The following is a 56217-nucleotide window of genomic DNA, read 5'->3' on the forward strand; positions in this document are numbered from 1 at the left end:
ACATCCTCGGACGATGGATGGTGTTCCTGAGCCCGCCCGACCACACGCGGCTGCGCGGGCTGGTGCACAATCATCCAGATTCGGCATCTCGCGTGCGGCGTACTCCGACGCCGAGTACACCGATGCGCCCGCCTCGCTCACCATGGCCTTCACCGGGGCCTTGGCACCGGCGGACCGGATCTCGGCGATCAGCTCGGCGGCCAGGGCGTCGGTCTCGCGGGATGCGGTGCCGTTGCCGACGGCGATCAGGTCGACGCCGTGGCGGGCGACCAGGGCGGCCAGCGTCGCCTTGGCCTGATCCCACTGCTTCTGCGGCTGGTGCGGGAAGATCGCGCAGGTGTCGACGACCTTGCCGGTAGCGTCGACGACCGCGACCTTGACGCCGGTGCGGAACCCCGGGTCCAGCCCCAGTGTGGCGCGGGTACCGGCGGGCGCCGCGAGCAGCAGGTCCTTGAGGTTGCGGGCGAACACCGCCACCGCCTCGTCCTCGGCGCGCTGACGCAACCGGATGCGGGCGTCGACCGAGGCCGAGATCATCAGCTTGGCCCGCCAGGCCAGCCGGACCGTGGTCGCCAACCACGGTGTGGCCGGCGCGTCCGCCGTCATGTCGATGCCCAGCGACTGGGCCACCATGGCCTGGTAGGTCTCGTCGTCGCCGCCGTCGAAGTTCAACGAAAGGGCCTGCTCCTTCTCGCCGCGCAGCACCGCGAGCACCCGGTGCGATGGCATGTTCTCCAGCGGCTCGGAGAACTCGAAGTAGTCGCGGAACTTCTGGGCGGCAGGGCTTTTGGCCGCCTCCTCGGACCACGGCGCGGTGCGGAGCGCGCCGTCGGCCCAGAACTTCTCCCTGGCGGCACCCACCAGCTCGGCATCCTCAGAGGCCCGCTCGATGAGAATGTGGCGGGCGCCCTCCAGCGCCGCGGCGGCGTCGGCGACGTTCTCTCCCAGAAACTCGCCCGCCGCCTCGTCGGGCACCAACGTCGGGTCGGCCAGCAGCCGGTCGGCGAGCGGCTCCAGGCCGTTCTCCTTGGCGATCTGCGCCTTGGTCCGCCGCTTCGGCTTATAGGGCAGGTAGATGTCTTCGACCCGGGCCTTGGTCTCGGCCGCCAGCAGCGCCGACCTCAGCTCGTCGGTGAGCTTGCCCTGCTCCTCGATCGAGGCCAGCACGGCGTCGCGGCGCGCGTCCAGTTCCCGCAGATAGGTCAGGCGCTCCTCCAGGGTGCGCAGCTGCCCGTCGTCGAGGCTGCCGGTGACCTCCTTGCGGTAGCGCGCGATGAACGGCACGGTCGAGCCCTCGTCGAGCAGCCCGACGGCGGCGGCCACCTGGCGCTCCCCCACGGCCAGTTCCTCGGCCAGGCGGGCGGTAACGGACTTCAACACAGGAAGGCTCTGGGTCACGTCGCAGGACCCTACCGAATCCGGCCGACAGCGCCGGGGCACGACGCTGTGTGTCTGCCCACCCGGACGTGCCTGTACCCGGAGGTCGTGGAATAGCGCCGGGACGCTTGCACGCCGTTCACCCGACGTTGATGCGGTGCGGCTAGCTTCTTCAGGACGCTTTCGAGAAGGAGATGGTGGTGGTCTGGAATATCGTGTGGATGATCGTCCTCGGTCTCATCGTGGGATGGATCGCGCGGCTGATCGTGCCGGGCAAGGAGAATTTCGGCTGGATCGCCACCGCGGTCCTCGGGATCGTCGGCGGCTATGTCGGCGGCACCCTGGGCAGCATCGTTTTCTCCCCGCACCAGTTCACCATCACCCCACCGGTCAGACACTCGTTCCTGGGTGCGTTGATCGGCGCGGTCATCCTGCTCGCGCTCTACAAGTTCGTCGCGGCGCGCTTCGCCAACAAGCTCTAGTATTCGGGACCAGCCAAGCAACGAAGCATTCAGCTGACAGACACGGCCACGCTGGACGGTGTCGAGGGGCACCGATGCGTGCGGCTCGATGACGATGCTTTCTACAGCAATGCTGCGGTAATCTCCCGGTGGGCGAACCTGGCTTGTTGGGGGCTTGGCGTGGCAAACAAGTTAAATGTAACGACGAGTGGTTTACGGGCCGGTGCGGGCGAGAGCGAGAGCCTCGCCGCCAGGCTGACGGCGGGCCCGATCGCCGGTGGTGCCGGTAGCCACGCCAGCCTCGCCGGGTTGAACGCGCTCGACTCAGCGATCAGATCGGTGCGGGACCGCCAGTCGCGACGGATGTCGGGGCAGGCTGCTGATATGTCAGCGGGCGGTACGCACTACGACGACACCGACGATGGCGCAGCCGGTGCTATCGCGGTGACGGTGTGAGCCCTGCCGCTGTCGCCACAGGCAGCGGAGTACCAACCCGTTCGGAGATCGAGGAGTGGCCGACCGGGCTTCTGGAGGAAGCCGCCCTGCGCTGGCGGGAGTTGGCAACACAGTCTGAGGAGGCGTTCGAGCAACACCGCTACAACATCATGACTCCCGGCGGCACGGACTGGGAGGGCGATGCCAAAGATGCCGCCCTAAACCGAGCGACTGCCGATATCTCAATAGTCCTCCGACAGGGTGAGGTGCAGGGAGAAGCCGCCGATATCGCTGAGAACGGCGGCAGAGATCTTCAGGCCGCCAAACGCGAGGCGCTGGAAGCCATCACCGAGGCCGAACAGGACGGTTTTCGAGTCGGAGAGGACCTCTCGGTTACCGACGGTCGCCGCGCGAACCCACTGACGATGGCCGACCGCCAACGCGCCGCCGCTGAACACGCTGAAGACATCCGTTGGTACGCCGAGCGCCTAGCTCAGGCCGATGCCTTCACCGGCGAGCGCTTGCACGCGAAAGCCGCTGAACTGGAAGGCATCCGGTTTGACGATGAGGACGAGGGACGCAATCAACCTCCGGGCTCGGTCCAACTGGTGGACAACAAAATCGAAGTCAACGCCGAGGACACGCCCGCCGAAAACGACAACAACGCGCCGGCGGACAGACCGGCACAGGCACCGGGTCGGATCGGCCCGTTCTCCGTCCCCAAGTCCGTAGCAGACCGCGCAGAGCATCCCAGCGAGACCGGTGATGTCGGAGGCACTCTCGAAGATCTGCTACAGCCGAAGGACGCCCCGCCTGATAAACCTGGCGATGAAAAGCCCGGCGGACTGCCCGCAGCATTAAGTCAGATGCCACCCAAACCTCTGGACCCGAACAGCCCGGAGGGCAAGCAGGTTCTCGCCACCGCCCGCCAATCGCTGCACACCGCGGGTGCGCCTCCGGAGGATGTGGAACGGACAATTCAGGCAATTCAAGCCTCAGGCAGGTCTGCTGACGAGGTGCAACGAATGCTCGACAATGTCCTCGATGACGCCAAGGACAACTACAACCCTCCAGACGGAGCGCGAGCGCCCGAACCTGGTATCGCAGAGGGGTTCGGCGACCGCTGGCGTGACATGGAGCAGGGCGTCAAGAACCTCTTCGGTGTGGGGGGACCCGGCGCACCCGGTGTGCTCGAATCCTGGAAAGACCTCAACGACGACATCACACGAACTCTGACGAACCCGATCGGGGTGGCTAAGGACGAGGCCGAGCATGCATTGAACTCGCCTAATCCCGCCTACTATTTCGGCGAGAAGCTCGCTGATGGCGCCGCGGCGACCCCTGGGCTCGTCCTCGGTCCTGAGGCGGCCCTCGCGGGACGAGGCGCGATCATCGACAGCCCCGGAATCCCACACGAAGTCGTCGACACACCGGGCCCGAATCACCACTCACCCACAGTCGCTGATCATCCCGCACCGACGACCATGGACCATTCCGCACCCGTTGGAGGAGGTAACTCGTCGGGGGGCATCACTCACGCACCGGAAGCAGGTGCGCCGCCTCCTCCACTACCGCCGGACTCACCGCTGTTCGACGGCTACCACGCCGTCGATCCTGGACCAGCGTTCGCCAATCCTGACGGCGGCCTCATCTACCCCGACGACAACCTGCCGAATAAGCCTTACGCCGTGCCCGGCACCGTCGTTGACAACGCCCAAATCCCGCAAGGCACCGTTATCGACCGCTTCGGATACCCCGGTGGTGCATACCTGTCGCCCGAGGGCGTTCCCTTCGCCGAACGCGCGCTGCCCCCTGACAGTGCCAGCAAGCCCTACTACCAATATGTGGTTGACGACCCGTCGAAACTCCCACCAGAGTGGCACATCGAACAATCACAAGCAGCGCCATGGTTTCACCAACCGGGCGGCGGCACACAGTACCGGATTATCGCACCCGATGGAGACGAGGCTTCGGTTGAAGCACTGGTTGATTGGGGATATCTGAAGGAGGTCAAGTAGCTGATGACGGATTTCTCTCGGCTATCAGAGAACTGGGTTGAATGGACCAGCCTCGCCCGCATGACCCATATCTCAATCGACACTGAGCCCGACGATTCTCAGATCCACTTCAAATCCGACGATCAATCCTTCGACCTACGACACGAGGGTGGCTGGTGGGTGGTAGACAAAGTCGATGATCGTGGGCAGCGACATAACGGACTGGCCAAATTTTCGACGTTCACCCTCGCGGAGAAGTACCTGATCTGGCGGTGGTCATCTGTGACACGGAGCGCCATCGGCGCGAACCAACTCGGGGCTCGTCTTCACGCTCTCGGGATGAATCCAAACGTTGTAATCACCCCAACCGAGCTGCAAGGCGCTGTCGAGTTACAAACGGCCGACGAGTCCGCCAGAGTACCTCGGTCAATCGCAACAATTTTTAGTCATCTGATGTCGAAGTCCGTTGATGACATTGAGCGGATGGTGAGGGAAGGAATCCAATAGTCCGGCATGGCAAGCAGTCACCCCGAGCGGTCGGGTGGTGAGCCGGCCGCAAATAGCGTCAGCGATCGCGGCCTTGTCACTGGACCGCGCCGGTGATCTGCTCGGAGTACCGGTTGTCGAGGTACTGCGTGATGTCGATCGGGTGGGGCAGGAAGCCCGAGTCGAGCAGACCCTTCATCAGGGCGACCTCGTCCTTGGTGCCCGGATCGTCGGGGCCCACCGGGACGAGGGTGGCCGCGCTGCTCCGGGCCGCCAACAGCGCCTGGTCGTCAGTCAGCTGCTGGGTCTTGACGTACGCCTTGGCGATCTCCTCGGGATTCTCGGCACCCCATTTCTGGAAGCGGGCGACCCGTTCGGAGAAGTCGCCGATCGCCGCCGAGAGTTTGGGATCCTTGAGCGCCCCGGAGCGTGCGGTGATCGATACGTAACCCGGGAAACCCACTTCGGTGCCGCTGGCGATCTGCTTCACCTGACCGGCGTCGATAGCCGCACCGACGCGGGTTATCGACGTCGAACCGGCGTCTACGGAGCCATTGATGATCGCCGACGAGATCGAATCACTCTGCAGTAATTGCACTTTCACGTCACGGGTGGTGAGCCCCGCCTTGTGCAGGGCCAGCAGGGCGACGGCGTTGGCATTACCGCCCTCGTTGTAGGTGTAGGACTTGCCCCGCAGGTCGGCGAGGGTGTTGATACCCGTCTTCGTGTTGGCCGCGATGATCGAGCCCGGGTACTTCTCCGGCTCGTACGGCTTGAGCAGTCCGACGATCTTGATCGGTGCCGTGGCGGCGGTCCACGGCTCCTTGGCCTCGGCGGCGCCCTTGGGGGTGGCGGTATCGCTGAGCCCCCAACTGATGTCGATGGCATTCCCGTACAGCGCCTGCACGGTCGGGCCGGCACCGTTCAGACGGGCCCATTCCACTTTGTACGGCGTGTTCTTGAAGAAGTCGGTGGCATCGGTCTGAGCCCGGGTCACGTCATAGAAGATGCCGACCCTCAGGGTCACATCGCCCACATCGACGCCGTCGAGTGTGCGTTGGCCTTCGGGTGCCTGTTGGGACTCGTCCTGGCTGGCGGTCGTGCAGCCGGCCACGGCCAGCATCAGAACCGCAAGGACGGAAGCGATTTTCATGGTTGCGCCGTGGCGGGTCAACGGGTCTCCTCGGACTGGTCGAGTTGGTCGGCGGCCGCGGTGACCCCGAGCTCGCGGTAGAGGCGGGTCTTGAGGGCCGCGGCCCGTTCGGGACTGCGGTGGTGGTCGAGGTCGATATCGACCGAGATCCGGGCTTGTTTGAGGACGAGTACCCGGTCCGCCAACCGAACCGCCTCATCGACATCATGGGTCACCAACATCACCGCAGGCCGGTGGTTGCGGCACAGCTCTTTGACCAGTGCCTGCATCTTGAGTCGGGTCAGGGCGTCCAGTGCGGCGAACGGCTCGTCGAGCAGCAGCACCCGGGGTTCTCTGATCAGAGCCCGTGCCAACGCGACTCGTTGAGCCTCACCCCCGGAAAGCGTTGCGGGCCACGCGGTCGCATGCCCGGCCAACCCCACTTCGTCGAGCGCCGCGAGCGCCCTTGCCTTGGTATGGGCGGGGCTGTCGACCCCGAGCAGGACATTGCGCCAGACCTTCTGCGATGGCACCAGACGCGGCTCCTGGAAGACCGCCGAACGTGGTGTCGACACCCCGCCGATCCCGCTGTCCAACGTGTCCAGGCCCAGCAGGATGCGCAGCAGCGTCGTCTTGCCCGACCCGGAGGCGCCGAGCAGCGCGACGAACTCTCCCGGCGCAACGGTGAGATCGAGGCCGGCGAAGATCTCCCGCTCCCCGAATGCCTTGGTGGCTCCGTCCAGTTGGATGGCGAATTCAGATGTCTCGGCAACGCTGCCCGCCGGGGCGGAATCCGGTTGGGTGCGGGTCACCATCGGGTCACGTCTCTTTCAGAAAGGTTTGATGCCAGGGCACGGTGATCCGGGTGACGATCCGGATGACGAGATCGACGGCCAGCCCCAGCACCGCGTACACCAGGACAATGGACAGCACGATGTCGGTGCGCATCGCCGCGCGCGGCGACAGCGCCAGGTAGCCGATGCCCGACGTCGCGTTGATCTGCTCCGCGGCGACCAGCGCGAGCAGCGAAACGCCCAGCGAATAGCGCAGGCCCACCAGAATCGTCGGCATGGCGAGCGGAAGAACGATCTTCATCGCTGTCGCGAACCGGCTGAGCCCGAACACCTCTGCTGCCTCGACCACCTTGCGGTCGACGTTGCGGACACCGGCGAAGGTGTTGAGGTAGATCGGAAACACGCACGCGGTGGCGATGAGCGCGACCTTGGACAGCTCACCGACGCCGAACCAGATCACGAACAGCGGCACGACCGCGAGAAAGGGAATGGTCCGCAGCATCTGGAGTGAGGCGTCGAACGCCCGCTCGCCTACGTAGGACAGCCCCGATATCAGGCCGGCGGTCAAACCGATGACGGCGCCGATCGCGTAGCCCTGACCGGCTCGCTGCAACGAAACGGCCAGGCTTTCCTGCAAGGTTCCGGTCTGAATCAGGTCCCAGAGTGCGCTGATGACCGTGGCCGGTGAATCGAGCGCAGACGGCGGGATGACGCCGGCGCTGGACAACACCTGCCACAGCACGACCAGCACGATCGGCACGGCCAACCGGTAGGCGTTCTTGCCGGATTTGAGGGATCGCCACGACCCCTTCGGTTTTGCGGTGCGTAACGGCTGCCAGTGGCCCCCGCCGGAGACTTCGGCGTCCGCGGTGGCCGAAGTCGGTGCGCTGGTGCCGACGCTCATGGCAGCTGCTTCGATCTCGACAACGGGGCTCCTCGGTGCGCCAGGGACTTACGGATCGCAGTCAGGTTATGTGCGCTTGCGCTGTGCGGTAACCCTTCGCGCACAGCGAGATTTAATGTCACGGGACGGGCAAGCCGAGGTGACCGCGCAGCGTCGTCGATTCGTATTCTCTGCGGAAGATGCCGCGGCGCTGCAGCTCCGGGACCAGGTGATCCACGATGAGGTCGAGCCCGTCGGGATAGAAGTCGTGGTTCAGGTTGAAACCGTCCGCAGCGCCTGCGGTGAAGAAGGCCTCCATCTCGTCGGCGACCTGCTCGGGCGTGCCGACCACCATCCGGTGCCCGCCACCGGCGATATGTCCTTCGAGCATGCCCCGCACCGTGAGGTTGTCGGTGCGCGCGGCCTCCAGTACGGAGTTGGCGAAGCCGTAACTGTTGGGCTTCCAGTCCGGCGCGTTGATCAGGTCCCATGGCGGCGGCGCGTCCAATGCCAGACTGTCGACCGGCAGGCCGAGCTGCTTGGCCAGCGAGGCCAACGCGTCGCCGCCCGCGGTGTTCAGGTTGCCCAGCAGGTCGCGACGCTCACGCGCCTCGGCCTCGGTGCTGCCGAGAACCGGCCACAGCCCGGGCAGGATCAGGACCTCGTCGGGGTTGCGGCCGTACACACCGCGCGCCCGGGACTTCACCTTTCGCGCGAACTCCTTGCCCTGCGCCAGGTTGTGCTCGGCACAGAACACCGCATCGGCGTGCTTGGCGGCCAGATCGATCCCCTGCTCGGACGCACCCGCCTGAAGTACCACCGGATACCCCTGCGGCGAGCGCGGCACCTGATAGACCGTCTTCACCCGCAGGTGCTCGCCGAGGTAGTCGACCTCCCGAACCTTCGAGAGGTCGGTCAGCTCGCCGGTCTCCTTGTCACCCACCAGCGCATCGGGATCCCATGATCCCCAGAGTTCTCTGATCACCGAGATCGCCTCGTCCGCACGCCCGTACCGGGTGTCGTAGTCGGGATGGGCATCCAGGCCGAACTGCTCACCGGCCTTGGCCGAGCGGGTGGTGACGACGTTGACGGCGGCCCGGCCACCGGAGGCCAGATCCAGCGAAGAAGCAAGGCGCGCAATGTGGTACGGATGACGGTAGGTCGACGACACCGTGGCCACCAGCCCGACCCGGGTGGTCGCGCGGGCAATCGCGGTGAGCACCACGAACGGATCGATCGCGTTCCACGGCTTGGTGAAGTCCTGCTTGGCGAAACCGAGTGTCTCGGCGAGGAACACCGCGTCGAGCAGCCCTCGTTCCGCGGTTCGCCCGAGGTTCTCCCACTCGCCGATATCGAGGAATCCGAGCGGGTCTTCGCGCAGGCGCCAGCCACCCGGTGCCCGCCCCAACGCGTTCGCGTTGACATTCAGGTGCAATTGTCGGGTGCTCATCGGCAATCTCCGGATCAGGCCGTGACCGCGGTGCGGCTCGGGTCGGGTAACGCCATCGGCGGCAGGCCGTAATGGCCGCGCAACGTGGTGGATTCGTACTCTCGGCGAAAGATCCCGCGCCGCTGCAACTCCGGCACCAGGTGGTCGGCGATCTGTTCCAGTCCGGACGGGAAGACGTCGAAATTCACGTTGAAGCCGTCGGCGGCGCGCTGGGCGAACCACACCTCGATCTCGTCGGCGACCTGTTCGGGCGTCCCGACGATGGCGTTCTGCGCGTTGGCGCGACGCTCCAGCACCTCACGGACCGTGAGGTTGTCGTGGCGCGCCACCGACAGGACGGCATTGGCACTGCCGACACTGCGCGGACGCCACTGCGGTGAATCGAAGAAGTCCCACGGCAAGGTCTTGTCGAGGTCCAGCAAGTCGGCCGGGACGCCCAGCTGGGTGGCGAGCGTGCCCACCGCGGCGGCGTCGACAGCCAGCGGGCCGGCCAGCCCGGCGCGGCGCGCCTTCGCCTCGGCCTCGGTGCTGCCGAGGGTGATGTTGAGGCCGGGCAGGATCAACAGCTCGTCCGGGTTACGGCCGTGGGCGGCCGCGCGGGTCTTCAGGTTGCGGTAGAACGCCTGGGCGGTCGCCACGGTGTTGGCGGCGCAGAACACCGCGTCCGCGTGCTTGGCGGCCACCTCGATGCCCAGCGGCGACGCACCGGCCTGCACGATGACCGGCCGGCCCTGCACGGAACGCGGGAACTGGAACCGGGCACTGAAACCGACGTGGTCCCCGTCGAAGTGCACCGTCGGCACCCGGCCGTCATCGACCAGCTCCCCCGTTGTGGGGTCGGCGACCAGGGCGGCGGGATCCCAGGAGTCCCACAGCTCCCTGACGGCGTTCAGCACCTCGTCGGCCCGGGCGTACCGGAACTCTCGGTCCGGCAACGGTTCATGTCCGTACAGGGCCGCCGCGGAGTCCTCACCGGAGGTGACGATATTGACCCCCGCCCGACCACCGGAGGCGATGTCGAGCGTCGCGGCGCGACGCGCGACGTCCCACGGCTGGTTGAAGGTCGCCGACAGCGTGGCGATCACGCCGATGCGGCTGGTCGCGCGGGCGACCGCGGTCTGGAGCATGAACGGCTCGAAGGCGTGCCAGGGCCTGCTGAACTCGGTGGCCCCCAGGTGGTCGGCGAGGAACACCGCGTCGAGTAGGCCACGCTCGGCGATCTGGCCGAGCTTTTCCCAGGACCCGAAGTCGAGAAACCATGTCGGAGGATCGCTGCGCCGCCAGCTGTTCAACGGTTTCGCGAGCCCGTTGCCGTTGACATTCAAATGGAGAAGCCGGTGCGCCACCGTTCAATCCTTAGCTCCAACCGTCGCTGGGATGAAGAGGAATCGGCTACCGGTTCCATCAAGCGGAACTACGCATTGGCAGGATGACACTTAAGCGCAGCCGTAGCGATGCGGTAGTTGAACCCCGTTGATCCTGCACCGCGGGCGGCTGACACTACAGCGATGACCGAACTTGCCGAGGCCACCGCCGTCACCTACGGCTCACAGCGGCTACGGGAACTGATCGACCACATCGCCGACGGCGCGATCGGGCGCGACGAACGCGATGAACTGCCGTACGAGGCGATCGAGGCCATCAAGCGGGCCCGGCTCGGTGCGATCCGCCTGCCGGTCGAGCAGGGCGGCGGTGGTGCGTCATTGGTGGATGTCTACAAGTTGTTCATCGACCTCGGCGCCGCCGATTCCAATGTGGCCCATATCGTGCGCAGCCATTTCGGCGTCGTGGAGAACCTGCTGCGCAGCACCCGCCCGCAGGATGCTCAGTGGCTGGAGCGGGTCGCACAAGGTGACCTGATCGGGTCGGCATCGACCGAACTCAGCGCCAAGGCGGGCGCGACCGATTTCCCGTACAAGACCGCAATCACCCGGAGTCCGGAAGGCTTGCGGCTCAACGGGACCAAGCATTACACCACGGGCAGCATGTACATGGACTGGCTGATCGTCGGTGTGACCGACGTCGACGGCGACAAGGCCGAGCTGATCATTCCCACCGACCGCGCCGGCGTGGTCCGGCCCAACGACTGGGACGGCTTCGGACAGCGCTTCACCGGCAGCGGCACCGTGAGTTTCGACAACGTGGCGGTGGGGCCCGAGGACTATTTCGCCAAGGGGGTGTTCACCCGCGATGCCCTGCCGTACCGCGCCACGTTCTTCCACATCCAGCTGAGCGCCATGATCGCGGGCATCCTGCGACGCGTCGCCAGCGACGCGGTCGACCAGGTCCGGGCCAAGAAGCGGGCGTTCTACCACGCCCCGGCCGACGCGCCCACCGAAGACCCGATCGTGCAGTACAGCGTCGGCCTGCTGCACAGTCAGGCGTTCGCCGCGGAAGCCATGGTGCTGGCCGCCGGAACGGCACTGCAGGAGGCGTACGCCGCGCACGGCACTGCCGACGAGCCCGAACTCGCCCTGCAGGCAACGCTGCTCAACGCCAAGGCCAAGGTCGTCATCGACGAGATCGCCAACCGCGCCGCCTCGGAACTGTTCGACATCGGTGGCGGCTCGCTGGTTCACCGCAGCAAGCACCTCGACCGGCACTGGCGCAACATCCGCTCGATCGCGGCCCATAATCCCAAGACCCTCAAGGCGGTCGCGGTGGGCCGCTACGCGCTGAACGGAACACCGCCGCCCAATCAGGGCTTCTTCTAGAACTCCCGGCTCTGGTGGCCCCGGCGCGCCGAGCGCGCCATGGCGAGCCTCTCACGTCAACGTCTCGAACAAGGAGATCGCATGGTCCGCAGGACCCTTCGCCGAGCCGTCGGCGCTGTCGGATTCGTCGTCGCACTCGCCGGCGGACTGACCGCGTGCGCCGGCGACGCCGGCGGGGCAAACACCGTCAAGTGGGCGGTGATCATCCCGCCGAACTGGGACCCGGTGCAGACCAGCTCGCATTATCCGCAGTACTACACGAACCTCGTTTACGAGCCGATTCTCGCGGTCACACCGGAAGGAAAGCCGGGGCCCGGTCTCGCGGAGAGCTGGGACTTCAACCGGGACGGCACCGAACTCACGCTGCATCTTCGCCAGGGCAACACGTTCACCGACGGGACACCCGTCGACGGGCAGGCGATCAAAAGCTTCTTCGACCGTGCGCTCAACGATCCCGAATCCGCCCGCACCGTCGACTTCGATTCGGTCGAGTCGGTCACTGCCGACTCGGAATCGACTGCCACCCTTCACCTGAAGCGCCCCGACTACAGCATCCTGTTGCGGCTCGGCCCCAAAGCCGGCCAGGTGCCCAGCCCGGCGGTGAGCCCCGCGCAGCTCAAGCAGAACCCGATCGGTGCGGGCCCGTACAAGGTGACCGAGTTCGTCGAGGGCGATCACGTGTACCTGGAGAAGAACCCGGACTACTGGGATGCGGCGAACATCCACGTCGACCGCATCGAGTTCCACCCGATGCCGGGACCGGCGCAGGCGGCCGCGTCGGTGACGTCGGGCCAGTACGACCTCGTCAACGCGATCGACACGGGAACGCAGCGATCCGCCGAAGGGCTCGACGGCGTGAAGGTGTTCAGTCCGGCCGGCAACAACAACTGGTACATCAATGTCAACCTGTCTCGCGCGCCGTTCGACGATCCGCAGGTGGTCAAGGCCCTCAATCTAGCGATCAACCGCGAGGAGTTCCTTACCAAGGCGGGCAACGGGATCGGCGAAGTCGCCACTCAGCCCTACCAGTCCGGGGAAGTCGGCCACGTGCCCGAATTCGACAACCCAGAATACAACCCCGAGAAGGCCAAGGCGATACTCGCCGCGGCCGGCCACCCACCGGGCTCGATCGCCATCACGATCCCCATATCGTCGGCCAACCAGGCTCAAGCGGAGGTATTGCAGACCCAGCTGCAGACGATCGGGATCAAGTCCGATATCCGGGTTCTGCAGGACGATGCGATCTCGAAGCTGGCGTTCACCAAGTCCAAGGAGTACCCGCTGCTCATCTCGGGCACACACAACTATCTCGACCCCCTGGAGACCTTCAGCCAGCAGTTCTCGGCCAACGGCAACGTCAATGTCAGCGGTCGGCAACCCGGCGACTTCGACGACCTGCTCCATGCCGCCTCGGCAACACCGCTCGACACGCCCGAATACGAGCCGGCGGTGCAGGCATTGGCGAGGTCGTCGCTGAATTTCGGCTCGAAGATCTACTTGTACACCTACCACTACTCCTACGTTCAGTCGACGAGGATCTCCGACTTCCCGCGGACCCCGGGCAGCGTGAGTTGGAAGGGCGTCACCGTCGCGTCTGGCACCGCATGACCGCCCTCACACGCGCGCTGCGGGTGGTCCTTCGGTGGCTGGGGGTGCTGATCCCGGTCTTCTTCGTCGCGACGTTCTTCACGTTCCTGTTGGGCGTGATCTCCGGCATCGACCCGGTGTTCGTCGTACTCGGCGATAATCCATCGGCAGGCGCGGCGCAGGAGCTGACCGCCAAATGGGGTCTGGATCAACCGTTTCTGGTCCAGTACTGGAACTGGTTGTCGGGCATCTTCTCCGGTGATTTCGGGTCCAGCTGGGTGTCCCAGGGGCCGATCGGCAATGTCCTGCTGCGCCGCGCCCTGATCAGCCTGCAGATCGCCGCGGTCGCCTTGCTGATCGGTATCGTGGTCGGCACCGCCCTCGGCGTCCTCGCGGTGAAATACCACGGCAGCTGGCTGGACCGATCGGTCACCGTCTTCACCACCGTGATGTCGGTCCTGCCGGCGTTCATCATGGGCATCGCCTTCATCCTGATCTTCGCCGTGGGCCTGTCGTGGTTGCCCTCGGCCGGCTATACGCCACCCGCCGTGGGTTTCTGGCCGTGGCTGTCCCACGTTCTGCTGCCCGCCGCCGCGCTGAGCCTCGATCTGATCGCCGATATCGCACGACAGCTGCGTACCGCGATACTCGGGACCCGTGAGGAGAACTATCTGCTCGGCGCAAAGCTCAACGGGTACTCGGGAACTCGGCAGCTGTGGGCTTACTCGATTCGCAACGGTGTCGGCCCGGCGATCACCCTTGTCGGGCTCAAGCTCCCGAGCCTGATCGGTGGTGCGGTGATCACCGAGACCATCTTCGGCATCCCCGGGCTGGGTATGTACGCGGCGGAGTCGGCGCTCGCCGGCGATGTGCCCGCGGTCCAAGGCGTTCTCGTCATCTGCATCATCGCCGTTGTCGGCTTCAACTTCATCGTCAACTCCTTACTGAACGTGCTTGCCCCACAGGGGCAGAGAGGAGCTTGATCGCCGTGATGTGGCTTCACTGCGTATTGCGCAAGCGCACCGGACAGCTGGCGCTGGTCCTGGTGGTCGGCCTCATCGTCATCGGCGCCTTCGGCAGTTGGCTCGCGCCGTACAACCCGCTCGATGCCGCCGGTGAGCCGCTCGCCGCGGCGTCGGCAGCGCATTGGTTCGGTACAGACAATCTGGGACGCGATGTCCTCAGCCGCATTCTGGCGGGCGCCGGCATCAGCCTGCTTGGCGGTGTGCTCGTGAGCGTGGTCGCCTTCTTCGTCGGCACCATCCCCGGCATTCTCTCGGTCTATCTCGGGCGGGTCTTCGAGTGGGCGAGCCTGCGGCTGATGGACACCGTGATCGCGTTGCCGTTCCTCATCGTCGCGGTCGCGGTGACGGCCCTGCTGGGCAACGGTCTGATCCCCGCGCTCGTGGTCGTCGGCATCCTCGTCTCCCCCATCTTCTACCGGGTGGCGAGGTCGGTCGCGCTCAGCTCGGTCACCGCGGATTACGTTCTGGCGGCGCGCCTTTACGGCGCCTCGACCTACTGGGTCGTATCACGGCATATCCTGCCGAAGCTGATCCCGGCACTGGCCGTAACCTTTGCCAACACGGTTGCGTCCGGTTTGATCGTGATCTCCTCGCTGTCCTTCCTCGGCATCGGCGTGCAGCCGCCGGCCCCGACCTGGGGCGGGATTCTGGCCGAAACCCTCGGGCATATCAGTCGGCAGCCGCTGGGTCCGATCTACCCGTCGGTGTTCATCATCGCCGCCGTGTGGGCTTTCCACGCGCTGGCCGATCTGCTCCGCGATTCCGAGGTCGAACGTGTTCCCGCGGACACCGCCGCGGCGCCGGGCGGGGATTTCGACAGTGCGCCACTGTCCGTCGTCGGGAAGGGGAAAGTGTGACCGAGACACCAATTGTCGTCCGGAACCTGTCACTGGAGGCGGACGTACCGATACTCACCGACGTCAGCGTTAAGCTGGAGCGAGGCAAGGTTCTCGGTATCGTCGGTGAATCCGGAAGTGGAAAGACCCTTCTCGTCAAGTCGATTCTGGGGGTGCTGCCGACGACCGTGCATCAGACCTCTGGCACGATCGAGCTCTTCGGCGAGGACGCCAGCACGTTCGACACCAGGCAGTGGCGGTCACTGTGGGCGAGCCGGTTCGGCGTCGTTTTCCAGGACCCCGGCAGCTACCTCAATCCCTCCTACACCGTGCAACAGCATTTCGACGAGTTCTACCGTGTTGTGCTGCGGGTCCCCCGCGCCGAGCGCCGCCAGCGGGCGCTCGACGCGCTTGCCGCTGTCAACATCCGCGACGCCGGGCAGGTGTTGACCCGGTACCGCCACGAGCTGAGCGGTGGGACGCTGCAACGCATCCTGATAGCGCTCGCGTTGGCCCGCTCACCGGATGTGCTGGTCGCCGACGAAGCCACCACCGCGTTGGATGTCACGGTCGAGGCCGAGGTTCTCGATCTCATCTCCGACCTCAAGCATGGGAGCAATATGTCGATCATCGTGGTGTCACACGACCTCTCGGTGGTCTCTCGGCTCGCCGACGACATCGTCGTGCTGCGGGAGGGGGCCGTCGTCGAGGCCGGTCCGACCCAGCAGCTGATGAACGCGCCGCGGTCGGAATACCTGCGCCTGCTGATCGACTCGCACACCAGATATGGTCTCGATGCTGCACCTCGGGCCCACGCCGTCCCCGTCGGTTAGGTGAACCAGATGCTCGAAGTCAACAACGTATCGGTCGCCTATCGCAGCCGACGGGGCCACAACGACGTCCTCAGAAACGTGAGCGCGACGATCGGGCCTGCGGAGGCGGTGGCTGTGATCGGCGAATCAGGTTCTGGGAAAACCACACTGGCGCGTACGATCCTCGGTGTCGTCGTACCGCGGGCCGGCGAGATCCGGTTCAAAGGGCGCGACATCGGCGGGCTGCGAAGCGCCGAACGTCGAGGGTTCCGACGCTCCGGACAGATCGACTACGTATTCCAGGACACGCTGGCGAGCCTGGATCCTGCTATTCCGGTGGGTGATTCGGTGATCGAACCGGTACTGGTGCGGTCGAGCACGTCGCGAACCGCCGCCGTCGAACGTGGCCGGGTGCTGTTCGACCGATTCGGACTGAGCCAATCCTTGTTCGGCAAGCGCCCCGCAGAACTGTCCGGCGGGCAGCGCCAACGGGTCGGGCTGGCCCGTGCCATTATCCAGCAACCCAAACTGTTGATCCTCGACGAGCCGCTGAGCGCACTGGATGCGGCCAACCGGGCCACCACCATCAATATGCTGGGCGAGCTGCCCCGACAGGGCATCGCGTTGCTCCTCATCACGCATGACATCGGGTCGGCGGCGGCCCTCACCCAACGTACCTACGTCCTCTGGCAGGGCAGTGTCGTCGAAGAAGCCGCCACGTCGGATCTCGTCCGCGATCCCACGCATGACTACTCGAAGCTGCTCGTCGGTTCCGCGGGAAGCCTGTTCAGGCACGGTATCTCGCAGGAGGAACGCCGGGCCCTGCGCCGCCGGCTCGAACTCGCGTGATCCGGGCGCGTGTCGAGTTGACCCAGAAGGTCGAACACGTGTTCTAATAGAGGGCGCCGCCGGCCCGCTTAACGGCGGACGAACTTCAGAAGGAGACTACCGTGACGATGACTGTAGGTGCACCGCAAGCCGACGTGTTGCACACCGAGTTCGATACCCCCGAGACCACTCCCGCATCCTCGGCGGCGCCGGTCGAGATTCCGGACACGGAGAAGCCGCGGAAGGCCCCGGCCAAGAAGGCGGCCGGCAAGAAGACCAAGACCCTCCAGCTGACCCTCACCGTCACCGGCACCGCCGACGGTGAATGGAGCGCGGAGCTCAAGCAGGGCACCACGTTCCTGGCCCGCGATCTCGCGGTCGCGGCCGCCGCCGTCTCGCGGGCAGCCAAGGAGCTGCACGAGGATCTTTCCATCCCGATCGACGAGGTGATCGAAGAGGCGCGCTCCCAGCAAGCCGCGCGGGTTGCCGCCCTCGAATCCGAACTGGAAGCGGCCCGCAAGGCCCTCGCCGATCTGGAGTGACGTCCGCGGGAGCTACTCGGCGGAACGCACCGGCCAACCGATCTCGGTCCGCCGCGCAGGCTTGATGTCGGATAGCGTCTCCTCGCCGAACTCGGCGAGGAGCGCTTCTGTGCATGTCCTTCCGTCGTGAGCGTGAACCTCGATCCCTGATATCGGCGCGGTCCTAGACGCCCGCTCGAGCTTCCAGCAGGACGTACGGGTGATGCAGCGCAGTGGTGCCGGCCAGCGTCAGACCGGCAGCGTTCAGGAGACGTTCGTAATGCACGGGCTCACGCTCCTGCCCGGTGAGCGTCAGCATCATCACCATGTCCATCAGCGCCGCCGGCAGGTGCGCGGGCGATGGCGCGATCGTCATCTCGACGATGAACAGTCGCGCACCAGGTTTCATGGCCCGCCGGATGTTGGCCAGGATCTTCACACAGGATCTGTCGTCCCAGTCGTGCAGGATGAACTTCAGCAGGAAGATATCGGCGGTCGGCACCTCGTCGAAGAAGTCCCCCGCTTTTCCGGTGAGGCGGTCGCCCAAACCCCGGCGGCGGCACTCGATCGCAACCCCGGCCATCGCGTCGGGCACATCCAGAACCATCGCACTGAGTTGTGGGTGACGCGCAACCAGCTCGGCCGCGAACACTCCCCTGGCACCGCCGATGTCGACGACCGACTCGGCGCCGGCGACATCGATTGCAGCGACCGCGTCGAGGATGGCCGGCACGGACAGGTTCGTGATGGCACGCTGAAACGTCTGGCCCTCCTCGGGATGCGCACCGAAGTACCCCCAGAGATCCTCGCCCAACGCGTCCACGACGAAGTTGTGGCCGCTGCGCACCGTCTCGGTCATTCGACTCGAAGGGAGCCAGAACGCCGGCCCACCGCATGCCAACGCGAAGTGTCTCATGCTCAGCGGCGAGTCCTCCCGTAGCACCGCGAGCTTCGGCGTATCGGCGAATGTCGACGTCGCGTCGTCGTAGGTCAGGAAACCGAGACAGGCCGCGGCGCGCAGAAGGCGGTAGGTCAGCCCAGGATCACCGCAGCAGCGTCGCGCAACCTCGCCGGCCGTCAGCGGTCCGCCGGACAGGTGCTCGGCTACGGACAGATCCGCCAGACTCCGCACGACCTGACTGCCGAAACCCGCCATGCACAGCCGGTACACATCTTCGTGATGGTCTCGCAGCGCGAGCTCGCGAGGCTGCGCATCTTGCTCGCCGGCGACGTTGACATACTCCATCTTCCACCTTCTCCGTCCAGATTGTCTTCCAGGCACAACACTCCACATCACTGACGAGACGGCGGGCCCGGATGCAAGCACTCAGCGGCCGTAGCCTTTGGCCGCGGCCGTGTCGGCCAGGAGAACGCGAAGGTGTCGGCGGCCCCGGTGCAGCCGCGACATCAGGGTTCCCACCGGTATGTCGAGGGCGAAGGCGGCCTCCTGGTAGCGGAAGCCTTCGACGTCGACATAGAACAGCGCCATCCGCTGCCCGTCGGGCAGGGCCTGCATGGCCGCTCTGACCTCGTCATCACCCAAAGACTGAAGCGCCTGCAATTCGGCTGAGGAACCTTGTCGTGGCTGCCAACCACCGCCCATGGCTTGCGGATCGAACTCGTCGGTAAGGACCTCGACCGGACGTCGCTGGGCGGTCCGATAACGGTTGATCCAGGTATTAGTCATGATTCTGAACAACCACGCTCTGATATTGGTGTCTTCGGCGAACTGGTGAAAATTGCGGTAGGCACGCAGAAGCACCTCCTGCACAAGGTCTTCCGCATCGGCGTGATTACGGGTGTACCGGTGCGCTCCTCGGTACAGCTGGTCAACCAAGGGCATCGCATCCCTGAGGAAGCGGGTGGTCAGTTCGCCTGCCCCACTGTCGGTCTTGACCACACTGCCGGCATCGACTACTACAGTCATGTCCGACCTCCTTCATCGTTGAACATTGACGGTGCGCCCGTGGGGTGCTGTAGATTCGACGACACAGCCAGGCCGGGTGTGCCCCGACCGGCCCTCAACGTGGCCAGGCTCACTGCGCGGTGTACGAGCGCGTCCCCTGGCGCCGACGATGTCGTACTCATGCCCTCAAGACACCGCGGGACGCGCGGATGTGACAGGGTGCGAGGTGATATCGACGCAAAGTGAGATACCACACTATGACCGTGGCGTTGCCGCGGCCGCTACTGCGTCAAGCGTGCTGCCAGGTCGGCCGTACCGGCATCCAACCCAATTGTGTACGGGCATAGGAATTGTCGGCACCACGTGCCCATCCTGCCCTATCTTGGGCCACGCGTTCCGGGTGTGGCGCACCTACGTAGTCGCAGAACGACGGAACCCATTCGTACCCGGGCGCCGGGTGGTCGTCGCAGATGTTGACAGCGCCCGACGGCCAGGAGAGCGCCGAGACTGCAGCTGCGGCAGCATCGTCCACGTACAGGAAGCTGACGATATCCGCGGTCGCGGGCAGCGATCGGCTACCCGCCAGTTGTGCCATCAATCCTCCTGGCCGGTACCAGGTGTCGGGTCCGTACAGCATGCCGTACCGTAGGACGACCCACTCGGGCAAGGCCTGAACGGCTTCTTCGAGTGCCGCGACGCCGGCTACGGTGCCCAGCCGGTCGGGGGTGCCGTCCAAGTCGAGCGGCGTGTCCTCGGAAGCGGGAGCGTCGCCCGGGGCATAGGCCCACGCAATGCTCTGGGCGATGATGCGCCTGACGTCGAACTGTCGTGCGGCCTCGACGAGGTTACCGGTGCCGACCGTGCGGACCTTGGCGTTGGCTGCCCGGTCACCGGCGCCGAGGTCGGTCAGCTGGTGAATCACCACCTCGGGCTTCGCCGTGGCGAACGCGGCATGCAACGCATCGCGATCGTACACATCGGCGACCACCGCCTGTGCACCCGCGGCTTCGATCGGCGCCACCTGCTCCGGACGGCGAGAAAGACCCGTGACGCTGTGGCCGTCGGCGCAGAGTCGCCGCACCACACGTTTCCCGATCACACCGGAGGCACCCGCGATCAAGATCCGCATATCCGAACCGTAGTCGGTGAGCCGGTGACCCCGATGGTCCATTTCACGGTCGGGTTGATGGGCCAATGGGGTCCGTGGCGTCCGGCCGGCCGTCAGCACCGGGTGCGCGGCGCAGGTGTGATCTGCGATCTGCCCGAGGGCAATTCCGGCAGCGGCAACGCTCGGCCGGAGCGTTTCCCGGCCCCCGGCCAGCGGTAGGAACCCGGCTTGCGGCCCTCCCTCGCAATCTGGTTGACCACCGTCGAGCAGACATACTCCTTGATGGTGGCGGCCACCCTGCCGCCGAGGTAGATCCGTCGTGGCGTGTCGTCGGCGTGGGCCAGCTGAATCGTGCCGTAGCGGCGACCGATGCTGATGTTCTGCCCCGCGAAAGCCTGCCCCAGCGACACCGGCTCCCGACCCGCGGCGCGGGCGAGCACGGTGCCGGCCGCCCTCGCCGCCAACGGCATTGCGGCTTGGCAGCTCATCCGCAACGGCTGGCCGGAGGGAGCGGCGGCGTCACCCGCGGCGATGATGCGATCGTCATCGATACTGGTGAGCGTCTCATCGGTCAACAACCGGCCGATGTGATCGGTCGTGAGCCCACTGCGCACCGCCAGATCAGGCAACCCGAAGCCCGCGGTCCACACGGTTACCGCGCTCGGCACCTCGCGACCGTCGGTAAGCCGCACGTGATCGGCGTGCACCTCGGATACCGTTGCCGTATCCTCGATCTGGACGCCGAGGCGGACGAGCTGCCGACGCACCGAGGCCCGCCCCCGGTCCCCTACCGAGGGCCCGAGCGTGCCGCCGCACAACAACGTCACGCGGGCATCGGGTCGCTGTTCGGCGAGTTCCGACGCGGCCTCGATGCCGGTCAACCCACCGCCGACCACACAGATCGGCGCCGTCGGTGGCAACTGATCGACTACGTCGCGCAGCCGCTGTGCCTGCTCCAGTTCGCTGATGGGAAAAGCGAACTCGCGGGCCCCGCGTACTGCACCTGGCACGGAGCCGACGCTGCCGACGGCGTAGATCAGAAAGTCGTAGTGCACGGCATCGCCGGATTCGAGCGTGACGCTGCGATTCGCCGCGTCGATACGCGTCGCGCTATCGACGATCAGGTGGACGTTTTTGCCCAGGATCTGGTCCAGCTCGACTGTTGCCCCGCCACTTCCGGCGACCAGTTGATGGAGCCGGACGCGCTCGACGAACAGCGGACGCTTGTTGATCAAGGTGATATCGATGTTGGGGTCCTGCTGCAGGCGGTTGGCGGCCAATGCGCCGGCGTAGCCACCGCCGAGCACCACGACATGGGTTCTGTCAGTTGTGCTGGGGCGCTTGTTGTTGACGGTCATTGCGGATCATCCTCTCGTGTGTTCGTGCTGCCCTCGAGACACCGCGCGCCGACCGAACGTGACACCTACTGGCCGGTTGTGCTGCAGGTCACCGAGACGCTTGATCTGTTGTGGTACATCCTTCACGCCCATCACGAAGGCCAGGTCCTGTTCCTGTGGCCGCTGCTGTGCGACCGGGCGGCCACGATGCCGCACCACGGTCCCCGCGCGGTCGGATCAGTCGAATCCACAGCCCGGGTTCGGCGCGCTGTCGGAGGTGCTAGATCCGGCCGGATCGATATAGGTCACCTCGAGCACCAGCGGGGAGGTGCCGAGGTTGCGCCCGATATGCACATGGTCGGCACCCGTGGGATCGGTGATCGGCGTGCCGGGTCCGTAGAAGCCGTCCTGTTTGCAGTCGGCACCGTAGTGCGTCAGCTCGCCGGATTTGACGATGCCATAGATGATCCCGGCGTGCGTATGCCATCCGGTGCTGCCATTCGGTGCGAGGGTGATCTCGCTGACGATATAGTCCTTACCCCCGACCGTCTGCTTCGCCAGCACGACCGCCGATGCGCCGGTCGGCGGGGTGGCGTGCGCGGGTGGTGGCGCCCATCCCGCACCGACCAGTGCCGTAACCGCAGACAGTGCGGTCACTTTCGCGGTTGCTGCCGGAATGTCGCGTCGCTTCAAGGATCAGTCCCGTCTCTAATTGGTGTTTTGGCCAAGCGGCATCCCCGGTGCACGGGACGGCGCCACATCTACGACGCGGCAGGCCCGCATTATGTGAGGGCCGGGCCCGATCACCAGTAGCGAAGCTTGCACGGGTTGAGCGTCAACCACATATGCCGGACGGTGCGGCCGGCGATGTCGAAGCTCATCACGCACACCGGTCCGGCCGCAGTGCGGAAAACCAGACCCAAACGGCCGTTGATCTGGGCGCTTTCGATCCGCATAGGCGCCGCCAACCGGCGGATACCGGCCAGGTAACGGCCGACCTTGTCGACTCCGTCGATGGTCCGCAGCGCCGCGGTGACCTGGCCGCCGCCGTCGGTGACGACATCGACGCCGGATTCCAGCAGCGGCAGCAGGCGATCGATGTCTCCGTTGACGAAAGCCGTCTTGAATCGGTTGACCACGTCGGCATGCAGCGTCGCGTCCACGGTGTCGGCTCCGTCGGAGCGCACGCGCCGGCGAGCGGCGCTGGCCAGTGTACGGCACGCCCCGGCGGAGCGGCCGAGTGCCTCGCCGACCTCGTGAAACGGAATTCCGTAGACATCGTGGAGGATGAACGCCGCCCGTTGCGGGGGCGTCATCGTTTCCAGGATCACCAGGATCGCCATCGTGACCGATTCGTCCTGGGCGATACACTCCGCCGGGTCCGAGTTCAAGGACGGCTCGGTCAACGAATCGCGGCCCGGAATCGGCTCGGGAAGCCAAGGGCCAACATATCTTTCCCGCCGGTGCCGGGCCGAACGGAGCATGTCGAGGCAGATCCGCGTGATGACCCGGGTCAGCCAGGCGTGCGGAACCCGGATCTCCCCGCGCTGCCGACATGACAGCATGTACCACCGGACGTAGGACTCCTGCACCGCATCCTCGGCGTCGGCCATCGAGCCGAGCATCCGGTAGGCCAGGTTCAGCAGCATCGAACGCGCCGAGCACACCATCGAGAGCTGCGCTGCCTCCTCCGACGCTGCGGCGCCCAACTCCGGTGCGATAGCCATGCCCTCTACAACCGACACGGCCACGGCTGAGGTTCAGCGGGTGACGAACACCACATCGCACCGCATCGCTCACTACAACGGGCAGTTTCCCGGCAGGTGGAATGTCACGTGCGATTTCCGGTGTTGGCTTCAAGTAGCGGCCCACTAACAGATGGGTTTTCGCGTCTTCGGATCTGATGTTGCCGTCTTCGCATGTACTGCGAATCATTCGCGGCAATCAGATCGCAGAATCTCTCATCATCGCGGGTTCGCGCCGGCTCTCGGTTCACCCCGTGATGGTGGGGTTGTCGGAGGAGAATCTATGTGCGGGATATTCGCGGCGATGACGCGTCGCGGCCTTTCGAGTGAGCGGCGCGATGAGGCGCTCAAACGCCTCGAGCACCGGGGACCGGACGGCTCGGGTACCTGGACGTCGCGGGACGGCCAATGGACGCTGGGACACACCCGATTGTCGATCGTCGGTTTGACCAACGGCGGCCAGCCCATGACCAGTCCGGACGGTGCGGTGCATCTGGTGGTCAACGGCGAGTTCTACGGTTACCGCGAGATTCGCGAGCGTCTGCGCGCGAACGGCTGCCGCTTCTCCACCGAAAGCGACAGCGAAATCGCCCTGCACCTCTATCAGCAACGCGGGATGCAGGCCGCGCCGCTCCTGCGGGGTGAGTTCGCAGTGATCATCGCCGACGAACGCCGCCGGGCGATGATCGCGATCCGCGACCGCTTCGGGGTCAAACCGCTCTACTACGCCGTGGTGGACGGTGAGGTGTTCTTCGCGTCGGAGATCAAGGCACTGCTGGCGCTGGGTGTACCGGCCGCATGGGACGTCGAGGGCGCCATCGCCGGTATGGGCAGACCGCACGAGAAAACCGAATTCGCCGGGATCAGTCCGGTGCCGCCGGGTTGCTATGCGATCGCCAGCGACGGCGTCGTCCGCATCTACCCGTACTGGGACTGGGAGTTTCCGACCGCCGAGCAGATGCGGGCGGACACCCGCAGCGACGCCGAGGTTGTCGACGAATTTCGGGAGGCGCTGCGCGATGCCGTGCGGGAACGGTTGGTGGCCGATGTCGAGGTCGCGTCGTATCTCAGCGGTGGCATCGACTCCTGCGCTGTGCTCGGACTCGCGCAGCAACAGATGGACCGGCCGATCCGAGCATTCACCCTCACCTTCGAGAACCCGCTCTACGACGAAGCGGCCATCGCGCAAGCTCAGGCCGAACATGTCGGCGCGACGTATCACCCGATTCCGGTCACCGGACGGCAGATCGCGGACTCGTACGCCGACGCGATCTGGCATTCCGAAGCGCAGATGTTCAACGGTCACGGCGTCGCGAAGTATCTGCTCAGCCGTGCCGTGCGGGACGCGGGAATCAAGGTGGTGTTCACCGGTGAGGGCGCCGACGAAATGCTGGGCGGCTATCCGTATTTCCGGGTCGACGCGCTCAACGACGATGCGACATTGAGCGCCGGCGAGAAGTCGGCACTGCTCAACGAGATGCTCGGCGCCAACGCCGCGACTCGCGCGTTGCTGATGCCCGAGCAGATCAACAGCCCGGAGATGCGGGCCGTCGAGCGCAGGCTCGGCTGGCTGCCCGCGACGTTGAATGTCTATGCAGCGCAGACCAACAGCGTCGTCCCGTTGTTGCGCGACGATCTCCCGGTGTCCCTCGCGGACGTGCAACCGCAGGCGTCGGCGCTGGATCGCCTACCCCTGGCCCAATGTGTCGCCGGTCGCGACCGCCTCAACCAAATGCTCTATGTGAACTCCAAGACGATACTGCCGAATTTCATCCTGAACTATCTCGCCGACCGGATGGAGATGGCGCACTCGATCGAGGGGCGGGTTCCGTTCCTGGATCATCGGGTCGCCGAAGCCGCGGCTCGAGTTCCGGTGAACATGAAAGTGAAGGGGATTCGGGAGAAACATGTCCTTCGTGAAGCGGCGAAGGAGGTGTTGATCCCCGAGGTGTACGACCGCCAGAAGCATCCGTTCACGACGCCACCGACCCGCGACCAGAACGATCCGATGCTCACCTTCTACCGGGATACGTTCGCATCGCGGGCCGCGAAGGACCAGCCGATCTACGACCCGAAGAAGGCCTCCACCGCACTCGATCGACTGCTCGAATGTCCGGACGATCAGCGCATCGCGGTGGAGGGCGGCCTGCAGCGTGCCGCAAGCGCTGTGGTGATGCACGAGCTGTTCTCGATGTCATGATCTGCCCACAACTCCGCCAGAAGGAGCGTAACCCGTTGCCCCGCAGGTGAAACCGCGCACACAGGGGCACCAGCGACGCGGACCGGGTTCTGAATGTGCTGGGGGTTAACAGGTGCCCCGAGCTGCCCGCTGACCAGTGCGCACAAATGGGCGACAGTGGGAACGACATCGCTTGGTGTGAAGGCGATCCTGAATAGGACGAAAAATGGATCGACAAAGGAGCATCGCCATCATGACAATCCCATCCGTCGTCGCACCGGTATTGCTGGCGGTGGCCGGCGCCGCGGTCATCACCGCCGCCCCGCAGGCCGATGCCGCGCCGTCCGGGCCCACCTGCACGGCCACCGGCGCAAACTCGACCCTGTGTTACCGCGACGGCAACGCGCAGGTCAGCGCGAGCCCGCCGCCGGTGGACTATCCGGCGCAGTACCCGTTCTTCGGGACGCGCATATTCCACCTCGGCCATCGCCATCGGTGAAATGCATTACGGCTGTTGATCCTTGAGCGGGATGACGACCCGCAATGTCGTTCCGCCCCGCTGCGGGCTCCAGATGTCCAAGCTCCCAGCGAGTGCCTCGACCCGGTCCTTGAGACCGATCAACCCGGAGCCGCGGCCTGCCGCGGCTCCGCCCACACCGTCGTCCGCGATGGACAGCCGCAGTACGTCGTCGCGCGCGCTGGCGTGCACCCTGACTTCGGCTGCCCGGGCGTGCTTGGCGGTATTCGTCAACGCCTCTGCGACCACGTAATAGGCGGTGACCTCGACGGATTCGGGCATCTGGACCCCGACATCGACGTCCAGCGTCACGGGCACGGCCGAACGACGGGCGAGCTTTTTGATCGCGGGGCCGAGGCCGCCTTCGGACAGGATGGCCGGATGGATTCCCCGGGAAATCTCCTGTAGCTCGGTAGACAGGTCCAGCAGACCGGCCAGGACATGGGCGATCCCGTCACGAAGGTCGTTCTGTTCCGGCGGTATCGACTCCTCGAGGGCGCGCAGTTCGAGGCCGAGAGACACCACCCGCTGCTGCGCACCGTCGTGCAGGTCCCGTTCGAACCGGCGTCGCGCGTGATCACCCGCGGTCACGATGCGGGCGCGTGACGCGATCAGCTCCTCGCGGGTTTCGGTATTGGCGATGGCGGTGGCAAGAAGATCGGCGAAATCTCCGATCCGGGCCTCGGTTTCGGTCGGCATCGGTTCGGATCGTAACGAGCCGACCATCAGGGCGCCCCTGACCCGTCCATCGACGATGATCGGCGCACCGATCGCCGATCGGATACCCAGTTGGCGCATGCGTGCGGCGGTTGAGCCCGGTACGTTGTCGTAGCTGTCGATCCGCGCGGCGGCGCCGGTACGCCGGATCGTCGCAGCGACACTGTCCCCGATGAGGGAAATCCGCTCTCCGATATGCATCTTCCCGCATCCGCGTTCATCGCGGCTGGCGAACAGCACCACCGCTTCGTCGGACTCGTATTGCAGCAACGCCACGTTGTCGACGCCGATGCTCCCGGACAACTCGGTCACCGCTGCGGGATACACCTGCAGCCGGTCGGTTCCGCGGGCCACCATTGTCGCCACCCGGCGCAGTGCGGCCTGTTCTCCGGCAAGGGCGTTGGCCTTCAACCGGTGTCGTTCGGACTCGGCGGCGCGCAAGCGGACTTGGCCGGCCAGGACATTCGCCAGCAACGCCAGAGGCAGAAACACGCCGATCGCCACGATGTCGGTGCGGTTCGTCGGAGTCAGAGCGCCCTCGGTTTCCAGATGGGAGTACACGTACACCGCGGCGCTCACCAGCGAGGTGGCGACCGCGAGGCGGAATCCCCATCCCGCCGAGACGACCAGCACGCCGAGCAGGAACAGCGCGCCGAAGGCGTCGTCGGATGCGATCTTCTTCAGCAGATGCACCACTACCGATTCGCCCGCGATGAAACCCGCGGCCACCAGGATGCCGAGCCACAGCGGTGGTGCCGTCGGTCGCACGACGAACCCCAGCATCCGCCCACCAAGCGACCGCCGTCCACATCCGAAACCTGCTGGCTGTGCGGATTCCATGTTCGACACGTTGATGTTGTGTGCAACGTGTGAACGAGCCAGATCCATCGCGTCCGCCGGGTAGAAACTGCGAATATTCTGGAAATTTCCCGCCTGCGACCATCCCACTAGCAGGTAGCTGGTATCGCAAGGGTGGGGTCAATGGCACCGGCCGATGGCGGTCAGCGTTGACGACATCGGTGCCCGCACCGGCCAGGGTGGTAACCCATGAGCACCCCTCGATGGCGGCTCCTCGGGCGGCCGATCGACATCGCAGGCCCTGTCGCGATCCACAGTCTCTGGAGTGTCCCTCCGGCGCACCGCCTTCGGCGGCGACGTCGTTGGCACCTGCATGGTCGGCGCAGTACCGGCGTTCGGGTCGATACGTCGATGATGCCCGTCACCAAGATCGTCGAATTGCACGTCCTGGGACGAACCATGGTGTTCACGCCCCTGACAACGCCTCCTGCGCATGGTGATTGGCCCACCTAATCGGCATGATAATGGCCCAAGGATCGGTGACACCGAGCAGTAGTTTGGGTACATGCTGCCGATCAGGCCCTCGCCGACCAACACCCTCGACCTTCTGCTGCATCAGAACACGCCGATCGCGCCCAACTCGGGCGCCATGGTCGCGACCGTCACGATTCCGCCGGGGGATCCCGGTTCCGGCCCACACCGCCACTCCGGCCCGGTGTTCGGCTACGTGCTGGAAGGCGAGATCCTCTTCGAGCTGGAGGGCGAGGAGCCGTACTCGGTCAAGGCCGGACAGGCCTTCTGGGAGCCCGGCTTCGACACGGTGCACTACCAGGCCGGCAATCTGCGCGACGACATCGAGAGCAAGTTCGTGGTTTTCATGTTGTGCGCGCCCGATGTGCCCATGCTGACCTACCTCGAGCAGCAAGAGGTCGACGCCCGGGCACATCTGCGACATTCCAGCGTGCGCGGCTGACATGAACCCGGGCGCCCACCGCACAATCGGACCGGCCGGCTCGTCGGGACGGCATCAGTGATGAAGCCCGTCGTTCAGCGCCTGTGTCTGATCATTCTGACCGGATCCGGTCTCTTCGTCGGTCTGTGGGCGTATTTCGCCCCGCTGCATTGGTTCAACACCTTTCCCGGCCTGGGAATGCGCTGGCTGCCCGCCCTCGGCCGGTACAACGAACACTTCGCCAAGGATGTGGGTGCGATGTACCTCGCCCTGGCGGCGCTCAGCGCTGCAGCGCTGTTCCGCCTGGCGAACCGCACCTTGATCCTGGTCGCGGCGGTGAGCTGGACGGTCTTCAACCTGCTGCACCTGATCTACCACGCGACGATGCTGCATATGTACGGCCCCCGGGACGCCATCCTCAACGTGGTCGCGCTGGGCGTGGTGCTGCTGTGTTCGGTGGTGCTGGTGATACCGCCTGCCGGCCATGCAGGTCACCTCACCCGAGATTCGTCTTCGCCCAGTCCTCGACGGTAGCGGTCGCGACACCGCGAAACACGTTGCAGGACTGATTGGTCACGCGGCGGGTCGCGCACATCGAACGGTCCGCCGAAGAAGGGCTGGGGACTTTGCGCGGCGTACGTCGATTTGCCTCAGCCGCCGATGGAATCGCCGAACAGCGATGCAAGAGACCGGCGCGGCTCGATGTGGCCGTCCCAGCGGGCGTGTGCCTCGGCAAGGCGGCCCATCAGCGGTTCGAAGGTGACGTTGAGATCGACGACCTCCAGGAATCCCCCGTTGGACCTGGTGGTGTCGTACACCACCGTGCGTTCACCGGCCGCAGTCGTCATTTCCAGGGCCCTGGGGTAGCCAGCCCGTTCGCAGCGCGCGACGCCGACGTCGAAGCTCTCGCGCCGAACGATGTGGTGAAATCCCGGTCCACGCGCGTCGAGCGCCTCACTGAACACTGAGCGGTCACCGTCCAGGGGCTGGATGAGTTCGACGAGCACTCCGCCGGAGAGCGCCATGCCCACATCGATGGCTAACGGGGATTCCGTTCCGCGATAGAAATGCCCGGACTCCACTCTGATCACACCGGCATAAAATGGCCCAGCGCCCCAGGACATTCCGAACTCGGCGATCGCTGCGTCGAGATCCCCGACGACGTGGGCGATCTGCATAACGGCGCCTTCTGGTTGCATCACGACTTATCTCCTTGGGCTCTTCTGGTTTACTCCCCCGACTGAGCGACGCGCGAACGAAGGAAATCCAGTGTCACTCGGCTGAATTGGTCGGGAGATTCCAGCTGCGGCATGTGGCCGACCCCCTCGAACACATGTACCTGCGCGTGCGGCAGGGCTCGGCGTGCCGCCTCCAGTTGACTCGACGGCAGGACGCGGTCGCCATCACCCCATACGATCAGAGTCGGGCGCGGATGCCTCGACACATCAGCCAACAGCTGATCCCGCCATGCCGATCGCGTACCCCGAATATTCGCCAAGGCCCGCGCCGTCTCGTGGAATACCTTGCCCGGCACCGGGAGCCGACCGATTCGCACCGCATGATCAATCGCCTCGTCGGTCACCAGCGTTTTGTCGACATAGATCGTCTGCTCGACCATTCGAGCGCTCGCGCGGGTGGGATAGCGCGCCATGAGGCTACCGACGACCGGCGTGGCGATCATCCGCAGCATGGGATGGACTTCGGCGCCGAAGCCGGCGCTGGCGACGAGGACTACCGAGGCCACCCGGTCCGGCACCACCGTCAGCATCTGCAACGCACAGGCTCCGCCGAGCGAGTTTCCGATAATGTGCACCGGTCTGACTTCGCCGAGCGCGTCCAGCGTCTCAACCACGCCTCGGGCGAGCCCCCGCAGCTCCGTCTTGCCCGGGACGCGATCCGAGAACCCTGAACCCGGCATATCGAGTGCAATGACCCTGAACCCGGCCTCACGGTATCGCGCGAACTGCGGTTCCCAGTCCTCCAGACTCCGGGCGATGCCGTGCAGCAGCAGGATCGGCGTTCCACCCGCGTCGCCCTCGACACGGACCCGGGTGCGTCGTCCCCCGGCATCGATGAACGTGGCCCCATTCACTTGGCGTCTCCTTGATGTCGCATGCGCTCAGCACACCGACACCCCAGGGCAGACAGTGGTCTCCATGCTGGCGTCCGGTGGCTCCTCACGCGTCATTCAAACGGCCGGCATGGCCGATCCGTTCGCGCTCACGATTTTGGAGATCGCCGGAATTGTTGACGTCGGCCCCGACGCCCGACTCGCCGGCGGCCGCTCTTTCTCGACCCAGCCACACATGGTCAGGCGGTCGGCGGATGATCAGAAGTACGTTAGACGATCTATTCATCACGTCCGACGAGCATTTTCTGTGGTCCCGGCTGGGTTCGAACCAGCGACCTTCCGCGTGTGAGGCGGACGCTCTCCCACTGAGCTACGAGACCAGGGAACGACGTCGAAGACTAGCACGGTCGGTCCCGGCACCCAGAATCGCCTCGGTAGCGGCGGCCCGCCGCACCGACCCTCGGCGGGTTCGCGGACTCCCGGACGCCGCCTCATTCGTTCTGAAACACTGATTTTGGGCGCTCGTTCCCGGCCCGTAATGGGGATTTGTGTAGGCGTGCCTCGGTGGACTAATGTTCTGCTTCGCGACGGGCGACGATCTCGCTCGTGGCGCGCGGATGTAGCGCAGTTGGTAGCGCATCACCTTGCCAAGGTGAGGGTCGCGGGTTCGAATCCCGTCATCCGCTCGAAGGTGCGAAGGCATCAACCCCCGCGGTGGAGTGGCCGAGTGGTGAGGCAACGGCCTGCAAAGCCGTGCACACGGGTTCGATTCCCGTCTCCACCTCCAAATGTTTCAACCCGCGCGATTAGCTCAGCGGGAGAGCGCTTCCCTGACACGGAAGAGGTCACTGGTTCAATCCCAGTATCGCGCACCAGCATTTCCCCTGGTCAACGCAGTTCCGCGTCCCAACCATCGTTTCCTTTCTCCTTTCGCGCCGCGGGGGAAGTCGAGATCTATCGCCGGAATGCTCTCGCTGTTCCTCGGCGGACTCGGAGCCGGACGCTTCTACCTGGAGTATCCGAACAACACCGCGCTCATCCGATGACGAACGGCAGCCCTGCGGCCAGCTCCCCGAGCTCGGCTGTCTCAGCCTCGGTCGGTGCCCGGCGCCCGGTGCCGATCAGCAGGGCGTCGGCGTCGGTGAACGACCGCGGAAACACCGCACCGGCGATCGCCTCCAGCATGTCGCGCGACCTCGCCAGCCCTTCGGCGGGCGGACCGGCCACGTGTGGGAGATTCGCGATCAGATCCAGGTGGTGCAGCGTCCACTCCAGCACGTAGGCACCGAGGTAGTCGTGCGCGGTGAGCGCCATTCCCTGCGTCGCCACCAATGCATCCGGGTCGGCCAGTTCGGCGGCCCGCCCCGCCGCCGACCCGACATCGTCGAGGTGGAATTTCAGCAACCCCGGGTCCTGATAGGCCGCGGCCAACCGGACGGTCAACGCGTCGAGCGGCTCCGTACCGGTGGGCGGTGTGTCGGAGACCTCCCAATAGGTCACCGCGGTGCGGATGGGTTCGGCCCCGGCCGGGGTCACCAACGTGATCAGCACGTCCTGCGCATCGATAACCAAGTGACACACCAGGTCTCGCACCAACCAGCCCGTGCACCCGGACGGCTGGGCGAAATCCTCGGCACGAAGCCCGGCCACCTCGGCGCGTAGCGCCGCCCACGAACGCACGAAGAGATCCACGGTCCCCGATTGTGCTACCCGGTGAAGACCATGGGAATGCGCAGCGCGCCTCGAATCGCGGGCGTGTCGCGCCACGCCGGCTCCCCGGCGAGCACCGGTCCGCGCGCCAGGATCTTCGGCAGGGCGGTACCGATCTCCAGCCGGGCCAGGCTCGCACCCAGGCAGTGGTGCGCGCCGTAGCCGAAGGTCAGCGGCGCGGCCCCGGTCCGGCCCACTCGGAACTCGTCGGGGTCGCTGAACACCACCGGATCACGGTTGGCGGCCGCCACCACCACGAGGGCGGTCTCCCCCGCATGCACCGTCACCTCACCGATCCGGGTGTCGCGTGTCGCGGTGCGCAGCGCCGCCTGCACCGGACTGTCCAGCCGCAGCAGTTCGGTCACCACACCCGGGTCGGCCGGGTCGAGGCGCTCGGCCAACCGGGTGCCGTCGGCGCCGGGCCGAAGCAGGCGAATCAATCCCGAACCCAACAGATTCGCTGTGGTTTCGTGCCCGGCCACCGCAATCAGGATGGCCGTGACGACGACGTCCTCGAGCTCCAGTTCGGGATCGCCCGCGATGAAGCTCAGCAGATCGTCACCCGGATGCCTGCGCCGGTCGGCGGCCAGCGGGAGAAACTCCCCCATCAGCTCGGCGGCCGCCACGGTCCCGGCCCTGGTCTCCTCGGTGTCGGCCAGGGTGCCGAGCATCCGGATGATCACCGGCGAGAGTTCGGCCAGCAGATCGGTGGTGTCGGGTCCCAACCCGAGCCAGGCGGCCACCACCCCCATCGGGATCGGCAGCGCGATCTGGACCATGAAATCGAAGGCGGCGCCCGGCTCTGGCCGGTCGACCGCCTCCGACGTGATCGCCTCCACTCCCTCGGCGAGGCCGCCGACGAAGGACCTGGTGAACACATCGCGCACCGATCCGCGCAGCCGCCGGTGGATGGGACCGTCGGACACCAGCATGGACCGCTCGGCGAACTGCAGGTTGATCGGATCCAGACCGGCGCGGGCGATCGGGTTGGCGGCCGGATCGCTGGTCCAATCGGCGCCCCCGAGCACCTGGCGCGCCGGGCCGTAGCCGAGCACCAGCCAGGCCTGGGCGGTGTCGTCCCACACCACCTCGCCACGGCGCCGGCAGTCCTCGTAGAACGGATACGGGTCGGCGGCATCCCAGAGCAGCCGCGGGATGACGATCTCAGCGCCGGTCACCATGCTCCATCCCAAACGGTAAGCCGCGCTGTCGAACCCAGGCGATGTGCTGTTTGCCCAGATCGCTGACCGGCTCGGCGACACCGTCCATATCGTGCACCGAGGCGCGTGCCTCGAACGTCGCGCCCAGCGCGGTGAAGATCGCGTTCATCGACAGGTTGAGCCGGGAGAAGAACACGAAGTCGGGTGGCACCGACATCCGCCGGATCGGGTGATCGCCGGAGCGCACATCGATCAGGGAGCGGACGGAACGCTCGGTCGCCTCTTGCGTGTAGGTGGCCGGCTGCGGGCCGAGCAACTCATACATCAGGGTCGACCACCACTGATAGGCCTCGTCGGCGGTGAGGGTCGAATCGTCTGCGATAAAACCGGATTCGGTCATCAGATCGCGTAGATCGGCCTTACGCCCTTCGATCACCGAGCGGGCCATCCGTACCATCTGCCAGCGCCGCTGCTCGGTGAGCACCTTGACACAGCCGAAGTCGACGAACCCCACCGTGCCGTCGGACCGGAACCGGTAGTTGCCCGGGTGGGGATCCGCGTGGAACAGGTTCGCATGCCGGTAGGATCCGGTGAGCATCCGCGAAATCGTCTCGGCCCACACGTTTTTGAGATCCTGGTCGGCAGTGAGCGCTTCGGCCCAGTCGACGCCGTCCAGATAGGTCATGGTGAGCACCCGGTCGGCGGATGCCTCGGGCACCACCTCGGGGACGCGGATATGCGGGTGGTCATGGTAGAGCTCGTGGAACGCCGTGATGTTCGCGGCCTCGTGCCGGTAGTCGAGTTCCTCGGAAATGCGTTCGGTGAGTTCCTGACTGGCCCGGCGCAGGTCCGGCATGGCGCCGGGGATGGTCGAGTTCATGAACCGGACAAAGGTCGTCAGGAGCTCGGTGTTGGCCAGATCGTCGCGAATCGCCTCGGCCACGCCGGGATACTGGATCTTGACGGCAACTTCACGGCCGTCGGTCATCGTGGCGCGGTGCACCTGTCCGATCGAAGCGGCGGCCATCGGGGTCTCCGAGAACTCGGCGAACACGTCGGCAATGGACCCTCCGAGTTCGGCCTGCACCATGTCGATCGCCAACCGGGCATCCATCGGTGGGGCGTCGCCCTGTAATCGGGTGAGCGCCTTCTGGTACGGCGAGAACTCCCCGAAGCCGGCGGCGCTCGGGTCCACCATCGACACCATCTGCCCGGCCTTCATCAGCACCCCCTTGGAGTGCCCGAGCAGGTCGGCATAGCGCTCGGCGGTGCGCTCGTGGAAACGCTCGACCGCGTCGGCATCCCCGGCCTGCTTACGCAGCCCCGCCACCACACGACCGCCCGCGGCGCGCGCGGTGAACCCGGCCAACGGCATCGTGCGTCGTATCCGGCCACGCCGGACAGGGCGATCCGGATCCGCCATCGAACCCTCCCTCAGCCTGCTAAAGTGCTCACTTGGTGATGCTAAGTGAACACTTGGGGATGGTCAATGGCTGAGACGACGACCCGTGACCGCCTGGTCAGCGAGGCGATGCGACTGTTCTGCGAACAGGGCTACCGGGCGACCAGCGTCGCGCAGATCGAGGCCGCGGCGGGCCTGGCGGCCGGTTCCGGCGCGCTCTACCACCACTTCAAATCCAAGGAGTCCCTGCTGGAGGCGGGCATCGACCGCCAGCTGGACCGCAGGCGCGCGATGCACGACATCCGGTCGATGTTCGCCGGGCTCGGCGACCTGCACACCGAGCTGACCCTGCTCGGCCGCTATCTGCTCAGCGTCATCGACGAGGAGAGCCAGCTGCTGCAGATCGCCGCCCGCACACCGTCGAACAGCTCGTCGCGCCTCGACGACGCCTACGCCGCGCTCATCGACGGCCTCTACACCGAACTCGACGACTGGATCCGGGGCTGGCTGCCGGACCTGGATCCGGCGGCCGGCCGCACCATCGCCACCCTCGGGGTCGACGCCCTGCTGGGCCGGCGCACCACCGCGATGTTCTTCCGCGCCGAATCACCCGACGTCCCCGACGACCGCTACCTCACCGAGTGGACCCGGATGCTCGCGTCGCGCATCACTCCCATCGGCTGACCGGCCGACACACTAAAGTCACCACCGTGCCAAGGATCAGCGCTTCGTCCGTCGAAGAGCATCGTGAGCTGGTCCAACAGCGGGTGTTCGAGGCCTTCGCCACGCTGATGGCCGACCACAGCTTCGACGCCATCACCATGGCCAAGCTGGCGTCGACGGCAGGCATCGGGCGGACCGCGATCTATCACCACTTCGCCGACAAGGAAGCGGTGGTGGTCGCCTTCGCCTCCCACGAGACCAGTCGCTACCTCGACGGCCTGCGGGCCGCGTTGGCCGAGGCCGACGGGCCGGTCGACCGGTTGGCGGTCTACATCCGGCACCAACTCGACGCCGGTCAGCAGTTCCACATGGGGCTGGGCGTGCACCTGTACGGCGCGCTGCCCCCCGAAACGATGCTGGCCATTCGCGACCACGTGGTCGCCGTCGAGGAAGTGCTGCGCGGGATCCTGGCCGAGGGTGTCGCCGCCGGGAGGTTCGTCGTCGACGACGAGGCGGCGACGATGTCGTTGATCCACGCCTGTCTGGCACCCCGGCACCTTCGGGTGGCCGACATCGAACGGTTCGTGCTGCGGGCGGTGGGCACCCAAAGGTAGATCCCCACGGCGGGCATTTTTCTGACAAACTGTCTACATCATGTTGACAAGCTGTCGTAAAGCCACCGCCCGACCGCTGTCCGTCGCCATGCGCGAGGGGTCGACCGCCCAGCATGCGGCCGCGGAGCACTCGCCGTTCATCGCCGAACTGCTCGAGGGGCGGCTCAACGAACAGGGCTACGTCGACTACCTGCTGCGGTTGCACGCGATCTATCACGCCCTCGAGGACGCGATGCGCACCCGACGCGACGACCCACTGGTCGCCGCCGTCTACGACCCCGCGCTGGAGCGCTCCCAGGCGATCGGCGCCGATCTCGAGCGCTGGTCACCGGGCACCGCCCGCGAGGTCGACTCCCCCGCCGCCCGGGCCTACAGCCGCCGCATCGTCGACTCCCGTTGGGGCGGTGCCCTTCTCGCTCACCATTACACCCGCTACCTCGGGGATCTGTCCGGCGGTCAGGCCATCGGCCGCATCCTGGACCGCACCTTCGGCCTGGCCGGGACCGGCCTGGCGTTCTACGAGTTCCCGATGCGACCCAAGCCGTACAAGGACGCCTACCGGGCCCGACTGGACGGACTGGGCCTCGACACCGAGCAGACCGACCGCGTGGTCGACGAGGTCCGGCAGGCATTCGCGTTGAACCAGAACGTGTTCGCCGAACTGGCCGACAACCTACCGGCCTACCGACGCTGAAGTTGCGATCGCGAAACCGGCCGTGTCGTAGTTGAATCCACCGAGGTTCCGCCATCTCGGTGATGATCGGGTGAACGGCCGGGTCCCCCTGGGTGAACCGGTTCTCGGGGATGCTGCGGATCCCGCATCCTGACACGAGTTGTCCGGTGCTCGTTCTCAACGTTCCGTATTGTCGCTGTGAGTAATTCGTGAGAACGGAGCACGCCACGTTGACTGACGAAACACCGGAGCAGCCTCCCAGTTGGGACAGCACCCAGCCGCACTTCTCCACCGTCGAAAAGCACGGCCGGATCACCGTGCCGCCGGTCTATAAGTCGTCGGGCGCGCTGAATTTCTTCGTGGTGCTCACGTTCCTGTTGTGGGCGCCCGTCGTGGCCTGGGCCACGATCTGGTACCGCGATATGAGCCGCGGCGACGCCTCGATGTGGCAGGGCCTGGCCGTCCTCTTGTTCCTCTTCCTGCCGGGCATCCTCACCGGCATCACCGCCGAAGAAGCCCGTGACGCATTCGGTCAGCGCGCCACCGGAAATCGTGTGGCCACCGCATCCGCGTTGGCGGGGGTGGCGGTCGGCCTGCTCGCCGGTGCGCTGTGGATCGGCGGCGGCGTGGGCGGGCTGATTGCGCTGGCCAGCGTGGCGTGTTCGGCCGGCGCGGCGGTGGCGACGATCGCCGCGTGGCGGGGCATCGGCTACACCCGCGAGCGCCGACGCCGGTTGATCGCCCTGCGCGCGCACGGCACCCGAGCGCCGGGGGTGCTGCGCGAGGTGACCTTCCTGGAGAAGTGGACCTCCGATGACCCCCGGTTCACCGTCGTCGTCGAATTCGACAGCGGGTCCGGACGCCGACGCCTCGAGGCGAACATGACCACGACCTCCACCCGGGTCCCGCGGCCGGGCACCGCGGTGGTGGTGTTCAGCCCGCCCGACGCCGCCGCCAACGACACCGACGTGCACATCGAACTCGACGAGACCAAGCCCGTCAGGTTCGACCCGCACCGGGCCCGCTACGCCAAGCCGAGCGGGAACTAACCCCGGCCGGCCAACTGCCGCAGCACCAGATCGGTTGTGTCCCAATCCATGCACTTGTCGGTCACCGACTGCCCGTAGGTCAACGGACGCGCCTCCGACGACTGGGCGCCCGCGACCAGGAAGCTCTCCAGCATTACCCCGCTGACCGGCAGCCCGTCGCGCACCTGCTGTGCGACCTCGGCGGCGACCACCGCCTGCCGCACATGATCCTTACCCGAATTGGCGTGGCTGCAGTCGATCACGACGCGCCCCGGCAGCCCCGCGCCGGCCAGCGTGGCCGCCGCGGCCTCGACCGCGCCGGCGTCGTAGTTGGGCCCGTCGGTACCGCCGCGCAGGATCACGTGGCAATCCTCGTTGCCCGCGGTGCTGACCACCGCGCCCCGACCCATATCGTCCATCCCGAAGAAGACGTGCTCGGCGGCAGCGGCTTTGACCCCGTCGACGGCCACCTGGACGTTGCCGTCGGTACCGTTCTTGAACCCCACCGGCATCGACAGGCCCGACGCCAACTGGCGGTGCACCTGGGATTCGGTGGTCCTGGCCCCGATCGCCCCCCAGGCCACCGCGTCGGCGATGTACTGCGGGCTGGTCGGTTCGAGGAACTCGCAGCCGACCGGCAACCCGATATCGATGATGTCGAGCAACAGCCGGCGGGCGGTGCGCAGGCCACGGGCCACGTCGAAGGTGCCGTCCATACCCGGATCGTTGATCAGGCCCTTCCAGCCGATCGTGGTGCGGGGCTTCTCGAAGTACACCCGCATCACCACCTTGAGCCGGTCCTTGAGTTCGTCGGCCACCTTGACCAACCGGCTGGCGTATTCCAGCGCGGCCGCGGGGTCGTGCACCGAACACGGCCCCACCACCACGAGCAGACGGTCATCGCGGCCGGCCAGGATGTCGGCCACCTGATCGCGGTCCCGGGCCACCCGCTCGGCGCGCCGGGCGCCCAACGGGAACTCGGTGAGCACATCGTGGGGGCTGGGGATCTCGCTGAAACTTCGGATCCGTCGATCCGAGGTGTCCGGTGCGGCGATCTGCGCCAGATTCATATTCGGGTGCCTTCCTGGTGGCGGGCACCTGGTCACGTCCGGCGCCCTTGAATGACGAAAGGCAGCAACCTGATGGTCGCTGCCTGGGCTCCGGGTGGATGCGTGCTTAGTGCTGCGCGTTATCGGCTCCGCCCGGAGCCTCGATAAAGCGCCAATAGGCGACACACACACCGATGTTCACGACGGCCACGCTACACCACGGGCCGGGCCGGGCGACAATCGCCCGCTCACAATGCCGATTTGTGACCGGGGCTAGCATGCGGACATGCCGCTGAGCAGCCGAATGCCCGATCTGGCGGCGTTCGAGGTGTTGCTGGCCATCGCCAGAACCGGAAGCCTCGGCGCCGCGGGCCGCGAGCTCGGGCTGACCCAGCAGGCGGTGTCGTCGCGACTGTCCTCGATCGAGGGCCAGACCGGTGTGCGGCTGGTGCAGCGCAGCACCCGGGGATCGCGGCTCACCCCGGCCGGCGTGGTGGTCGCCGAATGGGCCGACCAGCTGATCGACGTGGCGCAGCGGGTGGACGCCGGGCTCGCCGCGATGCGCACCGAAAGTCACAAGCGACTCACCGTGGCGGCCAGCCTCACCGTCGCCGAACAACTCATGCCGCGGTGGCTGGTATCGCTGCAGGCCGACGCGCAGCGGCGCGGAGATCCCGTGGCCGAGGTGATCCTCACCGCGGCCAACAGCGACCAGGTGATCGCCGCGGTGCGCGACGGCTCCGCCGAGCTCGGGTTCATCGAATCCCCCGGCGCGCCACCGGGTCTGCACAGCCGTGTCATCGCCCGTGACGAACTGGTCGTGGTGGTCCCGCCGAATCACCGGTGGGCGCGCCGGTCGACCGCGATCGGTGCCGGAGAACTCAACGACACCCCGTTGGTATCCCGGGAGATCGGTTCCGGCACAAGGGATGCCCTGAGCACGGCGCTGCGCTCGGCGCTGGGCGACGCGGGCCAGGCCGCCCCGGCGATCGAGCTGTCCTCGGCCTCGGCGATGCGTGCGGCGGTGCTGGCGGGCGCGGGCCCCGCGGTGATGAGCAGGCTGGCAGTCGAGGACGATCTCACCGTCGGCAGGCTGCGGGCAGTGCCGGTGGCCGGGCTCGACCTGCACCGTGATCTACGCGCCATCTGGCTGGGCGGACGGACCCCGCCGGCCGGGGCGGTGCGGGACCTGCTGGCCCATATCGGGGCCAGGACCCGACCACGAATCTGACGAAAACGTGGCTGCGTCATCATGATTGCGACGTTATCGTCGAACTCGGCGGGCCGAAGTCAGCCGCGCAGCAGCCGCCCGCCGACCACGCCCCGCACGGTATGGCCCGCCACCGTGGCCCACGCCCCCAGCAACAGCAGATACAGCGCCACCGCGAGCCAGGAGAGCACCGTCGCCCCTGTCGCCGCGGCCAGGGCCGCGGCCCCGGTGACGCAGGTCCCGACCGGGAAGGTGAAACTCCACCAGGTCAGCGTGAACGACAGCCCGCGCCGGATACCGTGCCAGGTCAGGGCCAGCGCGAGGCAGAACACGAAGGCGCCGAACCCGCCCATCACCAGTCCGTAGATCACTCCGAAGGCGTGCAGCGCGGCCACCGTCGCGCCGTCGGTCAGGACCGAACCAGCGTGAGCGGCAAGCAGATTGGCGGCGGTGATGGACTGACCGATCACGCCGAGCCCGATCCATACCGTGGGGACGGCCGCCACCTCACCGATGCCCCCGTGCACCATCCGGGAATACACCATGGTCAGGGTGATCAGCCCGGCCAGCAGGCTCAGCCCGAACATCGCGTAGCAGGCCATCAGCAGCGTCATCCCCGCCTGTCCCGGGCCGAGGTGCCCGAGCAGCAGGGCCCCGGTGGAGGCCGAGACCATCGGCGGAACCACCGGCATCATCCAGGCCGGCACCGCCACGGCCTCCGCGTGGTCGTGCCGGGTGATCATGGCGAACGGGAGCGCCACGCTCACCGCCAACCCCAGCGCGGTTCCCGCGGTCCACAGCACCACGTCGACGGCCAGTGCCGCGGACTCGCCGATCACCGGCGGCCCCAGCAGCATGGCACCGGCGCCCACGGTAAGCAGCGCCATCGCGGGAGCACCGTAGAACTGGCCCATGATCCGGTGCGCGGCATAGGCTTTGGCCTGCTCGCGGTGGCGCACCCAGTGCAAGCCGAACGCCGAGGTCAGCGCCACCAGCACGAGCGCGGCGAGCAGCCAGACCGCGGTGGCGAACTCGGGCAGGCCCGGGATGTGCCCGGGCAGGGTGGCCGCGGCGGTAGCCACGATGCCGGTGCCCATCACCGCGGCGAACCAATTCGGCGTGAGGTGGCGCAACGTCAGCCTGGGGCGGTCGAGTTCGGCGTACAGCGCGGTGTGGAAGGGGCGAAGGGCGAGTTCGGTGCTCACCCGTTCCATGCTGGGACGCCGCCGCGCGCGCCGGTAGCCGGCGCGCGCTTGTGGCGCCACAAGTCAGGCTTGTGACTCAGACGTAGCGGTTCCGGCCCGAGAGGGCGCCCGCCACCATTTGCACCGCGTACACCACCAGCGCCATCGTCCACGGCACGGTCCAGCCGCCGGTGCTGTCATGGAGCAGTCCGAATACGAACGGCCCGATCCCGGCCAGCAGATAGCCGAATCCCTGCACCATCCCCGACAGCCGGGCGGTGTCCTCGGCGTTGCGGGCCCGCAGCGCGATCACGGTGAGCGCCAGGGAGAACACGCTCATGCCGAGACCGACGAGCACGCTCCACAGCAGCGGGGACGCGCCGGGCGCGACCAGTAGGCCGATCATGCCGGCAAAGCCGAGCACGCCAAGGCCGATGATCCAGCCGCTCTGGGCGGACTGGCGTGCCGCCAGCGGCGCCACCACCAGGCTGATCGGCACCGCTAGCACCGACACCAGGCCGACCAGCAGCCCGGCGTCGCTCTTGCTCACGCCGGTGTCGATGAAGACCTCGGGCAGCCAACCCATCACGATGTAGGCCAGGAAGGACTGGCAGCCGAAGAACAGCGTGATCGTCCAGGCCAGCGGACTGCGCATGAGCGAGCGGCCGCCGCCGGTCGACGGATCGGTGGTGCGGACGTTGTTGATACCGCGGGCCGCCGCGAGCCAGAACACCAGGGCCAACGCCGCCAGGACCGCCCAGCTGCCGAGCGCCGCCCGCCAACCACCCAGAATCGGCTCCGCGAGCGGAGTCAGTGCCGAGCCGAGCGCCCCGCCGCCCTGCAGCGCGGCGGTGTAGATACCGGCCATCAGGCCGATCTGGGCCGGGAACGAACCCTTGATGACCACCGGGATCAGCACGTTGGCCAGGGCGATGCCCGCGGTCGCGACGAGCGTTCCGCCGATCACCACATACGGGCCGTCCAGCACCCGCAGCAGCAGGCCGATGCCGAGGGTGACCATCGCGACCGAGATCGCGCGGCCCAGCCCGATCTTCCGCGACAGCCAGGGCGCGGTCAGGCCGGCGGCCGCGAAACACAGCCCCGGCAGCGTGGTCAGGGCACCGGCCCAGACCGCCGACGCGCCCAGCGAGTCGCGCATATCGCCCAGCAGGGGTCCGACGCTGGTGATCGCCGGCCGCAGGTTGAGGGCGACCAGGGCCACCGCGACCACGAGCAGCGTGCCACCCGCCGCCATCACGCCGGGGCGGAACTCTACGGCGCCGTCGAGCTCGAGTTCGAGCTCATGCTCGTAGCATTCGAGCGATTCGGTGCGCGCGTTCGGAGTCACTCAGTTAGGGTGCCATACATCCCATGATTGGATGAAAGGGTTTTCGCGTGCCTCTCGTCACAACCCGGCGCACCGGCCTGGTCGACCAGGTCATCGCCCAGCTGCGCGCCTCGGTCGAATCCGAGGAATGGCCGGTCGACACCCGCATCCCCACCGAGCCCGAACTGGTCGAGGCGCTCGGAGTGGGCCGCAACACGGTCCGCGAGGCCATCCGCGCCCTGGCCCACAACGGGATCTTCGAGGTCCGGCAGGGAGCGGGCACCTATGTACGGGCCACCAGCGAGGTATCGGCCGCCCTGCGCCGGCTGTGCGGATCGGAACTGCGCGAGGTCCTACAGGTCCGGCGGTGCCTGGAAGTCGAGGGCGCCCGGTTGGCCGCGGCCTCGCGCACCGAATCCGATCTGGCCGAGCTGCGCGATCGCTACGCCCGCCGCGACACCGTCGACCACGAGGAGTTCATCCGCGCCGACACCGAATTCCACCTCGCGGTCATGCGCGCCTCCCACAACAGCGTGTTGATCGAGCTCTACCGCGGCCTCACCGAGGCCATCGCGGCCAGCGTGGCCAGCTCCAGCACCGCCTCGTCGGACATGTTCGCCCACGACGGCCTGATCGAGGCGATCGTGGACGGCGACGTGGAACGGGCCGGGCGTGAGGCCGGCGGCTTCCTCGACGAACTCCTGACCCAAGCCCCGGACTGCTGAGCCGGCCTACGATCTATACGTGCGCAATTGCGCACTTATTGACATACTGGCGGCGTGCCCACCGCCAACCCCCTGCAGGACCGCACGTTCCGGCGACTGTTCACCGCGCAGGTCGTTGCGCTTGCCGGCACCGGCCTGCTCACCGTCGCGCTTGGGCTTCTCGCCTACGACCTGGCCGGCGCCAGGGCCGGAGCGGTGCTCGGGACGGCCCTGGCGATCAAGATGGTGGCCTACGTCCTCGTCGCACCGGTCACGGCCGCGGTCACGGCGCGGGTGCCACCGAAAACGCTGTTGATCGCCACCGACGTGGTGCGTGCCGCGATTGCCCTCGGATTGCCGTTCGTCGACGCGGTGTGGCAGATCTATCTACTGATTTTCCTTCTGCAGGCCGCGTCGGCGACGTTCACACCGGCGTTCCAGACCCTGGTCGCGGCGATCCTCACCGGCGACGCCGGCTACACCCGGGCACTGTCGCTGTCGCGGCTGGCCTACGACCTGGAATCGCTCGCCAGCCCGGTGCTGGCCGCCGCGCTGCTGGCCGTGCTGCCCTACCCGGCACTGTTTGTCGGCACCGTCGCCGGATTCCTCTCCTCTGCGGCGTCCATCCTGTCGACCCGCCCCACGGTGGAACTCAGAAGTGAGCAATCGCAACGCTTTTGGGATCGAGCGCTGCGCGGCGCAAGGGTGATGTGGCGGACGACCGAGCTGCGCGCCCTGCTGGCTCTCGATCTGGTGGTTGCCGCCGCGACCGGACTGGTCATGGTCAATACCGTTGTGTACGTGCGTGATCTGTTCAATGCCCAGGCCAACGGCCTGGCGGTGGCGCTGGCCTGCTACGGCGCCGGGTCGATGGCGGCGGCACTGGGCGTGCCGCGGATCCTCACCATCACCTCGGATCGCACGGTGATGCTCACCGGCGCCGTCGCCGCCAGCGCCGGCCTCACCGCGACAACGGTTTTCCTCCTCATCTCGCCATCGGGAGTCGCGGGATGGGCCGCCCTGGCCACTCTGTGGGCGACCATGGGCGCCGCCACGTCGCTGGTGAACACCCCCGCAGCCCGGGTGCTGCGCCGCAACTGTTCGGCCGACGACCGGACACCGGTGTTCACCGCGCAGTTCTCCCTGTCGCATGCCGGGTTCCTGCTCACCTACCCGATCGCGGGCTGGGTCGGCGCCGCGCTCCACCAGGCCGTTGCCGCGCTGAGCCTGGCCACCCTGGCTACACTCGCGACATCGGCCGCGTTCCTCGCGTGGCCGCGCCGGGGGAAGGAACGGTATGGCACCGCAACCCGAGACACCGTCGCGGCACCAGGCGAGCCTGGTTCACGAGGGTGCGCCCGACCAGGAGCGGCTGGACGTGGCCAGCGAAACGTTCCGCATGCTGGCCGACCGGACCCGGCTGCACCTGCTGTGGCTGCTGGCCCGGGGCGAGGCCGACGTCACCGCGCTGGCCGACGCGACCGGCGGATCGCGCACCTCGATCAGCCAGCACCTGGCGAAACTGCGGTTCGCCCACATGGTGGACACCCGTAAGGACGGCCGGCGGGTCTACTACCGCCTGCGCGACGGCCACCTCAGCAGACTGGTCCAGGAGGGGCTCAACCACGCCGACCACCGGGTCACCGGGGAACCCGTCCACCCCTGATCAGAACGGCGCGTCGTCGAACCGGGCCCGCACCACCGGCAGCCGCAGCAGCAATCGCGCACCGCCCAGCGGGCTGGCCTCCAAAGCCGCGTCGCCACCGTGCAATTCGGCCTGCTGGGCGACCAGGGCAAGACCCAGCCCCGAGCCGGAGCGCGAGGCGGTGGACCCACGGGCAAACCGCTCGAACACCTCGGCCCGCTCCGCCTCGGGCACCCCGGAACCGTTGTCGTCGACCACGATCTGCACATCATCGGCGGAACTGACTGCGCTGAGCCTGATCTCGGTCGCGCCACCGTGTTTGACGGCATTGGCGATCGCATTGTCGATCACCAGCCGCAGCCCGGCCGGCATCCCCAGCATCAGCACGGTCGGCGACGGCATCAGCGTGGACCGCAGGCCAGGGTAGGTGCGCAGCGCATCGTGGGCGGCCCGGTCGAGCAGCTCGGTGACGTCCATCGGCACGAAATCCTCGACGGTGGTCAGCTCACCCTGGGCCAGCCGCTCCAGCGCCGTGAGGGTGCCCTCGATGCGGCTCTGGGTGCGCATCACGTCGCCGATCACCTCCTGACGCTGATCGGGGGTCATATCGAGGGTGGAGAGCACCTCGAGGTTGGTGCGCATCGCCGTCAGCGGGGTCCGCAGTTCATGGGAGGCCACGGCGGCGAAGTCGCGGGCCGATTCGAGGGCGGCCTTCGTCCGTTCCTGCTCGTTGCCGATCCGGGCGAGCATTCCCTCGACCGCCTCGGCGATCTCGACCGCCTCACGCACCCCGCGTACCTGCACCTCGTCGGGCTTGGACTGGGCGTTGATCGCGCGAGCCTGCTGGGCGAGCAGCCGGAACGGATCGATCATCACCAGCGAGATCACCCAGCCCACCACGATGGTGCCGGCGATCACCCCGGCACAGATCAGCACCACCCGCAGGTGCAGTTCGTCGATGCGGCGCTGGGTTTCGGCCAACGGCGCGCCAAGGGCGATGGAGGCCGGGCCCGTCGCGAAGGTCCTGACCCGGTACTCGACCCCGTCGATGGTGGTGTTGGCATAGCCGTTCTCCAACTGCGGCAACATGATATCGCTCGGTACGGATACCGTGACCCCGCCGATGTGGGCGGTGCGCACCAGCCCGCCGTCGTCGGGCATCGCGGCACCCGCCTGCCGGGTGTTGGTGAGCAGGGTGCTCACGTCGCCGAGGCTGCTCAGCGAGTCCAGCCGCCGGTCGAGCTGGGTGTACTGGTCGTTGGTCACCCCGATCCACACCCAGGTGCCCAGCGTCAGGACGAGTATCACCACCGACAACGCGGCGACGATGACGATGCTGCGCAGCGACAACACCCGCATGATCGGCCGGAGCACCGGCCGCAGCAGCCGGATCAGCCGCTCTTCGAAGTCCACCGGCGTCATCTTGCCCGATGGCGGTACGTCAACCCAGGGTTGACGATCCAGCATCGTCAACCTAGGGTTGACGCATGACCGAACCGGCCCCCGCCAAGATCACGAATCCCGTCCGCCTCGACGACCTCATCGGCGCGATCAAAAAGGCGCATACCGAACCACTCGACCAGCTCATCGACGCCGTCATCGCCGCCGACGCCCTCGGCGAGATCTCCGACCACCTGATCGGTCACTTCGTCGATCAGGCCCGGCGCTCCGGAGCGTCCTGGACCGATATCGGCAAGTGCATGGGCGTCACCAAGCAGGCCGCCCAGAAACGCTTCGTCCCCAAGGTTCCCGACTTCGATCCGGCCGCCCTCGATCCGAACGCCGGGTTCTCCCGGTTCACTCCGCGCGCCCGCAATGTCGTCGTCGCCGCGCAGAACACCGCCCACGATGCGGGCAACGCAGAGATCAGCTCGGATCATCTACTGCTGGCGCTGTTCGCCGACCCCGACGGGATCGGCGCCAAACTGCTGACCGGTCAGGGCATCGATGCCGACGCCGTCCGCGCTGCGGTGACCCTCCCGCCGCGGGCCGACTCCATGCCCGCCCTGATCCCGTTCAACAGCACGGCCAAGAAGGCGCTCGAGCTGACCTTCCGTCAGGCACTTCGCCTGGGCCACAACTACATCGGCACCGAACACATCCTGCTGGCGCTCTACGAGGCCGAGCCCGAGGACGGTGCGCTGCACCGGCTCGGCGCCGACCAGGAGCGATTCGAGACCGACCTGGCCGCCGCGCTGGAACCGTTCATGAAGAAGGCCGGGGAATGAAATCGGCCGACCCGGCTGTAGCAGTAGGCGTGAAACTCAACCAAGCCGCACGCGACCTCATCGGAGCCGGCGCCGACGCCACCCTGGTCACGCTGAACCCGGACGGCAGCCCCCAGGTGACGCTGGTGTGGGTGGCGTTGCAGTCCACGCCGGACGGCGACGAGCTGGTCAGTGCCCATCTCTCCGAATATCGGAAGACGCGCAACATCCGCCGCGATCCGCGGGTGGCCCTGACCATCGTCGGCGAGGCCGCACCGGGACAGCAGCGCCCCTACCTGTCCGTCGAGGGCACCGCCAGGATCGTCGAGGGCGGTGCACCCGAACTGCTCACCGAATTGGCCGAGGCGCTGCTCGGTTCCAGCGAGCACTTCCCGCCGCCGAACTCCCCCGACGGCCTACTGACCCGGATCCGCATCGACAAGGTCGGCGGCCTCGGCCCCTGGGCGGCCTGACCGGCGAACCGTCTGTAACACGTTTCAGTCTGTGCGATCATGCCAGGCATGCGTCGCTGGCTCGTATTCCTCGTCTCGGTCCTGACGGCGTTCGCCGGCGTGGCGGCCCCGCAGGCCGCCGCCGCCGGCGGGACCCCGATCGGCCGGATCGGCGACACCTTGCGCGTCGACTTCGAGGGTGTCGTGGCCGACGTCACCGTCCACGATGTCCTGGCCAGCGAGGTACCGCCCGGCTGGGGCTGGAACGGCTCACCGCGCTGGCGCGCCCAGGGCAGCCCGTGGCGGGCCCCGGTGACCGTCACCACGATCAAGGCGCCCAACCCGTATGCGATGGCGCTCGGGTTCGCCTTCAACGGGGTCACCCCCTACGCCGATGCCTACGCGCCGAAACACACCGACGCCCCCAATGCGCTGGAGGCCGCGCTGCGCAACGCGCCGCCGGGAGCGACCGTCAACGGCGATGTGTACTGGGACGTCTACCGCGCGCTGGTCACCAACGTAGTGCTGATCAATCCGCAGACCGGGACACACCTGGCCCAGTGGAATCTGTGGCAGCCGGGCGCGCCGCTACCGTAGGCCCGATGAGCTGAATTGATTGACGTCACAGCGGCCCGGCCCGGCGATCTTCCCGAACTCGCCGCCGTGGCCGCGGCCACCTTCCCGCTGGCCTGTCCCCCGTCGGCCACCCCGGACAACATCGCCGCGTTCATCGCCGAGCACCTGTCCGAGCAGCGCTTCGGCGAGTACCTCGCCGATCCCGACCGGATCGTGCTGGTGGCCCGCGGCGCCGGGATCACGGGGTACGCCATGCTGATCCGCGGCGTGCCCGACGACGAGGACGTCGCCCGGGCGGTGCCGCAGCGTCCGGCGCTGGAACTGTCCAAGATCTACGTCCGGCCCGAAAGCCACGGCGCGGGCGCGGCGACGGCGCTGATGGGCGCGGCACTGGACCGGGCCGCCGAGCTCGGGGTCGGCTGCGTCTGGCTCGGGGTGAACCAGGAGAACCGAAGGGCCCAGCGCTTTTACACCAAACACGGCTTCACGATCAACGGCACCAAGACATTTCGGCTTGGCGCGGGCGTCGAGCACGACTATGTGATGGTGCGGCCGATCTCCCCGTGCCGAGCAGACCCAAACCTGCCCCAAATCCCGTGAAAGTGGGCAGTTTTATGTCTGCTCGCCGAGGGAAGTCTGCGCGGCGGCGGTCAGCGCCAGCAGCCGGGAGGTGGCGCGCAGATACTTCTTGCGGAACCCGCCGGCCAGCATCTCCTCGCTGAAGATGGTGTCCAGTTTGGTACCGGAGGCCAGGACCGGGATCCCGGCGTCATAGAGCCGATCGGTCAGTGCCACCAGCCGCAGTGCCACGCTCTGGTCGTCGATGGGGTGCACCCCGGTGATGAACACCTCCGACACCCCCTCGATCAGGGCGTGGTAGCGCGACGGGTGCATGGTGGCCAGGTGCGCGCACAGCGCGTCGAAGTCGTCCAGCGTGGCGCCATCGACCCCGGCGGCGCGGTCGATCACCGCGGTGTCGGCGAGCGGCTCGGGGGCGGGCGGCAGGTCGCGGTGCCGGTAATCGGGGCCTTCGATGCGCACCGTGGTGAAAATCTGCGCAAGGGTGTTGATCTCGCGCAGAAAGTCCTGCGCCGCGAACCGGCCCTCGCCGAGCTGCTCGGGCAGCGTGTTCGAGGTGGCCGCGATCGACACCCCACGCTCCACCAGCGCCGAGAGCAGCCGCGAGATCAACGTCGTGTTGCCCGGATCGTCGAGTTCGAACTCGTCGATGCACACCACCACGTACCCGGCCAGCAGGTCGATGCATTCGGTGAACCCGAACACCCCGGCCAGCTGGGTCAACTCGCCGAACGTCGCGAACGCCGTCGGGGAACTGCCATCGGAGAGCGTGTAGTACGTCGACGCCAGCAGGTGGGTCTTCCCGACCCCGAACCCACCGTCGAGGTAGATGCCGACGCCGGGCAGCACCTCGCGCTTACCGAACAGCTTCTTCCTGCCGGCCCGGCGCACCGCGGCCTGCTCGCAGAACTGCCGGCACGACTGCACCGCCGCGGCCTGCGACGGCTCCGCCGGATCGGGCCGGTAACTGTCGAAGCTGACATCGGCGAAGGTCGGCGGCGGAACCAGCTGTGCGACCAACCGTTCCGGGGTCACCGAGGGATGACGATCGGCGAGATGGGCGACACCGCTGGACCCGTGCATGCACGCAGCGTAACGACGTGCTCAAATCATCCTTATGTCCGACGACGCCGCTGGGACACAGCTCACACTGCTAGGCCCGGTCGAAACGGTGGACGAGAGCCGGATCGGCGACTTCTACTCCTACCCCGACGACCTGCGGCGCTGCTGGGTGCGCGGCAACATGATCTCCAGCCTCGACGGCGGAGCCACCGAGGACGGCAAGTCGGGCGGCCTGGCCGGCCCCGGCGACCGCGCGGTGTTCAAACTCATGCGCCAGGCCGCCGACGTCATTCTGATGGGCGCGGCCACGGTCCGGATCGAGAACTACTCGGGGGCCCAGCTCTCGGTCGCCCAGCGCGAGGCCCGACAGCGCCGCGGCCAGCCCGAGGTGCCCCCGATCGCGGTGATCACCGCATCCGCCGATTTCGACCCGAACGCCAAGTTCTTCACCCGCACCGACGCCGCCCCGCTGATCCTGACCTGCACCGACACCGTCGCCGAGGCCCGGCGGCGGCTGGGCGCGGTAGCCGAGGTGCTCGACGCCTCCGGGCCGGATCCCGGCCGCGTCGACGCCGCCGCGGCGTTGCGGATCCTCGGTGAGCGCAAGCTCTACCGCGTGCTCACCGAAGGCGGGCCGTCGCTGCTGAGCCTGCTGATCGAACACGATCTGCTCGACGAGCTGTGCCTGACCGTGGCACCCGTCCTGGTCGGCGGGGTGGCACGACGCATCGCCACCGGGCCCGGCCAGACCCATGCCAGGATGCGGCCGTCGCACGTGCTGACCGACGACGAGGGCTATCTGTACACGCATTACGTCAGGGTCTAGCCCACTCGAGGTGTCGCTACTGTGGTCAGCATGCGTCGTCAGCTGTCCAGGCCCCTGCGCGTGCCGGCCGTCGCGGCCCTCGCGACCGCCATGACCCTGCTCACGGCCTGCACGCCGCTGTTCGCCGCCGACCCCCGCTACGCCACCGATTCGGGTGCCGGCCCGCAGGGCCAGCCCGAAACCACGAGCAACGCCCCGGCCGGCCCCGCGGCGATCGAAGCACCCAAGAACGACCTGTCCTGGCGGGAGTGCACCTCGCAGGTCTTCGGCGCCGCCGCGGTGCAGGCGGTACCGGGTGTCACGCTGGACTGCTCGACCTATGACGCCGACCTCGACTCGCTCAACGGCGCCCCCGGGTCGATACCGATCGGAGTGGTCCGGGCCCGCTCGGCCGACACCCCGAAGGACGCCGGACCGCTGGTCATGACGACCGGATCGGATGTCGCGTCCTCAGTGCAGCTGCCGATGTGGCTGTCCCGGTCGGGCACCGACGTCCTCAAGAGCCATCCGATCGTCGCCGTCGACCGTCGCGGTACCGGCATGTCGGACGCCCTGGACTGTCGCGACCTGTACGACCGCCAGGAAATGCTCGACCAGGCCCAGTTCCAGGCCGGCAACGATCCGGTCGCCAACCTGGGCACCATCACCATGACCGCGACCACCAGCTGCACCGACACCATCGCGCCCGGCGATTCGGCCTACGACAACGGGCACGCCGCCGAGGACCTCGAACGCCTCCGCAGCACCTGGGATGTGCCGACGCTGGCGCTGCTGGGCATCGGCAACGGGTCCCAGGTGGCCCTGGCCTACGCCGGATCCCGCCCCAACAAGGTGTCACGGCTGGTGCTCGACTCGCCGCTGCCGCTCGGGATCGGCGCCGAGGCCGCAGCCGAACAGAAGGTCAAGGGTCAGCAGGCCGCACTCGACGCGTTCGCCGCACAGTGCGTGGCCACCAACTGCCCGCTTGGACCCGACCCCAAGGGAGCGGTGGATGCCATGCTCGCCGATGCCGGAGCCGGACGCGGCCCCGGCGGGGTATCGGTGGCCACCCTCGCCGAGGCGATCACCACCGCGCTGGCCTTCCCGAAGGGCGACCGGATCGCCGCCACCAACGACCTCGCAGCGGCGCTCGCCGCGGCCAGGGACGGCGACCCCAATCCGGTGACCGAGCTGATCTCGCAGGCCGAAAGCCTGCGGCTGACCGATGGCCAGTTCGTCAACTCGTGCAGCGACGCACTCAACCGGCCCACGCCCGACCGGGTCCGCGAGCTGGTGGTCGCCTGGGGCAAGCTGTACCCGCAGTTCGGCACCGTCGCCGCGCTCAATCTGGTGAAATGCCTGAACTGGCCGAGCGGATCGGCGCCAGAGGACCCCCACGACCTCAAGATTCCGGTGCTGCTGCTGGGCGTCCAGAACGATCCGGTCGTCGGTAACGAGGGCGTCGCGGCGGTCGCCGCCACCATGATCAACGCCGGCGCCACCAGCCGGCGGGTGATGTGGCAGGGCATCGGTCACGGCGCCAGCGTCTACAGTTCGTGCGCACTGCCCCCGGTGACCGCGTACCTCGAAAGCGGCAAACCGCCCGAGACCGACACGTTCTGTCCCGCCTGACGCTTGGCCCCACAACCGTCGGTGTACGGTTCGCTGGTGGCGGCAGCAGATCCCATCATGTCCGGACTCGTAAAGGCTTTCCGTCCCCGCACCACCCCGCCCAGCATCGCGACCGTGCTGCGCTCGGTGCTGTGGCCGGTCGCGATCCTGTCGATCATCCACCGCAGCTATGTGTTGTCGACCAACGGCTACATCACCGACGACTTCGGTCCGGTGTACCGCGCGGTGTCGAATTTCCGGCGGCACTGGGACATCTACAACGAGAATTTCAATCAGGTCGACCCGCACTACCTGTACCCGCCGGGCGGCACGCTGCTGCTCGCCCCGTTCGGGTTCCTGCCCGAGTTCGCGTCACGCTTCTGGTTCGTCGCGTTCAACGCCGTGGCGATCATCATCGCCGCCTGCCTACTGGTACGGCTGTTCAAGTTCTCGCTGACCTCGGTGGCGCTGCCCGCCCTGCTGTTGGCCATGTTCTGCACCGAATCGGTCACCAACACCCTGGTTTTCACCAATATCAACGGCTGCCTGTTGCTGGCCGAGGTGCTGTTCTTCTGGTTCCTACTCAAGGACGGGACCCGCAACGAGCTGCTGGCCGGGGCGGCGATCGGGTTGACCCTCGTGGTCAAACCGCTGCTGGCGGTGCTGTTGTTGCTGCCGCTGTTGAACCGGCAATGGCGCACCATGATCACGGCATTCGGCGTGCCCCTGCTGTTCAACGCGGTGGCCTGGCCACTGTCGGCCGACCCGATGGGCTTCGTGCGCAACACCGTGCCCTACATCCTGGAGACCAGGGACTACTTCAACTCCTCGATCCTGGGCAACGGTATCTACTACGGGCTGCCGATGTGGCTGATCCTGCTGCTGCGGGTGCTGGCCGTCGTCCTCGCCGCAGTCAGCCTGTGGCTGCTGTACCGCTATTACCGCCAACGTGATCCGCTGTTCTGGATGCTCACCTCGTCGGGGGTGCTGCTGGTCGCGTCGTGGCTGGTGCTCGGGCTGGCCCAGGGGTACTACTCGATGACCCTGTTCCCGTTCCTGATGACGGTGGTGCTGCCGAACTCGGTGATCCGCAACTGGCCGTCCTGGCTTGGGATCTACGGCTTCATGACGATGGATCGCTGGCTGATGTGGCGCTGGCCGACCACCGGACGGTTCCTGGAGTACATGAAGATCACCTACGGCTGGTCGCTGCTGTTGGTGGTGGTGTTCTGCGTGCTGTACTTCCGCTACCTCGACGCCAAGGCCGATGACCGGCTGGATTCGGGAATCGACCCGCCCTGGCTGAGCCGTCCCCGGGAACCCGAATCAGTGTGACGCGAACTGCATGATCTGACCGGCCAGCCGGGTCCTGGTCTGCATCCGTAGCCCGTGCTGCGCGCAGACCTCGGCGAGTTCATCCGGGTTCACCAGCCGGAACGGGGAGCGGTCCAGCCGGTGGATCGCGGTCGCCAGCGGGCTGCGCACCAGGTCGTAGCCGGTGAACACACCACCGGGCCGCAGCACCCTGGCGACCTCGGCGATCGCCGGTTCCCAGTCGACGATGTGATGCAGCATCAGGCAGCTGAGCACCGAATCGAACGAATCGTCGGCGAACGGCAGGTCGGTGGCATCGGCGGGCTGCACGACCACACCGGCATACGCCCGCAGGCGCCGCGTCGCGGAGGCCACCATGGCCGGGTCGAAGTCGGTGGCCGTGAGCGTCAGATCCGGCCGGGACTGGGCCAGCCGGGCCGCGATGTCCCCACTGCCCGAACCGATTTCGAGGACGTCAGGACCGAGCCGATCGAGCGGCAGTTGCCCGAGAACTGCGGGTCCGCTGCCCGCACGCCACAGCATGCCCTGGCAGAAGGCTCGCTCGATCCGCGACATCGACGGCATACTCCACTCCCCTTGTCGGTGTTGGGCTTCCCCACCGAGCATCGGGCACCGGAGCGCACGACGCTTGAACGGATCCGTCCGGTCACCGCAGCGCACGCACGACGTCGCTGGGCGACATCCCGGTCAGCTCGCGACACACCCGGGTCGCGTGTGCGCCATCGGCGAAGCCGGCGAGATGGGCGGCATCGGTGATCGACGCGCCCTGCGACAGGTGCACGAGAGCGGCCATCAGGCGGGCCCAGCGCGCTGTGGCCGAGAACGAGGCACCGGTCTGCTGCCGGAAGAGCCGACCCAGGTAGTCCGGGGACAACGCCACCTCGTCGGCCACCGATCCCAGGTCGGTGCGGCTCGGCAACCGCGCCGCGATCGCTCCGATCGCCCGGCGCAGCTGCGGATGCACGGGCGCGTCCGGCTCCCCGCCGTGCGCCAGCAGACCCGAGATCACCACGTCGGCGGCACCGGCCAGGTCATCGGCGGACACCGCCGCCGCGGCGGCCTCGGCAAGTGCGTCGCCATCCTCGACCGCCCACAGGCCTGCCGTCCCCCGCATCCGGCTCATCGCGTTCAGCACTGTCGCCGTGGGGGTTTCGGGGCTCAGGTAGATCGACAGCGCGTGCCCGGCCCCCTCGGAGCGCAACGCGTGCCTGGTTCCGCCTGCCATCACGCCGACCCGGCACCGCTGGGCGGTCCCGTCGGCCGCGACCAGCCCCAGCGCACCGTCGACGCCCACCGCGAGCTGGACCGCGGGATGGTGATGCAGCTCGATGTCGCCGAACGAGCCCGCGACGATCATCTCGCCGGGCCTGCTGGTCCACGAACCACGCATACCGCAGGCTAACCCGGGCCAAGGCGTCCCTGGCGCGCATCACCCGCAGGCACGTAACTTGGAGTCATGACGACCCCTGGCCCCAAGCTGGAACTGACCGACGATGAATGGCGCGCCAAGCTCACGCCCCAGGAGTTCGCGGTGCTGCGCCGGTCCGGCACCGAGCGACCGTTCACCGGGGAGTACACCGATACCAAGACCGAAGGTGCCTACGAGTGCCGGGCCTGCGGTGCCGAACTGTTCCGCAGCAGCGAGAAGTTCGAATCCCATTGCGGGTGGCCGTCGTTCTTCGATCCGGCGGACTCCGACGCGGTGATCCTGCGGTCCGACGATTCACTGGGCATGCGCCGCGTCGAGGTGTTGTGTGCCAACTGCCACAGCCACCTCGGACACGTGTTCGAAGGCGAGGGCTACCCCACCCCGACCGACCAGCGCTACTGCATCAATTCGATTTCGCTGCGGTTGGTGCCGGTGCAGGGCTGAGCGCCCGGGCAGCCGCCGGGCCGGTGGCACGACGTACCGCGATGTCACCGGAGCCGGTGCGAACGTGCACCATCACGGTGTCGTCAGCACCGGCCGGACCGTCCGTGGCCTGCAGCCCGTTGGTGACCGTGCCGGATCTGGTCGCCAGTTCCAGGTGCGCGGCGGTGCCCTCCGGGATGCCGACCTCGATGTCACCGCTGGCGGTTTGCGCGCTGAGTGCGCCCGTGACGGCGGATGTGACCGCCACCGACCCGGAGGCCGCCTGGAATTTCGCATCTCCCTCAAGACGACCGATGGCCACATCGCCCGACGCAGTTGAGATCGTGACATTCCCCACCACCTCGTCCACGGTGACGTCGCCGGAAGCGGTGTCCGCCTTGATGTTCCCGGCTACGGCACCGATCCGGACATGTCCGCTCGCGGATGCGAACCGGCACTCGGAGTAGGTGCCGTCAGCATCGACATCGGCCGAGGCCGAGGACGCCTTCAGCCGGGAGTTGACGGGGAGCGCGATATCGATGCCGACGGCTCCTCCGCGCCCCAGCGACAGCACCCGCCGTCCGGCCGACACCGTCAGCGCGCCGCCGTGGTACTCGACCCGCGCCTGCTCGGCGGCCCGGACGTCGGACGCACGGTGGGGATCGCGCGGCCGGACCTCGACGACGGTGTCATCCCGTTCC

The 56217-nt window shown here is 67.1% G+C and carries 57 protein-coding genes, 4 tRNA genes and 1 pseudogene (1 of these 62 only partly in view); 35 read left to right on the top strand and 27 right to left on the bottom strand.

The genetic code is table 11. The features are described 5' to 3' along the window. Positions 1 to 1398: Tex-like N-terminal domain-containing protein (locus ACWDTP_RS03590; protein ID WP_450016662.1), on the bottom strand; the 1398-nt coding region annotated here is incomplete at its 3' end. A gap of 179 nt (positions 1399 to 1577) precedes the next feature. On the opposite strand from ACWDTP_RS03590, the gene ACWDTP_RS03595 reads away from it, so the two are divergent. The 4 genes from ACWDTP_RS03595 to ACWDTP_RS03610 all read left to right on the top strand — a co-directional run bounded on the left by ACWDTP_RS03595 (position 1578) and on the right by ACWDTP_RS03610 (position 4777). After that, a complete protein-coding gene (locus ACWDTP_RS03595; protein WP_450016664.1) occupies positions 1578 to 1859 on the top strand; it encodes a GlsB/YeaQ/YmgE family stress response membrane protein in 282 nt (93 codons plus the stop codon). A 78-nt stretch (positions 1860 to 1937) separates the two neighbouring features. Next, complete coding sequence (locus ACWDTP_RS03600) at positions 1938 to 2294, top strand: hypothetical protein (RefSeq protein WP_450016666.1); 357 nt, start codon at positions 1938 to 1940, stop codon at positions 2292 to 2294. Beyond that, positions 2291 to 4291 carry a TNT domain-containing protein gene (locus ACWDTP_RS03605; protein WP_450016668.1) on the top strand — a complete coding sequence of 667 codons (2001 nt, stop codon included), beginning with the start codon at positions 2291 to 2293 and terminating at the stop codon, positions 4289 to 4291. Before ACWDTP_RS03600 ends, ACWDTP_RS03605 begins: the two co-directional genes overlap by 4 nt. 3 nt (positions 4292 to 4294) lie before the next feature. Then, on the top strand, positions 4295 to 4777 hold the full coding sequence (locus ACWDTP_RS03610; protein WP_450016670.1) for a hypothetical protein: 483 nt from the start codon (positions 4295 to 4297) through the stop codon (positions 4775 to 4777). 76 nt (positions 4778 to 4853) lie between these two features. Here ACWDTP_RS03610 and ACWDTP_RS03615 read toward each other — a convergent pair whose 3' ends face one another. From ACWDTP_RS03615 to ACWDTP_RS03635, 5 genes are all read right to left on the bottom strand, one after another. Next, positions 4854 to 5909, bottom strand: a complete 1056-nt coding sequence (locus tag ACWDTP_RS03615) for an ABC transporter substrate-binding protein (protein ID WP_450016672.1) — start codon at positions 5907 to 5909, stop codon at positions 4854 to 4856. A gap of 17 nt (positions 5910 to 5926) precedes the next feature. Then, the gene (locus ACWDTP_RS03620; protein WP_450016674.1) at positions 5927 to 6703 is read right to left on the bottom strand and encodes an ABC transporter ATP-binding protein; all 777 of its coding nucleotides are present in this window, start codon (positions 6701 to 6703) and stop codon (positions 5927 to 5929) included. A gap of 4 nt (positions 6704 to 6707) precedes the next feature. Further along, positions 6708 to 7586: an ABC transporter permease gene (locus tag ACWDTP_RS03625; protein WP_450016676.1), complete on the bottom strand. Its 879-nt coding sequence runs from the start codon at positions 7584 to 7586 to the stop codon at positions 6708 to 6710. Between the two features lie 118 nt (positions 7587 to 7704). Then, the gene (locus ACWDTP_RS03630; RefSeq protein WP_450016678.1) at positions 7705 to 9015 is read right to left on the bottom strand and encodes an NtaA/DmoA family FMN-dependent monooxygenase; all 1311 of its coding nucleotides are present in this window, start codon (positions 9013 to 9015) and stop codon (positions 7705 to 7707) included. Positions 9016 to 9029: 14 nt separating this feature from the next. Beyond that, positions 9030 to 10361, bottom strand: coding sequence for an NtaA/DmoA family FMN-dependent monooxygenase (locus ACWDTP_RS03635; RefSeq protein WP_450016680.1), 1332 nt, complete (start codon positions 10359 to 10361; stop codon positions 9030 to 9032). A gap of 162 nt (positions 10362 to 10523) precedes the next feature. Here ACWDTP_RS03635 and ACWDTP_RS03640 point away from each other — a divergent pair, with 162 nt between their 5' ends. The 7 genes from ACWDTP_RS03640 (at position 10524) to ACWDTP_RS03670 (ending at position 17359) form a co-directional block, all read left to right on the top strand. Next, on the top strand, positions 10524 to 11729 hold the full coding sequence (locus ACWDTP_RS03640; RefSeq protein ID WP_450016682.1) for an acyl-CoA dehydrogenase family protein: 1206 nt from the start codon (positions 10524 to 10526) through the stop codon (positions 11727 to 11729). An 81-nt stretch (positions 11730 to 11810) separates the two neighbouring features. Continuing rightward, a complete protein-coding gene (locus ACWDTP_RS03645; RefSeq protein WP_450016684.1) occupies positions 11811 to 13337 on the top strand; it encodes an ABC transporter substrate-binding protein in 1527 nt (508 codons plus the stop codon). Continuing rightward, on the top strand, positions 13334 to 14299 hold the full coding sequence (locus ACWDTP_RS03650; RefSeq protein WP_450016686.1) for an ABC transporter permease: 966 nt from the start codon (positions 13334 to 13336) through the stop codon (positions 14297 to 14299). The genes ACWDTP_RS03645 and ACWDTP_RS03650 overlap by 4 nt, the downstream gene beginning before the upstream one ends. Before the next feature lie 5 nt (positions 14300 to 14304). After that, positions 14305 to 15198 carry an ABC transporter permease gene (locus ACWDTP_RS03655; RefSeq protein ID WP_450016838.1) on the top strand — a complete coding sequence of 298 codons (894 nt, stop codon included), beginning with the start codon at positions 14305 to 14307 and terminating at the stop codon, positions 15196 to 15198. Next, entirely contained in the window at positions 15195 to 16010 is an 816-nt protein-coding gene (locus ACWDTP_RS03660) for an ABC transporter ATP-binding protein (protein WP_450016688.1), read from the top strand. The genes ACWDTP_RS03655 and ACWDTP_RS03660 overlap by 4 nt, the downstream gene beginning before the upstream one ends. A 9-nt stretch (positions 16011 to 16019) precedes the next feature. Then, complete coding sequence (locus ACWDTP_RS03665) at positions 16020 to 16838, top strand: ABC transporter ATP-binding protein (RefSeq protein WP_450016690.1); 819 nt, start codon at positions 16020 to 16022, stop codon at positions 16836 to 16838. 101 nt (positions 16839 to 16939) lie between these two features. Continuing rightward, complete coding sequence (locus tag ACWDTP_RS03670) at positions 16940 to 17359, top strand: DUF6319 family protein (protein ID WP_450016692.1); 420 nt, start codon at positions 16940 to 16942, stop codon at positions 17357 to 17359. A gap of 163 nt (positions 17360 to 17522) precedes the next feature. Here ACWDTP_RS03670 and ACWDTP_RS03675 read toward each other — a convergent pair whose 3' ends face one another. The 6 genes from ACWDTP_RS03675 to sigJ form a co-directional block, all read right to left on the bottom strand. Further along, positions 17523 to 18584, bottom strand: a complete 1062-nt coding sequence (locus ACWDTP_RS03675; protein WP_450016694.1) for a methyltransferase — start codon at positions 18582 to 18584, stop codon at positions 17523 to 17525. A gap of 81 nt (positions 18585 to 18665) precedes the next feature. After that, positions 18666 to 19238 (bottom strand): sigma-70 family RNA polymerase sigma factor, encoded by a 573-nt coding sequence (locus tag ACWDTP_RS03680; protein WP_450016696.1) that lies wholly within the window; start codon positions 19236 to 19238, stop codon positions 18666 to 18668. A gap of 295 nt (positions 19239 to 19533) precedes the next feature. After that, positions 19534 to 20373, bottom strand: a complete 840-nt coding sequence (locus ACWDTP_RS03685; protein ID WP_450016698.1) for an NAD-dependent epimerase/dehydratase family protein — start codon at positions 20371 to 20373, stop codon at positions 19534 to 19536. A gap of 92 nt (positions 20374 to 20465) precedes the next feature. Then, positions 20466 to 21710 (bottom strand): NAD(P)/FAD-dependent oxidoreductase, encoded by a 1245-nt coding sequence (locus tag ACWDTP_RS03690; RefSeq protein WP_450016700.1) that lies wholly within the window; start codon positions 21708 to 21710, stop codon positions 20466 to 20468. A gap of 216 nt (positions 21711 to 21926) precedes the next feature. Then, complete coding sequence (locus ACWDTP_RS03695; protein WP_450016702.1) at positions 21927 to 22346, bottom strand: cupin domain-containing protein; 420 nt, start codon at positions 22344 to 22346, stop codon at positions 21927 to 21929. A gap of 146 nt (positions 22347 to 22492) precedes the next feature. Then, positions 22493 to 23416, bottom strand: coding sequence for an RNA polymerase sigma factor SigJ (gene sigJ, locus ACWDTP_RS03700; RefSeq protein WP_450016703.1), 924 nt, complete (start codon positions 23414 to 23416; stop codon positions 22493 to 22495). Between the two features lie 151 nt (positions 23417 to 23567). On the opposite strand from sigJ, the gene asnB reads away from it, so the two are divergent. Further along, the gene (gene asnB, locus ACWDTP_RS03705; RefSeq protein ID WP_450016704.1) at positions 23568 to 25634 is read left to right on the top strand and encodes an asparagine synthase (glutamine-hydrolyzing); all 2067 of its coding nucleotides are present in this window, start codon (positions 23568 to 23570) and stop codon (positions 25632 to 25634) included. 232 nt (positions 25635 to 25866) lie between these two features. Continuing rightward, positions 25867 to 26112, top strand: coding sequence for a hypothetical protein (locus tag ACWDTP_RS03710; protein ID WP_450016706.1), 246 nt, complete (start codon positions 25867 to 25869; stop codon positions 26110 to 26112). A 6-nt stretch (positions 26113 to 26118) separates the two neighbouring features. Here ACWDTP_RS03710 and ACWDTP_RS03715 read toward each other — a convergent pair whose 3' ends face one another. Then, complete coding sequence (locus ACWDTP_RS03715; protein ID WP_450016708.1) at positions 26119 to 27630, bottom strand: sensor histidine kinase; 1512 nt, start codon at positions 27628 to 27630, stop codon at positions 26119 to 26121. Between the two features lie 580 nt (positions 27631 to 28210). On the opposite strand from ACWDTP_RS03715, the gene ACWDTP_RS03720 reads away from it, so the two are divergent. Together ACWDTP_RS03720 and ACWDTP_RS03725 are read left to right on the top strand one after the other, a co-directional pair. Beyond that, entirely contained in the window at positions 28211 to 28618 is a 408-nt protein-coding gene (locus ACWDTP_RS03720; RefSeq protein WP_450016710.1) for a cupin domain-containing protein, read from the top strand. Between the two features lie 60 nt (positions 28619 to 28678). Next, positions 28679 to 29131, top strand: coding sequence for a hypothetical protein (locus ACWDTP_RS03725; RefSeq protein ID WP_450016712.1), 453 nt, complete (start codon positions 28679 to 28681; stop codon positions 29129 to 29131). A gap of 116 nt (positions 29132 to 29247) precedes the next feature. Here the strand turns inward: ACWDTP_RS03725 and ACWDTP_RS03730 are convergent, their stop codons facing one another. The 3 genes from ACWDTP_RS03730 to ACWDTP_RS03740 form a co-directional block, all read right to left on the bottom strand. Beyond that, a complete protein-coding gene (locus tag ACWDTP_RS03730; protein ID WP_450016840.1) occupies positions 29248 to 29796 on the bottom strand; it encodes a VOC family protein in 549 nt (182 codons plus the stop codon). Between the two features lie 29 nt (positions 29797 to 29825). Next, positions 29826 to 30689, bottom strand: coding sequence for an alpha/beta fold hydrolase (locus ACWDTP_RS03735; protein ID WP_450016714.1), 864 nt, complete (start codon positions 30687 to 30689; stop codon positions 29826 to 29828). 287 nt (positions 30690 to 30976) lie between these two features. After that, positions 30977 to 31048: transfer RNA gene (locus ACWDTP_RS03740), tRNA-Val, on the bottom strand. 233 nt (positions 31049 to 31281) lie between these two features. Between ACWDTP_RS03740 and ACWDTP_RS03745 the strand changes: the two genes are divergently transcribed. From ACWDTP_RS03745 to ACWDTP_RS03760, 4 genes are all read left to right on the top strand, one after another. Further along, positions 31282 to 31354: transfer RNA gene (locus ACWDTP_RS03745), tRNA-Gly, on the top strand. Positions 31355 to 31381: 27 nt separating this feature from the next. Further along, a tRNA-Cys gene (locus ACWDTP_RS03750) sits at positions 31382 to 31455 on the top strand. A 13-nt stretch (positions 31456 to 31468) separates the two neighbouring features. Then, positions 31469 to 31543, top strand: a tRNA-Val gene (locus ACWDTP_RS03755). 9 nt (positions 31544 to 31552) lie between these two features. Then, the gene (locus ACWDTP_RS03760) at positions 31553 to 31714 is read left to right on the top strand and encodes an NINE protein (RefSeq protein WP_450016842.1); all 162 of its coding nucleotides are present in this window, start codon (positions 31553 to 31555) and stop codon (positions 31712 to 31714) included. Here ACWDTP_RS03760 and ACWDTP_RS03765 read toward each other — a convergent pair. From ACWDTP_RS03765 to ACWDTP_RS03775, 3 genes are read right to left on the bottom strand one after another with little or no spacing between them, the layout of a single operon-like run. After that, positions 31704 to 32360: a maleylpyruvate isomerase N-terminal domain-containing protein gene (locus ACWDTP_RS03765; protein ID WP_450016716.1), complete on the bottom strand. Its 657-nt coding sequence runs from the start codon at positions 32358 to 32360 to the stop codon at positions 31704 to 31706. The genes ACWDTP_RS03760 and ACWDTP_RS03765 overlap by 11 nt on opposite strands. A 14-nt stretch (positions 32361 to 32374) precedes the next feature. Beyond that, positions 32375 to 33556 (bottom strand): cytochrome P450, encoded by a 1182-nt coding sequence (locus ACWDTP_RS03770; protein ID WP_450016843.1) that lies wholly within the window; start codon positions 33554 to 33556, stop codon positions 32375 to 32377. Further along, entirely contained in the window at positions 33543 to 34961 is a 1419-nt protein-coding gene (locus ACWDTP_RS03775) for an ABC1 kinase family protein (RefSeq protein ID WP_450016718.1), read from the bottom strand. Before ACWDTP_RS03775 ends, ACWDTP_RS03770 begins: the two co-directional genes overlap by 14 nt. A 66-nt stretch (positions 34962 to 35027) precedes the next feature. Here ACWDTP_RS03775 and ACWDTP_RS03780 point away from each other — a divergent pair, with 66 nt between their 5' ends. From ACWDTP_RS03780 to ACWDTP_RS03795, 4 genes are all read left to right on the top strand, one after another. Beyond that, entirely contained in the window at positions 35028 to 35624 is a 597-nt protein-coding gene (locus ACWDTP_RS03780) for a TetR/AcrR family transcriptional regulator (protein WP_450016720.1), read from the top strand. 26 nt (positions 35625 to 35650) lie between these two features. Further along, a complete protein-coding gene (locus ACWDTP_RS03785) occupies positions 35651 to 36217 on the top strand; it encodes a TetR/AcrR family transcriptional regulator (RefSeq protein WP_450016722.1) in 567 nt (188 codons plus the stop codon). Positions 36218 to 36257: 40 nt separating this feature from the next. Further along, entirely contained in the window at positions 36258 to 36911 is a 654-nt protein-coding gene (locus ACWDTP_RS03790) for a biliverdin-producing heme oxygenase (protein WP_450016724.1), read from the top strand. Between the two features lie 209 nt (positions 36912 to 37120). Beyond that, positions 37121 to 37939 carry a hypothetical protein gene (locus ACWDTP_RS03795; protein WP_450016726.1) on the top strand — a complete coding sequence of 273 codons (819 nt, stop codon included), beginning with the start codon at positions 37121 to 37123 and terminating at the stop codon, positions 37937 to 37939. Here the strand turns inward: ACWDTP_RS03795 and ACWDTP_RS03800 are convergent. Beyond that, positions 37936 to 38988, bottom strand: coding sequence for a 3-deoxy-7-phosphoheptulonate synthase (locus ACWDTP_RS03800; protein ID WP_450016728.1), 1053 nt, complete (start codon positions 38986 to 38988; stop codon positions 37936 to 37938). The two genes, ACWDTP_RS03795 and ACWDTP_RS03800, sit on opposite strands and share 4 nt — an antisense overlap. A gap of 265 nt (positions 38989 to 39253) precedes the next feature. Between ACWDTP_RS03800 and ACWDTP_RS03805 the strand changes: the two genes are divergently transcribed. Next, positions 39254 to 40198 carry a LysR family transcriptional regulator gene (locus ACWDTP_RS03805; RefSeq protein WP_450016730.1) on the top strand — a complete coding sequence of 315 codons (945 nt, stop codon included), beginning with the start codon at positions 39254 to 39256 and terminating at the stop codon, positions 40196 to 40198. A gap of 59 nt (positions 40199 to 40257) precedes the next feature. Here the strand turns inward: ACWDTP_RS03805 and ACWDTP_RS03810 are convergent, their stop codons facing one another. Next, positions 40258 to 41382 carry a TDT family transporter gene (locus ACWDTP_RS03810; RefSeq protein ID WP_450016732.1) on the bottom strand — a complete coding sequence of 375 codons (1125 nt, stop codon included), beginning with the start codon at positions 41380 to 41382 and terminating at the stop codon, positions 40258 to 40260. A 76-nt stretch (positions 41383 to 41458) separates the two neighbouring features. Then, positions 41459 to 42616: a CynX/NimT family MFS transporter gene (locus ACWDTP_RS03815; RefSeq protein WP_450016845.1), complete on the bottom strand. Its 1158-nt coding sequence runs from the start codon at positions 42614 to 42616 to the stop codon at positions 41459 to 41461. A 140-nt stretch (positions 42617 to 42756) separates the two neighbouring features. Here ACWDTP_RS03815 and ACWDTP_RS03820 point away from each other — a divergent pair, with 140 nt between their 5' ends. The 3 genes and pseudogenes from ACWDTP_RS03820 (at position 42757) to ACWDTP_RS03830 (ending at position 45058) form a co-directional block, all read left to right on the top strand. Next, positions 42757 to 43413 carry a FadR/GntR family transcriptional regulator gene (locus ACWDTP_RS03820; RefSeq protein ID WP_450016734.1) on the top strand — a complete coding sequence of 219 codons (657 nt, stop codon included), beginning with the start codon at positions 42757 to 42759 and terminating at the stop codon, positions 43411 to 43413. Positions 43414 to 43467: 54 nt separating this feature from the next. Beyond that, positions 43468 to 44334 (top strand): annotated as a pseudogene (locus ACWDTP_RS03825) (MFS transporter); the annotation flags it as partial. A gap of 355 nt (positions 44335 to 44689) precedes the next feature. Further along, positions 44690 to 45058: an ArsR/SmtB family transcription factor gene (locus tag ACWDTP_RS03830; protein WP_450016736.1), complete on the top strand. Its 369-nt coding sequence runs from the start codon at positions 44690 to 44692 to the stop codon at positions 45056 to 45058. Here the strand turns inward: ACWDTP_RS03830 and ACWDTP_RS03835 are convergent, their stop codons facing one another. Continuing rightward, positions 45059 to 46450: a sensor histidine kinase gene (locus ACWDTP_RS03835; protein ID WP_450016738.1), complete on the bottom strand. Its 1392-nt coding sequence runs from the start codon at positions 46448 to 46450 to the stop codon at positions 45059 to 45061. 74 nt (positions 46451 to 46524) lie between these two features. On the opposite strand from ACWDTP_RS03835, the gene ACWDTP_RS03840 reads away from it, so the two are divergent. Genes ACWDTP_RS03840 through ACWDTP_RS03855 form a run of 4 tightly spaced genes read left to right on the top strand, consistent with a single transcriptional unit; the run spans position 46525 to position 48872 of the window. Further along, the gene (locus tag ACWDTP_RS03840) at positions 46525 to 47265 is read left to right on the top strand and encodes a Clp protease N-terminal domain-containing protein (protein ID WP_450016740.1); all 741 of its coding nucleotides are present in this window, start codon (positions 46525 to 46527) and stop codon (positions 47263 to 47265) included. 29 nt (positions 47266 to 47294) lie between these two features. Continuing rightward, positions 47295 to 47717, top strand: coding sequence for a PPOX class F420-dependent oxidoreductase (locus ACWDTP_RS03845; RefSeq protein WP_450016742.1), 423 nt, complete (start codon positions 47295 to 47297; stop codon positions 47715 to 47717). A gap of 48 nt (positions 47718 to 47765) precedes the next feature. Then, a complete protein-coding gene (locus ACWDTP_RS03850) occupies positions 47766 to 48293 on the top strand; it encodes a hypothetical protein (RefSeq protein WP_450016744.1) in 528 nt (175 codons plus the stop codon). 15 nt (positions 48294 to 48308) lie between these two features. Next, positions 48309 to 48872 (top strand): N-acetyltransferase family protein, encoded by a 564-nt coding sequence (locus ACWDTP_RS03855; RefSeq protein ID WP_450016746.1) that lies wholly within the window; start codon positions 48309 to 48311, stop codon positions 48870 to 48872. A 12-nt stretch (positions 48873 to 48884) separates the two neighbouring features. Here the strand turns inward: ACWDTP_RS03855 and zapE are convergent, their stop codons facing one another. After that, a complete protein-coding gene (gene zapE, locus ACWDTP_RS03860) occupies positions 48885 to 49934 on the bottom strand; it encodes a cell division protein ZapE (RefSeq protein WP_450016748.1) in 1050 nt (349 codons plus the stop codon). A gap of 34 nt (positions 49935 to 49968) precedes the next feature. Here zapE and ACWDTP_RS03865 point away from each other — a divergent pair, with 34 nt between their 5' ends. Genes ACWDTP_RS03865 through aftC form a run of 3 tightly spaced genes read left to right on the top strand, consistent with a single transcriptional unit; the run spans position 49969 to position 53664 of the window. Then, positions 49969 to 50739: a pyrimidine reductase family protein gene (locus ACWDTP_RS03865; RefSeq protein WP_450016749.1), complete on the top strand. Its 771-nt coding sequence runs from the start codon at positions 49969 to 49971 to the stop codon at positions 50737 to 50739. A 30-nt stretch (positions 50740 to 50769) separates the two neighbouring features. Further along, a complete protein-coding gene (locus tag ACWDTP_RS03870) occupies positions 50770 to 52350 on the top strand; it encodes an alpha/beta hydrolase (protein WP_450016751.1) in 1581 nt (526 codons plus the stop codon). A gap of 21 nt (positions 52351 to 52371) precedes the next feature. Further along, on the top strand, positions 52372 to 53664 hold the full coding sequence (gene aftC / locus ACWDTP_RS03875; RefSeq protein WP_450016847.1) for an arabinofuranan 3-O-arabinosyltransferase: 1293 nt from the start codon (positions 52372 to 52374) through the stop codon (positions 53662 to 53664). On the opposite strand, the gene ACWDTP_RS03880 is transcribed toward aftC, so the two are convergent. Next, positions 53656 to 54219 (bottom strand): class I SAM-dependent methyltransferase, encoded by a 564-nt coding sequence (locus ACWDTP_RS03880; protein WP_450016753.1) that lies wholly within the window; start codon positions 54217 to 54219, stop codon positions 53656 to 53658. The two genes, aftC and ACWDTP_RS03880, sit on opposite strands and share 9 nt — an antisense overlap. A gap of 91 nt (positions 54220 to 54310) precedes the next feature. Further along, the gene (locus tag ACWDTP_RS03885) at positions 54311 to 55054 is read right to left on the bottom strand and encodes a helix-turn-helix transcriptional regulator (RefSeq protein WP_450016755.1); all 744 of its coding nucleotides are present in this window, start codon (positions 55052 to 55054) and stop codon (positions 54311 to 54313) included. Between the two features lie 66 nt (positions 55055 to 55120). On the opposite strand from ACWDTP_RS03885, the gene msrB reads away from it, so the two are divergent. Further along, entirely contained in the window at positions 55121 to 55537 is a 417-nt protein-coding gene (gene msrB / locus ACWDTP_RS03890) for a peptide-methionine (R)-S-oxide reductase MsrB (RefSeq protein ID WP_450016757.1), read from the top strand. Here msrB and ACWDTP_RS03895 read toward each other — a convergent pair. After that, a protein-coding gene (locus ACWDTP_RS03895) for a DUF4097 family beta strand repeat-containing protein (RefSeq protein ID WP_450016759.1) crosses the window boundary here: on the bottom strand, positions 55497 to 56217 show its 3' portion. 77 nt of this gene lie beyond the right edge of the window; 721 of the gene's 798 nt are visible here — the last part of the coding sequence; the start codon falls outside the window, past its right edge; the stop codon is at positions 55497 to 55499. The two genes, msrB and ACWDTP_RS03895, sit on opposite strands and share 41 nt — an antisense overlap.

It is taken from the genome of Mycobacterium sp. NPDC003449, assembly GCF_053588415.1.

Excerpts from the sequence above, each read along its gene's own strand:
- ACWDTP_RS03790 (WP_450016724.1), top strand. The coding sequence starts at position 36,258 with ATGTTGACAAGCTGTCGTAAAGCCACCGCCCGACCGCTGTCCGTCGCC.
- ACWDTP_RS03675 (WP_450016694.1), bottom strand. The coding sequence starts at position 18,584 with ATGGAGTATGTCAACGTCGCCGGCGAGCAAGATGCGCAGCCTCGCGAG.
- ACWDTP_RS03640 (WP_450016682.1), top strand. The coding sequence starts at position 10,524 with ATGACCGAACTTGCCGAGGCCACCGCCGTCACCTACGGCTCACAGCGG.
- ACWDTP_RS03650 (WP_450016686.1), top strand. The coding sequence starts at position 13,334 with ATGACCGCCCTCACACGCGCGCTGCGGGTGGTCCTTCGGTGGCTGGGG.
- ACWDTP_RS03665 (WP_450016690.1), top strand. The coding sequence starts at position 16,020 with ATGCTCGAAGTCAACAACGTATCGGTCGCCTATCGCAGCCGACGGGGC.
- ACWDTP_RS03620 (WP_450016674.1), bottom strand. The coding sequence starts at position 6,703 with ATGGTGACCCGCACCCAACCGGATTCCGCCCCGGCGGGCAGCGTTGCC.
- ACWDTP_RS03715 (WP_450016708.1), bottom strand. The coding sequence starts at position 27,630 with ATGCTGGGGTTCGTCGTGCGACCGACGGCACCACCGCTGTGGCTCGGC.
- ACWDTP_RS03840 (WP_450016740.1), top strand. The coding sequence starts at position 46,525 with ATGACCGAACCGGCCCCCGCCAAGATCACGAATCCCGTCCGCCTCGAC.
- ACWDTP_RS03720 (WP_450016710.1), top strand. The coding sequence starts at position 28,211 with ATGCTGCCGATCAGGCCCTCGCCGACCAACACCCTCGACCTTCTGCTG.
- zapE (WP_450016748.1), bottom strand. The coding sequence starts at position 49,934 with ATGCACGGGTCCAGCGGTGTCGCCCATCTCGCCGATCGTCATCCCTCG.
- ACWDTP_RS03880 (WP_450016753.1), bottom strand. The coding sequence starts at position 54,219 with ATGTCGCGGATCGAGCGAGCCTTCTGCCAGGGCATGCTGTGGCGTGCG.
- ACWDTP_RS03775 (WP_450016718.1), bottom strand. The coding sequence starts at position 34,961 with ATGGCGGATCCGGATCGCCCTGTCCGGCGTGGCCGGATACGACGCACG.
- ACWDTP_RS03730 (WP_450016840.1), bottom strand. The coding sequence starts at position 29,796 with ATGCAACCAGAAGGCGCCGTTATGCAGATCGCCCACGTCGTCGGGGAT.
- msrB (WP_450016757.1), top strand. The coding sequence starts at position 55,121 with ATGACGACCCCTGGCCCCAAGCTGGAACTGACCGACGATGAATGGCGC.
- ACWDTP_RS03800 (WP_450016728.1), bottom strand. The coding sequence starts at position 38,988 with ATGAATCTGGCGCAGATCGCCGCACCGGACACCTCGGATCGACGGATC.
- ACWDTP_RS03610 (WP_450016670.1), top strand. The coding sequence starts at position 4,295 with ATGACGGATTTCTCTCGGCTATCAGAGAACTGGGTTGAATGGACCAGC.
- ACWDTP_RS03725 (WP_450016712.1), top strand. The coding sequence starts at position 28,679 with ATGAAGCCCGTCGTTCAGCGCCTGTGTCTGATCATTCTGACCGGATCC.
- ACWDTP_RS03615 (WP_450016672.1), bottom strand. The coding sequence starts at position 5,909 with ATGAAAATCGCTTCCGTCCTTGCGGTTCTGATGCTGGCCGTGGCCGGC.
- ACWDTP_RS03885 (WP_450016755.1), bottom strand. The coding sequence starts at position 55,054 with ATGCGTGGTTCGTGGACCAGCAGGCCCGGCGAGATGATCGTCGCGGGC.
- ACWDTP_RS03805 (WP_450016730.1), top strand. The coding sequence starts at position 39,254 with ATGCCGCTGAGCAGCCGAATGCCCGATCTGGCGGCGTTCGAGGTGTTG.
- ACWDTP_RS03710 (WP_450016706.1), top strand. The coding sequence starts at position 25,867 with ATGACAATCCCATCCGTCGTCGCACCGGTATTGCTGGCGGTGGCCGGC.
- ACWDTP_RS03625 (WP_450016676.1), bottom strand. The coding sequence starts at position 7,586 with ATGAGCGTCGGCACCAGCGCACCGACTTCGGCCACCGCGGACGCCGAA.
- asnB (WP_450016704.1), top strand. The coding sequence starts at position 23,568 with ATGGGTTTTCGCGTCTTCGGATCTGATGTTGCCGTCTTCGCATGTACT.
- ACWDTP_RS03690 (WP_450016700.1), bottom strand. The coding sequence starts at position 21,710 with ATGACCGTCAACAACAAGCGCCCCAGCACAACTGACAGAACCCATGTC.
- ACWDTP_RS03780 (WP_450016720.1), top strand. The coding sequence starts at position 35,028 with ATGGCTGAGACGACGACCCGTGACCGCCTGGTCAGCGAGGCGATGCGA.
- ACWDTP_RS03630 (WP_450016678.1), bottom strand. The coding sequence starts at position 9,015 with ATGAGCACCCGACAATTGCACCTGAATGTCAACGCGAACGCGTTGGGG.
- ACWDTP_RS03865 (WP_450016749.1), top strand. The coding sequence starts at position 49,969 with ATGTCCGACGACGCCGCTGGGACACAGCTCACACTGCTAGGCCCGGTC.
- sigJ (WP_450016703.1), bottom strand. The coding sequence starts at position 23,416 with ATGGCTATCGCACCGGAGTTGGGCGCCGCAGCGTCGGAGGAGGCAGCG.
- ACWDTP_RS03830 (WP_450016736.1), top strand. The coding sequence starts at position 44,690 with ATGGCACCGCAACCCGAGACACCGTCGCGGCACCAGGCGAGCCTGGTT.
- ACWDTP_RS03870 (WP_450016751.1), top strand. The coding sequence starts at position 50,770 with ATGCGTCGTCAGCTGTCCAGGCCCCTGCGCGTGCCGGCCGTCGCGGCC.
- ACWDTP_RS03850 (WP_450016744.1), top strand. The coding sequence starts at position 47,766 with ATGCGTCGCTGGCTCGTATTCCTCGTCTCGGTCCTGACGGCGTTCGCC.
- ACWDTP_RS03815 (WP_450016845.1), bottom strand. The coding sequence starts at position 42,616 with ATGGCGGCGGGTGGCACGCTGCTCGTGGTCGCGGTGGCCCTGGTCGCC.
- ACWDTP_RS03685 (WP_450016698.1), bottom strand. The coding sequence starts at position 20,373 with ATGCGGATCTTGATCGCGGGTGCCTCCGGTGTGATCGGGAAACGTGTG.
- ACWDTP_RS03645 (WP_450016684.1), top strand. The coding sequence starts at position 11,811 with ATGGTCCGCAGGACCCTTCGCCGAGCCGTCGGCGCTGTCGGATTCGTC.